Genomic DNA, 57,671 nt, shown 5'->3' on the forward strand with positions numbered 1-57,671 from the left:
CCGATCGCGGCGCCGTCGATGTGCCCGTGGGGTAAGAAAGCCTTCAGCGGCTACCTCGGCGACAACGCCAGCGCATGGGAACAGTACGACGCCAGCCTGCTGATGGCGCGCATGCACACGCCCTTCCCGGCCGGCATCCTGATCGACCAGGGGCTGGGCGACAAGTTCCTCAAGGAGCAGCTGTATCCGGAAGTGTTCGAAGCGGCCTGCCGCACCGCCGCGCAGCCGCTGGAACTGCGGCGGCATGCGCGTTACGATCACGGCTACTACTTCATCGCCAGCTTCATGGAAGACCATATCCGCTTCCACGCGCGCTGCCTGGCGGCGCTGTAGCGCCGACTTGATCTAGAGCTTGATTTCCGTGCCCAGGCGCTGCAGGAACTGGCCCAGCCACGCCGGGTGCGCAGGCCAGGCCGGCGCGGTGACGAAGTTGCCGTCGGTGACAGCCTGGTCCACCGAAATGTCGGCATAGTTGCCGCCGGCCAGCTTGACCTCCGGCGAGCAGGCCGGATAAGCCGAGATGGTCTTGCCACGGATGACGTCGGCCGCCGCCAGCAATTGCGCGCCGTGGCAAACGGCGGCGATCGGCTTGTTCGCGGCGGCGAACTGCTGGACGATCTCGATCACGCGCGGATTGAGCCGCAGGTATTCCGGCGCGCGGCCGCCGGCGATCATCAGCGCATCGTAATTGGCCACGTCGACGTCGGCGAAGTTGGCGTTGAGCGCGAACAGGTGGCCCGGTTTTTCCGTATAGGTCTGGTCGCCCTCGAAGTCGTGAATCGCGGTCTTGATGGTGTCGCCGGCCCGCTTGTCGGGGCACACCGCGTGCACCGTATGGCCCACCATCTGCAGCGCCTGGAACGGCACCATGGTTTCGTAGTCCTCTGCAAAGTCGCCCGTCAGAAACAATATTTTCTTAGCCGCCACGGTATATCCTTTCGAGAAATGAAAAACTAAAAAAGGGCCGTGACGTCGCCGTCACGGCCCTTCGATAGTACCCTTGTTCGCGTCGGCGTGCTTACGCAGCGGCCTTGGCCAGCACGGTGCGGATGGTGCCGGCCAGCTCCTCGGCCGAGAACTTGGCCACGTAGGCGTCGGCGCCCACGCCCTTGACGTGGTCTTCGTTGGTCTTGCCCGACAACGAGGAATGGATCACGACAGGAATCTTGGAGAAGCGCGCATCCTGCTTGACCAGGCGGGTCAGCGTGAAGCCGTCCATCTCCGGCATTTCCAGGTCGGTCAGGATCATCGCCACGCGGTCGGTGATCGGCACGCCTTCGGCCTTGGCGCCGTCGGCAATGTGCTGCAGGCGATCCCAGGCTTCCTTGCCGGACTTGGTCATGATGAAGTGCACCCCCATCGCTTCCAGGCCCTTTTCGATCAGGTTGCGGGCGACCACGGAATCGTCCGCCGCCAGGATCACGGCGCCCGGCTTGAGGATGACTTTCGGGCCGATGGTTTCCGGATCGACGTCCTTGCCTTCGGACGGCACCAGCTCGCGCAGGATGGTTTCCACGTCCAGCACCTGCGCCAGGCGGGTGTTCTGCACGTCGCCGTCGACGCGGGCGATACTGGTGACCTTGCCGCCGGCTGTGCCTTCGGCGGTCAGCACCTGGCTCCAGTCCAGGCGCACGATCTCATCCACCGATTCCACGGCGAACGCCTGGGTGGTGCGGGCGAACTCGGTGACCAACATGATGTTCAGACCGGTTTTCGGGGTCACACCGACGATGCCAGGCAAATCCAGCACCGTGATGATTTGTCCGCGCAGATTGACGACGCCCAGCATATGTGGCGGGGATCCGGCCACTGCGGTCACTTCCGGCATCGCGACGATTTCGCGGATTTTGAAGACGTTAATACCGAACAACTCGGAATGTTCGCCGTTGGCATCGCCGCCAAGGCGGAACAGTAGCAGTTCGAATTTATTGGAGTTGGTCAGGTTACTGCGCTCATCAACTTCCTGCTGAACTGATTTCATAGATTTCGTCTCCGTCGGTGGTAGCTTCGTAGCAAGTATAGCGGCTGCCACTGCCCCCGTCACACTTTGAGAGTAGAGATATTGTTTTACAGCACGAGATACAACGTTTGCCGGCCATACAAACGCAAAAAAGGAAGCCCGCGGGCTTCCTTTTAATGTGCTACCGAATTCTGGAGCGGGAGAAGAGTCTCGAACTCTCGACCTCAACCTTGGCAAGGTTGCGCTCTACCAACTGAGCTACTCCCGCAGAAGACAAAATTATGACAGAAAGATCTCGACTTTGCTAGTGCTCAGCTTCAACTTTTTACAAAACCATCGATAGTGTAAGCTGGCAAACATTTCGCAATGATGAAGGAATGGGGATGGATTCGATCGAAGTCGTGCTGGTGATGCTGCTGGCGGTGGTGGCCAGCGCCTATCTGACCCGCTTCCTGCCGCGCGCGGTGCCGCTGCCGCTGGTGCAGATCGCGCTCGGCGCGCTGATCGCCGCCAAGTCCACCCGCGGCGTCGACCTGGAGCCTGACCTGTTCTTCCTGGTGTTCCTGCCGCCGCTGCTGTTTCTCGATGGCTGGCGCATTCCCAAGAGCGGCCTGCTGCGCGACAAGGGCACCATCCTGGAGCTGGCGCTGGGGCTGGTGATCTTCACCGTCGTCGGCGCCGGCTTCCTGATCCACTGGCTGATCCCCGCCATGCCGCTGCCGGTCGCCTTCGCGCTGGCCGCCATCATTTCGCCGACCGATCCGGTCGCCGTCAGCGCCATCGCCGCCACCACGCCCATCCCCAAGCGGTTGATGCACATCCTGGAGGGCGAATCGCTGCTGAACGACGCCTCCGGCCTGGTGTGCTTCCGCTTCGCCGTGGCCGCCGCGCTGACCGGCGCGTTTTCGATCAGCACCGCCACCCTCACCTTCCTGTGGCTGGTGGTGGCCGGCATCGGCGCCGGCGTCGCCGTGACGATGCTGGTGACGCGCGCGCAGTACTGGCTCAGCTGCCGCTACGGCGAACCGACCGGCTCGCCCATCCTGGTCAGCCTGCTGCTGCCGTTCGGCGCCTACCTGGTGGCGGAACGCCTGCACGCTTCCGGCATCCTGGCGGCGGTGGCGGCCGGCATCACCATGAGCTACGCGGAGCTGGGCGGCCACACGCTGGCCAACACCCGCATCCAGCGCTCGGCCGTGTGGGACACGGTGCAGTTCGCGCTGAACGGCATCATGTTCGTGCTGCTGGGCGAACAGCTGCCGGACATCTTCCGCGGCGCCAGCGCCACCATCGAGGAGAGCGGCCATCTGAATCCGTGGTGGCTGGCGGTGTATGCGGTGGCCATCAACGTCGGCCTGCTGGTGCTGCGCATGCTGTGGGTGTGGGCGTCGCTGCGGCTGACCATCTACAAGCAGAAGATCCGCAACCAGCCGCGCATCAAGATCAATCCGCGCCTGCTGCTGGCGACCACGCTGGCCGGCGCGCGCGGCGCCATCACGCTGGCGGGCGTGCTGACGCTGCCGCTGTCCATGCCCGACGGCACGCCCTTCCCGGCGCGCGCGCTGACCATCTTCCTGGCCTGTTCGGTGATCCTGGTGTCGCTGCTGGTCGCCAGCCTGGGCCTGCCGCGCCTGCTGGCCGGCATGTCCTTCCCGGCCTCGCCGGAGGAGCAGCAGGAGGAAGACCTGGCGCGGCGCGCTGCGGCCAACGCCGCCATCGTCGCCATCGAGCAGGCACAGATCACCTTGATGGAGGCCGAGTCCTGCATCGACCCCGAAGTGTATCCGCAAGCGGCGGCGCGCATCATCGCCTTCTACCAGCACAAGCTGCGCGAAGTCGATCCCGGCAACGAGGCCGCCTGGCGCAAGACCGACCACGCCGAGAAGGAACTGCGGCTGGCGGCAATGGCGGCGGAGCGGCACGCCGTCTACGAGCTGGCGCGGCACGACCACATCTCCGACGAGATCTCGCGCAAGCTGGTGCGCGAGATCGACCTGATGGAGGCGCGCTACCGCTAGTCCGCCTGGATCATTGACGTATTGATAAGAATCGGTAATCATCTGGGCATGCTAAAAAAGCGCTCGCACCTGCTGCTCGCCATCGCCTGGGGCCTGTTCTGGCTGCTGCTGAACGTCACGGCAGTACAGGACTACCTGCGCGACGGCCATCACGACATATGGAAACCCATCCTGTGGGAGACCTCGTCGTGCGTGACGGGCACGCTGCTGCTGCTGTCCCAGCGCTATTTCACGCGCAAATATGACCACATGGTGGCGCAGCCGTTGCGCTGGTTCGAGCGGCAACTGGTGTGGCTGGCGATCTACTGGGTGATGTTCGTGCCGTTGGCCTTCGGCATCCGTCACGCGGTCTACTGGATGGCGGGCGATGTCTACACCCACACGCCGTGGCCGGAAACCTTTCTGTACGAAGACATCAAGATGACGGTGTTCTTCTTCACCTTCACGCTGATCACCTTCGGCGTGCTGTCCTATCACGCGATGCAGAACGAGAAGCTGCGCGTCGAGCGCACCAATGCCTCGCTGCGCGAAGCCCAGCTGCTGCGGCTTACCCAGCAGATGCAGCCGCACTTCCTGTTCAACGCCCTCAACACCATCTCCTCGCTGATGCACAGCGACGTGGCGCGCGCCGACGCGATGCTGATCCAGCTGGCCGACGTGCTGCGCGCCACGCTCGATGTCAGCGAGCAGCACCAGGTCACGCTGGAGATGGAGCTGCGCCTGCTGCGCGGCTACGCGGCCCTGATGAGCGAACGGTTTTCCGACCGCGTGCACATCGATTGGCATATCGACGATGCGCTGTTGGGCTGCCAGGTGCCGGTGATGAGCATGCAGCCGCTGCTGGAGAACATCTTCAAGCACACCGTCGAACGGCGCCGCCAGGCCACCGGCATCACCATCTCGGCCAGCCGCGAGCAAGGCGCGATGCTGCTGCGGCTGGAGGATGACGGCGGCATGCTGCCGGCCGCCGACGCCGCGCCCGACACGCGCCCCGGCGGCGGCATCGGCGTGCGCAACCTGCGCGAGCGGCTGGCGGCCCTGCACGGCGCCAGCGCCTCCTTCGATTTGATCCAGCTGTCGCCCGCCGGCGTGCGGGCAGAAATGCGCTTGCCATGCGTGTCCTGATCGTCGACGACGAGCGCCCTGCGCGCGACAAGATGCGCCGCCTGCTGGAGCTGGAGCCGGACATCAGCGCCATCGACGAAGCCCGCGACGGCGTCGAAGCGCTGGAGCGCCTGCCCGGCTTCGCGCCCGACCTGCTGCTGCTCGACATCCAGATGCCGGAGATCACCGGCCTGGAAGTCGCCGCCTCGCTACCGGCGCCGGCGCCGCTGGTGGTGTTCGTCACCGCCTACGACGAATACGCGATCCGCGCCTTCGACGCCAACGCCATCGACTACCTGCTCAAACCCTACGACCAGCAGCGCCTGCAACGCGCCCTCCAGCGCGTGCGCGAACGCCTCGCCCAGCAGCGCGCCGCCCTATCCGTCCAACCCATGCCGCCAACGCCCGTCGAAGAACCCACTCCAGCCACGTCGCATCCGCTGCCCGCCATCAGCCAATTGCTGATCCCGGAACGGGGCGGCACCCGCATCGTCAAGGTCGAACAGATCCAGTGGATAGAAACGGCCGACAACTACGTCGTGCTGCACACGGCCGACGGCCAGCCGCTGATGCGCCAGACCCTGGCCGGCCTGGTCGACAAACTGGGCCCGCGCTTCCTGCGCTGCCACCGGCGCGCCGCCGTGCAGCTGGACTGGATCGCCAGCGTGCAGCACCTCGACAAGGGAGACGGCGAACTGGTGCTGCGCAGCGGCGTGCGCGTGCCCTGCTCGCGCCAGTACCGTGCCGAAGTGATGGCGCGCCTGCAGGCGCCACCGTCGGCTATCCGTGCGCCGGAACGGCCGCCGTCCTGTTAACCTGTCCTGATGGACGCCGACGCCGGGCAGCAATCAGGCCGATAAGCCGGCTCGCCCCGCCGGCATCCCGGTTCGCCCCAGCGCGCTGGACGCCGGCCGCGGGGCCTCGCTAGACTGGCTTCATTCAACCTGGAGCCAGCCCTATGAACGCCACCGAGAACAACCGCCTGTACTTCCTCGACTGGATACGCATCTTCGCCTTCTTCGTCCTGATCTTCTACCACACCGGTATGTACTACGTGAGCTGGGGCTGGCACGTCAAAAGCCCGTACGCCAGCGACGCCATCGAGCCGTTGATGATGCTGTCCTCGCCGTGGCGGCTTGGCCTGCTGTTCGTGATCTCCGGCGTCGCCACCGCCTTCATGCTGCAGAAAATCCGCGTCGGCGCCCTGCTCAAGCAGCGCAGCTGGCGCCTGCTGGTGCCACTGGTGTTCGGCATGCTGGTGATCGTGCCGCCGCAGCCGTATTTCGAGGTGATCGAAAAGCTCAACTACGCCGGCGGCTACGCCGACTTCATGCGCCTGTATGTCAGCGGCTACCACGGCTTCTGCAAGGACGGCAGCTGCCTCGACCTGCCGACCTGGAACCATCTGTGGTTCGTGGTCTACCTGTGGGCCTATACGATGGTGATCGGCGGCGTGGCCGCGCTGGCCGGCGCCGAGCGCCTGCGCTCGTGGTCCGCCATGCTGGGCCGCCAGCTGACCGGCTGGAAGATCATCGCGCTGCCGGTGCTGGTGCTGTTCGTCGCCCGCTATGCGCTGGTCGAGTACTTCCCCGAGACCCACGCGCTGGTCAACGACTGGTACAACCACGCCCACTACTTCTTCCTGTTCGTGATGGGCGTGATGCTGGCGCTGCAAAAGGGCTTCTGGGCCAATGTGGACCAGCTGCGCTGGACCAGCCTGGGACTGTGGCTGTTCAGCTGGGTGGTGGTGGTGGTCCTGAACGCGATGCCGGAACCGGTGGCCAACCTGCCTGTCATCGCGCAACTGAAGCCGCTGCTGCGCATGATCATCTGCCTCGGCCAATGGGCGCCGATCATGGCTATCTGCGGCTTCGGCCATCGCCACCTGGCCTTCGACAGCGCCAAGCGCCGCTACCTGACCGAAGCCGTGTTCCCGGTCTACATCGTGCACCAGACGCTGATCGTCGGCATGGCGCACTGGCTCAAGCCGGTGAAGATGGCGCCCGGCATCGAAGGCGTGGTGTTGGTCGTGCTGACCTTCACCATCAGCTTCGGCGTGTTCGAAGTGGTGCGCCGCGTCGCCGTGCTGCGCCCACTGTTCGGCCTTGGCCGCGCTACTTCACAAACGTCAGCGTATGCGTCGCGGGACCAGGCAGCAGCGGCGATTCCCGCCCGCTGAGCCAATCGCCGCGGCCATCCAGGAAGTACGGCGACAATGGATGGCCGCTCTGCCCGCCCGGCATGTTGAAGATGCCCTGCTCTTCATGGCCCGGCGACACCGTCAGTCGCTCCGACTGGCCGAAGCCCGGCCCCGCCACGCGCGGCATGTGCTGGTCGCCGGACAGCATGTCCGGCGCCACTTTCAGGTATTTGCCCAGCACCGGCACCACCGCCGCAAACGGATGCGCGCTGGCCGCCGTATTGCGCTCGCCCCAGGTGGCCTTGGCCAGCGGCTTGCCGTCCTTGGTCAGATCGGCGATCACGCGGTCCAGCGCCGCCAGCTGCAAGGCCTGCCAGCTGGCGTATTGCGGCGGCAGCCAGGCGGCCGGCTGCTGGTCCAGCACACGCGCCATTACCACCGGCCAGCGCGATGTCACCGCCGCCATGGTGGACTTGGGATCGACCTTCGCCATTTGCTCATTGGCGCTTTCGAACAGGATGTCGTACAGCGCGTACATGTAGGCGCGCGTGATACGGTAGCCTACCGAATCCACGCTGGCCTTGCCGGTCCAGCTTTCCTTCAGCATCTTCAACGCTTCGGCGCGTTGTGCGTGGCCTTCGAGGGCCTTGCCGTCCAGCGCCGCGATGGCGCGCTCACGCCATGCCGTCATGAAGATGGCGCGGTCGTCCAGCGTGATGGCGTAGACTTTTTTCACATCGGTCTTGGGACCCAGTGCCGTCAGGTCGTCGCGTACCTGATGGGTGCGCGCGCCGAGATCGAAGCCGCCGTCACCCAGCAGCTCCGCGCCGGCGTTGGCCAGTTGGCGGCTGTTGGCGGTGGCCAGCTGGCCGCCCGCCGGGTTGACGATCTTCGGATATTCGTCCGGCTTGAGCCAGCCGGTCCAGACACCGGCCTGGTCGTCCGCCGACAGCGGATAGGTGCCGGCCACGCCAACGGGAGCGCGGCGCGGCAGCGCACCGGCGATGGTCCAGCCGATATTGCCCTTGTCGTCGCCGCCGACAAAATTCTGCGCCGGGATGCCCATCGTCGGCGCGATCGCCAGCGCCTGGTCCAGCGTGTCGGCGAACTCCAGGTTCCTGGCGTTGACGTTGACGGCGGCCGCCGTGTGCGCGACCCAGTGGATGGCGTAGCTGCGGCCCATGGCCTCGCGGATCGGACCGAGGCTGGTTTCGCGCACGGCCAGCTTGGCGGCTGGTTCGCCTTTGATTAATATCGTTTCCTCATGCAGCACCGGGGTCTCCCAGCCGGCCTGGGTGCGTACCTGTCCGGGCTTGGCCGGATCGGTATCGAGCTTGATCAGGTCGAGATAGTCGCCGTAGCTGTTGGTGAAGCCCCAGGCCACGTGGCCGTTACTGCCGACCACCACCACCGGCGTGCCGGGCAGCGTAACGCCGACCACGCGGCGCTGGCCGCCTTTCCCGTCGGGGAACTGCAACGCAGCGCGATACCAGATCGCCGGCAGCTGGATACCGAGGTGCATATCGTCCGACACGATGGCGCCGCCGGTGTCGCTGCGGGCGCCGGCCACGGCCCAGTTGTTGCTGCCCACGGTGTTGATGAATTCCGCCGCCGCCACCTTGGGATCGGTGTGCGCTGCGCTGCCGTCGGCCTTGGGCTTGCCCCACCATGCGGGCGGCGCTGCGGGAATCGCGATGTCCGCCGATGCGATGAATTGCGCGTCGAGCGGCGCATCCCACTGCGTCGATTCCGGCGCCAGGAAGGCGCGCTGTTCGTCTGTCGCGTGGTCGCGGAACCAGCCGCGCGCCAGTTCGCGCGGTTCCTGGCTGCCTTGCAGGTCGAAGTACATGGCCCAGATCACCAGCAGCGAATCGGCCGGCGACCAGGCGCGCGGCGCCATGCCGATCAGCGAGTACTCGAATGGCTTGGTGCCCAGCTTCTCCAGACCGGCGTTGACGCCGGCCACATAACGGTCCAGCAGCGCGCGATCGGCCGCCGACATGGCCGCCAGCGCCAGCTCGGCGCGGGCGCGGAAGCGGTGCAGGCGATGGGATTTATCCAGCGGCAGTGCGCGCGCGCCAAACAGTTCGGACAGTTCGCCGGACGACACGCGGCGCAGCAAATCCATCTGGAAGTAGCGCTCCTGCGCATGCACGAAACCGGTGGCGTAGGCCACGTCCAGCCGGCTGCCGCCGCTGATGACCGGCACGCCGTGTTCATCGCGCGCCACGCTGGCGCCGGCCTCCAGCCCCGCCGCCTGCACCGTGCCCTCCAGCTGCGCCAGGCTGCCGCGCAAATACATCCAGGCCGCCGCGATGGCCAGCACGATCAACACCACCAACCCGATTACGACACGCTTGGACCACACCGCCAGCCTGTTCTTTTGCATAGAATCCCCACGATTGATTAAATTGCCATGTTGGGGATAGTGCCAGAGAACCGGCCACGCAGGCAATCACATGGTCGAAGTCATTACATGGTCAGAGCGCCAGCTCCCAGGTTTCGTTGACCATGTCCTGGCCGAAGGCGTGCACCGGCTCCTCGGCCACCAGCACGTAGCCTTTGCTGCGATAGATCTGGCGCGCCTCCTTCTGCTGGTCCGTGGTCCACAGGCGCATCTTGCGGTAACCGGCGGCGCGCGCGTAGCGGTGGCATTCGTCCACCAGCCGCGAACCGAGGCCGTAGCCGCGCGCCGGCTCTTCCACCAGCAGCAAGCGCAGCTTGCCCACGCCCGCCTCGCCGCTGCGCGCCAGCGCGATCGAACCGACCGGCTGGCCCGCCATCTCGGCGATCCAGCACTGCTCCTGCGCCGGATCGAAATTCTGCGTGAAGTCGGCGCAGATCTCGCCGACCAGCGTTTCGAAGCTGCCGTCCCAGCCCTGCTCCACTGTGTACAGCGCGCCGTGACGGCGGGTGATCCATTCCATGTCGCCGGCGCGGAAAGTGCGCAGCACGAAAGGCTGGGCGTATTTCAGGCCGCTTTCCGCGTCCAGCAGCTGCTGGATGGTGTGCATCGCATCGAGCATGCGCAGCTGGTCGGCCTCGCCGAAGCGGCCCAGCAGATCGCCGATTTCGTCGCGCGAGCGGCGCTCCAGCGGCTCGTAGACGGCGCGCCCCTGCGCCGTCAGGTGCAGCAGCTTGGAGCGGCCGTCGGTGGCCGATGGCACCTTGGAGACCATCCCGGCGCTCTCGAACTTGGCCAGGATGCGGCTCAGGTAACCGCGATCCAGGCCAAGATCGCGGCCCAGCACCGCGGCCGGCTGGTCGCCGTGCTGGGCCAGCTCGTACAGCACGCGGGTCTCGGTCAGCGTGTATTCGCTGTGCAGCAGGCCTTCGCGCAGCACGCCGATCTGGCGCGTGAAGAAGCGGTTGAACGAACGGACCGCCGCGACGCGGTCATCAAAAACAGGAACAGGCATACGACCTCCGACTGGAACATCAAGCGATTTTGCAACAAATTGTTGACTCAGTCAACATTAAATCCCAGGACTGGCGCGGCGGTGCTAGAGTCTCAACAACCCGACTCCGAGCCGATGCCCATGCAAACCGCCCCGATCCCCGACAACGACGCCGAGCGCCTGGCGGCGCTGCGCGAACTGCTGATTTTGGACACGGCGCCGGAAGAGCGCTTCGACAAGGTGGTGCAGTTCGCCGCCCAGGAATTCGACATGCCGATCGCGCTGATATCGCTGAGCGACGAGAACCGCCAATGGTTCAAGGCCCGCGTGGGCATGGATGCGTGCGAAGGCGCGCGCGACACATCCTTTTGCGGCCACGCGATCCTGCAACCTGACATCTTCGTCATTCCCGACGCCCGCGCCGATGCGCGCTTTGCCGATAACCCCATCGTCACCGGCGAGCCTCATGTGGTCTTCTACGTCGGTGCGCCGCTGACCATGCCGTCGGGTTTCACCATCGGCACCTTGTGCATGATCGACCATAAACCGCGCACGCTGGACACGACCGAACTGGCCATCCTGGCGACGCTGCGCGACCTGCTACTGGAAGAACTCTGCCAACGCCAGGAGGCGCCGCATGCCTGAGAACGCGAGCAAGAACCTGAACATGCTGCTGGTGGAGGAGCAAACGCTGTTGCGCCGGACCGTCGCACTGACGGCGCGCTCGCTGGGGCTGGGGATCATCCACGAAGCGGCCAGCATGGAAGCGGCCGAACGCCTGCTGCGCGAGCACCGCTTCCACGGCGCGGTGATCTCGATCGACTGCGGCTCGCTGCCAGGCTGCACTTACAACCTGGCCTTGCTGGACCGGGTGCGCAAGGGCCTGTATGCCAGCAACAGCGGCATCCCCATCGCGGTCATGGCGGAAAACGCCACCGCCGAGCTGCTGAGCGACCTGCGCCAGCGCCACGTCAGCCGCGTGATCCTCAAGCCGTTCCGCGCCAAGGTGCTGCTGGACGCCTTCGCCAGCTTCGAGCAGCTGGCGCCGCATAAACCTTAAAACATCTCTTTCGCCACTTCGCGCACGGCCTTCAACAGCAGGCTGGCGCCCGGCGACATGATGTGGCCATCCACCGTGATGATGCCGTAGGCGTCCATGCGGCACGGCAGTTCGATCGGCAGGATGTTGAGCACATTCTGCGATTCGTAGTATTGGGCGACGGCGATCGGCATGACGTTGAGCGCGTCCGTCTGCTGCAACAGCGGTTTAATCAGCAGCACGGCGGTGGTATCGACCACGTTGACCGGCACTTCAAGGCCGGCGCGGCGGAACATCAATTCGCAGCGCGCCCGCAGGATGCTGCCTTGCGGCGGCAGGATCCACGGCTGGCTGGCGATATCGCGCAGCGACAGATTGCGCGCCTTCAGCAGCGGATGACCGGGACGCACCACCGCGCATGCCGGTTCGTCGCCCAGTTCCTCGTAACTCAAACCCTCCGCGCTCTGGCGCTCGGGAATCCGGCCGATCATGAAGTCCAGCCGCCCGCGCTGCAACTGCTCCAGCAGGATGTTGGACTGCTCCATCTCCACGCCGATGCGCAGCTTGGGCGCCTGCAGCTTGGTGCGCGTGATCGCCTGCGGCAGCAGCGCGATCCCCGGCGTCATGATGGTGCCGATGTCCACTTGCCCCGACAAACCGGCCTTGATGGCGACGATATCCTCGTGCGCCAGCGAGAGGCTGGTCAGCGCCATGCGGGCGTGGCGTATCATCGTTTCACCGTAGATGGTCGGCTCCATGCCGCGCGGCAGGCGGTCGAACAGCTGCACGCCCAGCATCTCCTCCAGGTCCTTCAACTGCTTGGAGGCGGCGGGCTGCGTCATGTGCAGCTCTTCCGAGGCACGGTGGATATTGCGTTGTTCGTCGAGCGCGATCAGCAGCAGCAGCTGGCGCGTTTTGAGGCGCGCGCGCAAGAACCAGTTCGGGTTAGTTTCCATGGAAAAATGATATCACAATCGGTATTGATGTTGATGGCATACCGACTGTAGCGGTATCACTTGCATGCGGCGGAAGGATTGGCGTCAGGGCCTTCCTTGGTCTGCTTGATGAACGGGATGGTGCCGTCGGCGTTGTACCGGAACTCCTCGACCGCGACCGAACGGCGGTATTCGGCGCCGCCCGGCAGCTTGGCGTTGTGATAGAAGATATAGGACTTGCCGTTGAAATCGATGATGGCCTGGTGGATGGTCTTGACCTTGGCGTTCTTCGACATGATCACGCCGCGATACTGCCACGGGCCGGTGGCGCTCGGGCCGGTCATGTACGCCGTCTCTTCCGGGAAGTTGCGGGAATAGGATAAATAGTATGTGCCGTTATGTTTGTGCAGGTAGGACGCTTCGGTGAACATGTCCATGCCGACGGTCTGGATCGGGCCGTCGAATTCGATCATGTTCGGCTTCAACTTGGCGTACTTCAGCACCGTGTTGCCCCAGTAGAGATAGGCTTGGCCGTCGTCGTCCTGGAAGATGGCCGGGTCGATGTCGTCCCAGGCGATCGGGGTTTGCAATGTCATGTCGTTCGTGACCAGCGCCGAGCCGCGTGCATCGACGAACGGGCCGGTCGGACTGTCGGAGACGGCGACGCCAATGGCGTGGCCGGGGATGGTCGCGTGGTCGACGGTCGAATAGAAGTAGTACTTGCCATCGCGCTTGGTGATGTCGGCGGCCCAGGCGTGGCCCTTGGCCCATTTGAAGGTGGAAGCCTGCACCGGCGAGCCGCGGTCGGTCCAGTTCTTCATGTCGCAGCTGGTGTAGACGCGCCATTCGTTCAGCACATAGTCCGGGCTTTTTGGCGTGGCTTCGTCGTGGCCGACGTAGAGGTAAACGGTGCCGTTTTCCACGTACGCCGATGGATCGGCCGTGAACAGCTTGGGGAAAAGCGGGTTGGCCGCCTGCGCGGCGCTCAGCACCAGGCCCGCCATGGCAAGGGCTACGAATTTAGTCAGCTTGATTTTCAAAAGTCTCTCCAGTTATTTTTTATGTTTTGCGCCCAGCGCCATCAAGCGCTGCACCACGCAGAATACGAACAGCAGGCCGCCGATGACGATCTTGGTCCACCACGAGCTGAGAGTGCCGTCGAAGGCGATCAGCGTTTGGATGGTGCCCAGCACCAGCACGCCCGACAGCGAACCGGCCACGTAGCCGTAGCCACCGCTGAGCAGCGTGCCGCCAATGACCACCGCCGCGATGGCGTCCAGCTCCGTGCCCTGCGCGTGCAGGCCGTAGCCGGACAGCATGTAGAACGAGAACAGCACGCCGGCCAGCGCGGCGCAGAAGCCGCTGAAGGCGTAGATCAGCACCTTGGTACGCCCTACCCTCAAGCCCATCATCAACGCCGACTGCTCGTTGCCACCGACCGCATAGATGGCGCGGCCAAACGGCGTGCAGTGCGCGACGTAGATCGCCGCTGCCAAAGTCAGCATCGCAATCAGCGCGCCGGGCGAGATGAAGCCGCCCAGTATCGGCAACTGCGTCTGCGACATGGCGACATACAGCGGATCGTCGATGGTGATCGAGTTAATGCTGATCAGGTAGCACAGGCCGCGCGCCAGGAACATGCCGGCCAGCGTGACAATGAACGGTTGCAGCTTGAAGTAGTGGATCATCGCACCCATCGCCGCGCCGAAGCCAGCGCCCAGCGTCAGCGCGATGACGATCACCAGCAAGGGCGGCAGATGCCAGCTTTGCAGCAGCCAGGCGGAGATCATCGTCGTCAGCGCCAGCACCGAGCCTACCGACAGGTCGATGCCGCCGGAAAGGATGACGAAGCTCATGCCGACCGCGATCACCAGCAGGAAGGCGTTGTCGATCAGGAGATTGAACAGCACCTGCAAGGACAGGAAGCCGGGATAGGCAACGCCACCCGCCGCCAGCAGCACGATCAGCAGCAGCACCGTGACCAGCGAAGTGAAATACGGCGACGCCATCCAGGCGCGCCCGCGAAGTATCATGGAGCTCATGCTGCGCCACCTTTAGTCCGGGCGCGGAAGGCGCGCCACATGTTCTTGAATTCCGCCGACTGCGACAGGCATACCAGGAATACCACCACCGACTTGACGACCATGTTGATTTCCGGCGGCAGGCCGAGGGAGTAGATGGTGTAGGTCAGCGTCTGGATGATCAGCGCGCCGATCACGCTGCCGGCCAGGCTGAATTTTCCGCCGGCCAGCGAGGTGCCGCCCAGCGTGACGGCCAGGATGGCGTCCAGCTCCAGCAGCAGGCCGGCGTTGTTGGCGTCCGCGCTCTTGATGTTCGCGCTGATCATCAGCCCTGCCAGGCCGGCGCAGGCGCTGCAGAATACGTAGACGAAGAAGATCAGCACCGCAGTCTTCAAGCCCGCCAGGCGCGCGGCGACCGGATTGATGCCGACCGCCTGGATGAACAGGCCCAGCGCCGTCTTGCGCATCAACAGCGCGGTGACCAGGAATACGGCGCCAACGATGTAGAGCGAGAACGGCAATCCAAACAGGTAGCCGCTGCCGAGGAAGAAGAAAGGCTTGTAGTAGACGGTGACGATCTGGCCGTCCGTGAACAGCTGCGCCAGGCCGCGTCCCGCCACCATCAGGATCAGCGTGGCGACGATAGGTTGTAGTCCAAGGCCGGCCACCAGCAGGCCGTTCCAGGCGCCGCACAGCAGCGCCGCGCCCATGGCTGCGCACAAGGCCCAGACCATCGGTGTGTTGGCGACGTACTCGGGAACACCGTTCTGCATCACCATCGTGCCGCCGATGAGCATCGAGGCGACGGTGCCGCTGATCGCGACCACCGCGCCAACCGAGATGTCGATACCGCGCGTGGCGATCACCAGCGTCATGCCAAGGGCCGCCAGCACCAGCGGCGCGGCGCGGTTGGCGATGTCGATCAGGCTGCCGTACAGGTGGCCGTCCTTGATCTCCAGGTGGAAGAAGCCGGGAACCAGCAGCAGGTCCACCAGCAGCAGCAAGACCAGCGCGGCCAGCGGACGGAATAAGGGATGGTGGACAAACATGGATGCAGTCGATGGTAAGGTGGGGCTGGGCGCAGCGGCGCGGGGCGCGGCGATTACGTTCAGCGGGCTATTCATGCACGTCTCCGGCGGCGATTACTTGCAGCACCGAGCTCTCGTCCAGAGCACCGCGCGGGTACTCGCCGCCGGCTTTGCGGTCGCGCATGACGACGATACGGTCGCTCACGCGCAGCACTTCCGGCAGCTCGGACGAAATGAACAGGATCGCCATGCCCTTGCGGCACAGAGCCGTCACATAGTCCATGATCTCCTGCTTGGCGCGCACGTCGATGCCGCGCGTTGGCTCGTCCAGGATCAGCATCTTCGGCTCGGTGGCCAGCCAGCGCGCCAACAGCACCTTCTGCTGATTGCCGCCGGAGAGCGTGCCGATAGGCGTTTCGATACTCGCCGTCTTGATGCCCAGTGCCTTGACGTATTCCTCCGCCAGTTGCTGCTGACGCTTGAGCGGAATCGCGCGCAGGATGCCGGTGCGGGCCTGTAGCGCCAGGATCAGGTTCTCGCGCACGGACAGTTCGAGCACCGCACCTTCATGCTTGCGGTCCTCGGAGCAGAAGCCGATGCCGGCGGCGATGGCGTCGCGCGGCGAGGCGAAGCTACACTCCTTGCCATCGATGACGATGCTGCCGCTATCCGCCTTGTCCGCGCCGAACAGCAAACGCGCGGCCTCGGTGCGGCCGGAACCCAGCAGTCCCGCCAGGCCTAGCAACTCGCCCTGCCGCAGCTCGATATCCATCGGCGACAACGCGCCCTTGCGGCCCAAACCGGTCGCGCGCAGGAAGGTTGTCAGCTTCGACGGCGCCGGAGCGACGGCGGGTGCTGTGACGTTCTCGCCAACAGCTACCGCCGCCGGCGCGCCGACCATCTTGTTGACCAAATCGAACCGCGACAACTCGCTGCAGGCGTACTCGCCTTCCCGCTCGCCGTTGCGCATGACGGTGATGCGATCCGAAATCGCATAAGTCTGATCCAGGAAGTGCGTCACAAACAGTATCGCCATGCCCTGCTCGCGCAGTCCGCGCAATACACTGAACAACAGCTCCACTTCCTTCTCATCGAGACTGGAGGTCGGCTCATCGAGTATCAGCACCTTGGCCGACACCAGCAAGGCGCGCGAAATCGCCACCATCTGCTGGATCGCCAACGGGTAGCGCGCCAGCGGCAGCGATACGTCGATCCGTATCTGCATCCGCTCCAGCAGCTCCACCGCCTGCCGCTGCATGGCGGCCCAGTCGATGCCACCGCGCTTGCGCGGATAGCGGCCGATGAAGATATTCTCCGCCACCGACAAATTCGGGCACAGATTCACTTCCTGATAAACGGTGCTGATGCCCAGGTTCTGCGCCTCCAGCGTGGACGCAGGCTGTATCGCCCGCCCCTCCAGCAGGATCTGGCCCTGGTCCGGCGCATACACGCCGGTCAGCACCTTGATCAACGTCGATTTGCCGGCGCCGTTCTGGCCCATCAGCGTATGCACCTCGCCCGGATACAGGTTCAACGCCACGCCGCTCAAGGCCTGCACACCGGGGAATGCCTTGCTGATGCCGCGCAGCTCCAGCACCGGAGCGGGCGCGGAAGTTTGAATGTTCATCGGATCAGTATTTACGGTTTGGGAATTCCTTGGCCGCGACTTCGGCCGGGAATACACCTTCTTGGGTAACGACGCGCTTCGGTACCGGCTTGCCAGCGACGACATCGCGCGCCAGCTGCATCAGCTGAGGACCCAGCAACGGGCTGCATTCCACGGTCACGTTCAGCTTCCCGGCGATCATCGCCTCGAAGGCGCCTTTGACGCCGTCGATGGAAATCACGACGATGTCCTTGCCCGGTTTCATACCGGCTTCCTCGATGGCCTGGATCGCGCCGATTGCCATGTCGTCGTTATGCGCGTACAGCACATTGATCTTCTTGCCCTCGGCCTTGAGGAAAGCCTCCATCACTTCCTTGCCCTTGGCGCGGGTGAAGTCGCCGGTCTGCGAGCGGATCACCTTCAACTTCGGATTGCCGGCGATGACTTCCTCGAAGCCCTTCTTGCGGTCCAGCGCGGGCGCCGAACCGACGGTGCCTTGCAGCTCAACGATATTGATAACGGTATCGGGCGTCTTCTTCGCCCGCTCCAGCAGCCAGCGGCCGGCGCGGCGGCCTTCTTCCACGAAGTCCGAGCCGATGAAGGTGGCGTACAGCGAAGGATCGCTGACGTTGACGGCGCGGTCGGTCAGGATGACGGGGATCTTGGCGGCCTTGGCTTCGCGCAGCACGGTGTCCCAGCCCGATTCCACCACTGGCGAAAACGCGATCAGGTCGACGCGCTGGGCGATGAAGGAGCGGATCGCCTTGACCTGGTTTTCCTGTTTCTGCTGGGCGTCGGCGAATTTGAGGGTGATGCCGTCCTTCTTGGCCGCGTCCTTGATCGACACGGTGTTCGCGGTGCGCCATTCACTCTCGGCGCCGACCTGCGAGAACCCGATCACCAGCGGTTTGGCCGCGAAGGCCGGGGCGTTGAAAGTAAAGGCGGCGAGGGTTGCGGCGGCCAACACGGTTCTGCGATTGCATGTCATGGCAAAGTCTCCAGATGGATTTTTATGTATTTTCTGGATCACATACTAAGAGAAACGAGAATATCTATCCAATGACATTTTCTGGCAGTTTGATACCGATTTTGATATCAACGTAGCAGCCGCAGACCATACAACCCGCCCGCCATCGAACCTTTGCGGGCGACGAACTTGATCACCAGTTTGCCGCCAACCGCCATTGCGGGCGGGATGGTGTAGTCCCTGGTGTAGATCTCCTGCGGCGCGGTGGCGTCCAGGCTCACCTCGGCCAACAGCTGGCCGTTGATGAAGATATCGAAGCGGCGGCCGGCGTCCAGCGTCGAATAGGTCAGCCTGAGTGTCTTCGCTTCGGCCTTCTTGTCGGTCAGGTCGTAGCTGAACCAGCCGCTCGCGTGCCGCCAGTGCCGGCCTTTGTTGATGCCCGCGTCGGCGCCTTCGCCTCTGAAGAAATGATCGGACTCCGGCTGCTGCTCGCCCGGCGCCACCTGGTCGATGGTCTGCGCGTCCAGCGCCAGGCGTACCGCCTCGTCCTGCGCTGCCCTGGACTGCATGAAGGCCAGATTGGCCGGCGTCGAATACGGCCAATAAACCACGTAGCGCGAATCATGCAGGCGGAAGAATGGAATGAAGGTCACGCTGCCGACATTCTTGCCCTGCACCAGACCGGGCGCCGTGAACGTCAGCGGTTTGCCGGGTACCGGCTTGAAACGGTCCATGAAGGCCTTGGTGTCGCTGACCAGCGTGGGCGCGGACTCCAGTGGACAGACTTGGCCCTGCGCCACGTGGCCCATGCGCGAATCGTCGGCGAGGAAGTTCAGCTTCTCGCCGGCGAAGGGGTTGGTCTTCGCCGCCAGCACGATGGGGCCGTGTAGCACCGCGTAGTAGTTGGACTTGTCCGGCATCTGCTCCAGATGGGTTTTCATCGGCAGGAGGATTTCGACTTTGTCGCCGTCCCGCCATGCACGGCGCAGGCTGACGTAGCGGTCCGGGCCCGCATCTGCCGCCACCGGCTTGCCGTTGACTGTTATGCGCAAGGCCCCCTGTGCCACCCACTCGGGATAGCGGATCTTCATCGTGAACGCCTTGTTGCCCTTGACCGCGCCCTTGACCATAATCGTGCTGCGGTCCTCGTCCGGGAAGCGATTGGCCTGCGTGATGGTCACGCCTTGCTCGCGCCAGTTCAGCGTCGATGGGATGAACAGGTTCACGTACAACAGGTCGCCGCGATGCGCGTAGATGAACTCCCCGTACTTGGCATGGCTTTCGATGCCGGAACCCACGCAGCACCACATCGCCTTGTCCACCTGCGAGTAGACGCGATAGTGATTGGGCCGCATCGGCGTGAAGTAGACGAAGCCGCCGCTATCCGGCCGCTGCGAGGACAGGATATGGTTGTACAACGCGCGCTCGTAGTAATCGCTGTAGCTGCCCTTGGCGTCGCCGAGGAACAGCAGCTCGGTGAGCTTGAGCATATTGTAGGTGTTGCAGGTCTCAGGGCCTTCGACTTCATCCACCATCGAAGAGTAGTCCTTATCGTCGTGGAAGTGCTCCTTGACGCTGTTGCCGCCGATGGCGACGGTGCGGTGATCGCGCACGGTCTGCCAGAAGAACTGCGCGGCCTGCTGCCAGTCGCGGCGGCCGGTGATGTCGCCGATGCGCTTGAAACCGATTACCTTGGGGATCTGCGTGTTCGCGTGCAGGCCGGTGAGCTGGTCCTTGCCCGCTTCCAGCGGCCGCAGGATGGCCTGATGGGAGAAGCGGATTGCCAGATCCATGTATTTTTTTTGTCCCGTCATCTGGGCGACGTCGGCCAGCACCTCATTCATGCCGCCGTGCTCACTGCGCAACATGGACTGCATCTGCTCCTCGCTCAGGTGCGAGGTCAATTCCAGCGCCCAGTCGGACATGGCGATCAGCATGGCGCGGGCGTCCGCGTTGCCGGCGTAGGTGTACGCGTCGCGCAGGCCCGCATATACCTTGTGCAGGTTGTACCAAGGGACCCACTTGCCATTGACGGAGAAATTGTCGGCATGGAGTTCGCCCTTGGCGATGGCCTGCCATGCCGCGCTGCCGTCCGGGATGCCGCCGATGTAGCCGTTGCCGTTGCGTTCCTGGCAGCGCTTGAGTTCAGCCACGAAGTAGTTCAGGCGACGCAGGACTTCGTCGTCGCCCGTGGATGCGTACATCAGCGCCAGCGCGGAAAGATAGTGGCCGCCGAGGTGGCCGTCCAGACCTGACGATTCCCAGTTGCCGTAGCTGGGCTGCTTCAGCGGCAGGCCGGCTTCGCGCAGGAATGGCGCCAGCAGACGGTCGGGCTCCATCTCAAGCAGGTAATGGAGATCCGTCCGCTGGGCTTCCAGGAAGGGGCTGTCGCCAAGGCGGACGTCGGCCAGTGGGAACAACTGCAGCGGAGCCGCCGCAGCCGATGCGTACAGCATCGCAGCGGCGAGCAGCACCGCCGCCCTGCGCAGCATCACCATCATGGCGATGGCAGCTGCTTGCTGCGGTATCGATTCAGGTCCGCAGGGTCCACCATCGGCCAACCGCTGGCGTCCCACTTCATTTCCATGATCTTCAGCTTTTGCAGGTAGTCGTCAGCCGTCTCGTAGGCGTGCAGCACCAGGAAATCCTTGCCGTCGATGGTGTAGGCGCTGTTATGGCCCAGGCCTTTCCAGTCCTTGTTGCCGGCGATGACGTTGGAGCCGCCCCCCTTCTGCATGTCGACGCCGTTCTTGTCCACGTAAGGACCAGTGACGTCCCTGGACCGGCCGACAACGACGTAGTACGTGCTGTCGCCCTTGCGGCAGCAAAGCCCGAACGACGCGAACAGATAATAGTAGTCGCCCTTCTTGAAGACAAACGGTGCCTCAATCTCGTCCGGCCCCGCCGACTTCTCCGCCACCGACGGTCCGCGCGAGCGGCTGGCGATTGCGTGCCATTCCTGCGGCTCCGCGAGTCCGGTCCAATCCGCATTCAGCTTGACCAGTTTCAGGCCACTCCAGAAGGAACCGAACGCCATCCACGCCCCGCCCTTGCCATCTTCAACGATGTTCGGGTCGATGGCGTTCCAGTCGTCGCGCAGCGGCACGGATTGCAGCACCATGCCCTTGTCTTCCCAGCGATAGTCCGGCGAGCGGGGGTTAAGCGTCTTGTTGACAGTGACGCCGATACCCGAAGTGTTCTTGCCGAATCCAGAAACGGAATAGTACAAATAGTATTGTCCGTTATGGAACTGCACATCCGGCGCCCAGATATGGCCGTCGAAGGTCGGTGCGGCGCGCTTGGCCCACACCGGCTGGTCCTTGAAGACGCGGCCTTCCGGCGTCCAGTCCTTCATGTTTTTGGAGCTGTAGAAGGTGATACCCGGCCCGGTGCTGAATACGTACCAGGTATCGCCTTCCTTCGCCATCACCGGATCGTGGACGCTGACTTCCTTGGCCGTGCAAGCCGACAGCGCCAACAGGCCCAATGCAAATATCGCTGACTTCATACTAACTCCCTGTACGCGCGCCCCAGATCGACACGCCATCCACCGACTGCGCGGTCCACGTCACCACGAACGCGCTGGCGTTGGTATTCCACTGGCGCGACAGCACGCCGTTGAAGGTACCGGTGGCGCCCAGCGTGAGCGTGATCTTGTTGGCGCCATTATGCTTCCAAGTGCCGGTGGCGGCGCCGGAAACCGTGCCGTCGGCCGCCAGCTTGACGTTCTGCGAAGCCTTGATCGCCGTCGTGATGTCCTTGCCGTGATTGATCATCTTGTACGTTCCCGCAGCATCGGCAACCGTCACCTCGGCCGACAGCGCCGTCGAGTTCTTGCTGAGCGGCGCATAGCGGAACGGCGACACGACGATCCAACCGTCTTCGTTGATGAACATTTCGTGCACGCGGATCTGATGAAGCTCGCCGGTGCCGGGGAAGCGCGTGTGGAACACCAGGAAGTATTGGCCGGTCGCCGCTTCGTAGTAGGCGGAGTTGTGGCCGGCCGATACGTAGCCCAGCGGCGTGCCGGTTTCGCCATCCGCCAGCGCGAACTGGTGGTTGCCCATGATCTTCTGGCCGAACGGTGCGATGCTGGCGTCGTCGAACAAGGGCAGCGCCGGATTGGACTTGACGTTGGCCATGTCGTTGCCCTTGGCGTCCACGTAGGGGCCGTCGGGGTTCAGCGAGCGCGCCACGCGCATGTTGTAGGCGCCGTTGGCATCCAGTCCACCGAAGGACGTGAACAGGTAGTAGTACTTCGACTGCGGGCTGTACATCACATACGCGCCTTCGATGCGGCTGTGGTTCCCGCCCATCAGGTGCTTGCCGTAGCCCTGGCCCGGCTTCTGCAAACCGGTGGCGGGGTCCATCGCCAGGATGAAGATGCCGCCCGAGTAGGATCCGTAGACCATCCACAGCTTGCCGTCCTTGTCGAAGAAGGTGTTCGGGTCGACCACGTTCGGCATCGTCAGCGCATCGTAGACCTTGACGCCGTCCTCGCTGATCTGGCCCCACATGCCGGATTTGAGCATGATCTGCTTGTTGACGTAGGGGCCTTCGATCTTGTCCGCCACGGCCACGCCCAGCGCCGAGCGGGGCGAATCACCCTTGCAGGCGTTGTAGTAGAAGTAGAACTTGCCGTCGCCGAGTTTGACCACGTCCGGCGCCCACAGGTCCGTCACCTGCGCCCAGGTGAAGGTGTCCGCCAGCGCGGTGACGACGTTGTTGAACAGCGGATTGGCAGCGTTGACGCCATCCGCGATCTTGGTCCAGTTCATCAGGTCCGTCGATTTGGCGGCAGCCAGGTGCGAGCCGAATACGTAATACGTGCCGTCCACCTTGATCACTGCCGGATCGTGTACCGAGGCGTCGCCGAACGTGATCGTGGTTGGCGTGGGCGTTGGGGTCGGCGTGGGCGTTGGCGTCGGAGTCGGCGCAGGTGTTGGCGTCGGCACCGGCGTGACTGGACTGCTACTTCCTCCGCCGCCACCGCAACCGGCCAGCAGCAGCGCTACACCGCCGGCGATGGCCTTGCGGCGCGAGATCGAGATATCGTGTTCGCTCATGCTCTTACTCCACCGCGACCACGACAACGGCCTTGGCCGGAATCTTCACCGTCAACTTGCCGTCGACCGCCGTCGCGCTGTATGGTGCCGGTTTGATCGCCTGCGGCGCCTGGAAGGTATTATGCGCATCCATCGCGGCGGCGGTCAGCACCCGCCCCTTGACGGATTTGATCGCCTGCCCCGGCACGTTGATCGCCACATCCGCGGCCTGGCCTGGATTGGTGTTGACCAGCGCCAGATACAGCTTGCCATCGGTGCCACGCGCGGCCGATGCGCTGATTTCAGGGACACTGGCGCCATCCAGCGCATATTGCGGATTGTTCGACAACGTCAGCGGCAGCGAGGTCGCGCCCTGGAACGGCACATACATCTCGAAGGCGTGATAGGTCGGCGTCAGCACCATCTTGTCCTTGTCGGTGATGATCATCGATTGCAGCACGTTGACCATCTGCGCGATATTGGTCATGCGCACGCGGTCCGCATGGGCATGGAAGATGTTGAAGTTAAGCGCTGCAACAACCGCATCGCGCAGGGTGTTCTGCTGAAAGAGAAAGCCGGCGTTGGTGCCCTTCTCCACATCGTACCAGGTGCCCCACTCGTCGACGAACAGGCCCAGTTTTTTCTCCGGGTCGTTCTTGTCCATCGCTGCGGAGTTCTTGCGGATGTGGTCATCCATGCGCAGCGTATTGGACAGCGTGGACATCCACTCCTTCTCCGGGAAACCGGTCGCTGCGCCCTTCACTTCCCATTTTCCGGTCGGGATGGTGTAGTAGTGGAAGCTGATGCCGTCGGTCTGGCGTTTCAGCTGCTTGCTCAGTACTTCGGACCAGGTCAGGTCGTTGTCGTTGCCGCCGCTGGCGATCATCTTCGGACGGTACTGCTGCGGCGCGCGCAGGAAGGTCTCGACGTTCTTGTACAGATCCGCGTAGTGCTCCGGCGTCATGTTGCCGCCGCAACCCCAGGCCTCGTTACCGATCGCGAAATAGGCGACCTTGAACGGCTTCTCATGGCCGTTCTTGCGGCGCAGGTTGGCCAGTGTGGATTGGCTGTCGGAGGTCATGTACTCGATCCACTCCGACATCTCCTGCGCGCTGCCAGTACCGAGATTGCCGTTGACATAGGCGTCGGCGCCCAGCAGGTCGACCAGGTCGAAGAACTCGTGCGTGCCGACGGCGTTCGATTCCGCCACGCCGCCCCAGTTGGTATTGACCTTGACCGGACGCTTCTCGCGCGGGCCCAGGCCATCCTTCCAGTGATATTCATCGGCGAAGCAGCCGCCGGGCCAGCGCACCAGCGGCACGTGCATGGCTCTCAAAGCGCCGACGACGTCGTTGCGCCAGCCCTTGGTGTTCGGGATCTTCGATTTGGGGCCGACCCACATGCCTTCATAGATGCCGGTGCCCAGATGCTCGGCGAACTGGCCGTAGATGTCCTTGTTGATGACGGCGCCCGGCTTGCCGGCATCGATGGTCAGGCCGATGGTATCGGCGGCGAATGCGCCACCGGAAGCCAGCAGGCAAAGGGAAAGTACGCCTTGTTTGATGTAGTTCATTTAAGTCTCCTGTTTATAGTTTTATGACAAAGCCGCCGTGCGGCTTGATCGTTACCGCTACTTTTTTTCCTGCTGCGATGCTGCGCTGGCTGAAATCACGCTCAGCGCTGCCGTCGCCGATGATGACGCCTTGCCTGGCGCCGACGAAAGACAGGTCCAAGGTCAAGGCCTTGTCCGCGTTGGTGGCGTTGATGCCGGCGATGTACCAGGTGTCGCCGGAGCGGCGCGCGATGACGGCGTACTGGCCTGGATAGCCGTCTACCAGGCGGCTGTCGTCCCAGCTGCGCGGCAGCTCCTGCAAGAAGGATTTGACGTAGGCCGGCACGGTGGCCATGCCTTCCGGGATCTCGGCGAAGTGCTGGATGCCGGAGATATAGAGCACCGATGTGGCGAGCTCGAAACCATTGCTGGAGCTGCGCTTGATCTTGGGGATATCGCCGAACACCATCGGCGTGAAGTCCATCGGGTCGAACAGATTACGGGCGAACGGCAGCATGGCCGCGTGGGTCGGCATCTTGTCTTCGTCGGCTTGTTCGAAGGTGGTGAACTCCATGCCGCGTACGGCTTCCATCGTCATCAGGTTCGGCCAGGTACGGGTCCAGCCGCGCGGCAGCGTGGCGCCGTGGAAGTTGACCAGCAGGCCGGCATCGGCAGCGTCGCGCAGGATGTTGATGTAGTAGGCGATCATCGATTGCGCGTCGCCGTTGAAGAAGTCGATCTTCACGCCTTTGACACCCATGTCGCGCAGGCGCTTGAACTCGGCCACGCGCTGTTCATGCGTCAGCAGCTGGCTTTTGGGCGAATACTCGGTTGCGTTCCATGGGCCGGACGAGTTGTACCACAGCAGAATGCCGACCTGCCTGGTCGCCGCATAGTCGACCAGTTCCTTGATCTTGTCGTAGCCGATCTTGCGGTCCCAGTCGGCGTCGATCAGGGTGTAGTCCCAATGCATGTCGGCGGCGTAGTCGATGAACTTCTTCTGCACGTCGTAGACCGTGGCGTCGTCCTTCATCAACGCCCAGCTCCACGAAGCGTGACCTGGTTTGACCAGCTGTTTGTCGAAGGCGATGGCTGGCGCGGCCAGGTCGGTGCCGAGCGTGGAGTTGGTCACGGTCTTCAGGGAACCCAACGCCAGCAGGCGCCATGGCGATGTCAGCGTGCCGTCGAGTTCGGCCAGCAAACCGCCGCCCGGGTAGATTTCGGCGGCCATCGGGTTGCCGATGCTGTATTTTCCGCCTGCGGATTCCGGCGCCAGGCGCGAGGCCTGGAAGCTGCCGTCCATGCCGGCCTCGGAGATTGCCACCCAGTTGTCGCCGCTCTTGAACAGCGCCGGGAACACCCAGCCCGCCGGCGACGGCGATGCGGTGCCGACCGGGATGTCCATCTGGTAGTGCTCTTCGTAGGAAGGGTTGGTTCTGCTCCAGCCGGTTTGCGCAACGGCGATCGGTTGCAGCCAGGCCTTGGCTGCGGGTGGCAAGGCGAAGGTGGTGCGTTCCTGGATCAGTTTTTTGTGCGGCAGCGAAGGCTCGGCGACGACGTAGCGGAAGGCCACACCGTCGTTCGACACGCGGAACACGATGTCCATCGCCTGCTGCTGCGCGTTGCGCACGGTGTAGGTCTGCTCGTTGGCGCGGTAGCTGATGCTGCTCTTTTTACCGACAGCCATCTGGTACTGATCGTTGACGGTGCGGGCCTTGGAGGTGGCCGTCAACGTCAAAGCGGTCGCCAGATCTGCGCCCTGCAATTGCAGGCCAAGGTCGGAGGCAAGCAGCACCGGCCTGCCGTCGCGCGAGATCGAATACGCCAATCCGCCACCAGCAGTGGCTTGCACATTGACGCTGATGTGATGATCGGGACTGGTCAGCACAGGCTGCGCTGCGGCCACCGTCATCGCACTGGCGGCGAGCGCCAGCGCGGAGAAACATGTCTTTACCATGTTCATACCTTTTTTATGGTTATGCATCCCAAGCGGGGGTCAAGTCTGACATTCGGACACGAGCTGAACCGTAGCAACGCTCTACGGTTCAGCTCGTGTCCGAATGTCAGACTTGACCCCAGGGTTATACCCAGCCTGCGTCGACGATGAACTCCTGGGCGGTGCACATCGCGCCGTCTTCGGCGGCGAGGAACAGCACCATCGATGCGACGTGCTGCGGCAGCAACTTGGTCGGCATGCACTGGTTGCGCTTGATATCCTGTTCGCCCGCGTCGTCCAGCCACAGGTCGATCTGGCGTTGCGTCATCACCCAGCCCGGCGTGACGGTGTTGACGCGGATGCCGTGCGCGCCGAACTCGCGTGCCAGCCCGCGCGTCAAGCCATGTACCGCCGCTTTGGAGGTGGCATACACCGCATAGCCGGCGTTCTTGACGTGCCACGAGATCGAGCCGACGTTGATGATCGAACCGGCGCCCTTCTTCTTCATGCCTTCCAGGACCGCCTGGCAGGTGAAGAACATCGGCCGCTGGTTGATGGCGATGCGCTCGTTCCAGTAATCCACCGTCACCTCGGCCGTCTCGTGACGCTGGTCGTTGGCGGCGTTGTTGACCAGGATGTCGAAATCGCCGACGGCCGCCGCCATCTCGGACATGGCGTTTTGCAGCGCCGGGATATCGGTGATGTCGCACTGGCGGAACAATGGCTCGGGATAGCCGGCTTCCTTCACCCGGCGAACCAGGGCCAGGCTGGCGTCGCGGGCGATATCGACGAACGCCACTTGCGCGCCCTGCTCGGCGAAGGAGATCACCATCGCCTCGCCGATCCCTGTGCCGCCACCCGTAATGAATACACGCTTGCCGCGCAAGCTGCCAAATTTGGCCAATTGGGTCATACAGTCTCCGTTTTAATTTTTATCAACCGCGCGTCAGTTCGCCCTCGCGGCGACGCCAGGTTGCGGTGCCGTTGTCGCGCAATACCTCCGGCAGCAAGGCCTGCGACAGGTTCTGGTACGACACCGGACGCAGGAAGCGCACGATCGCGCCCGTACCGACGGACGTGCTGCGGCCATCGGAGGTCGATGGGAACGGGCCGCCGTGCACCATCGCGCTGCACACTTCCACGCCGGTCGGGAAGCCGTTGGCCAGGATGCGGCCGGCCTTGCGCTCCAGTACCGGCAGCAAGGCGTGCGCCAGATCCAGGTCGCCGTCGTCAAGTTGCAGGGTGGCGGTCAGTTGGCCTTCCAGGCTCTCGACGACTTGATGCAGTTCCGCGACGTCCTTGCAAGCGACCAGCAACGAAGCCGGGCCGAATACTTCCTCCGACAACGTGTGCTGCGACAGGAAGGCCGCGCCGCTGGTGACGAACAGCGCCGGAGCGCCCTTGCCTTCCGATTGCGGCGCCAGCGCCAGCGTCTTCACGTCCGCATGCTCGGCCAGCTGCGTGATCCCGCGCTGGAAGCTGCCGGCGATCCCCGGCGACAGCATCGCGCACGCGGCGCCACCGGCCAGCGCTTGCGCGGCGGCGTTGGCGAAGCGGTCCAGATCCGGGCCGCCGATACCAATCACCAGTCCCGGATTGGTGCACATCTGCCCCACGCCCAGCACCAGCGAACCGGCGAAACCGGCGGCGATTTCTTCGGCGCGCGCAGCCAAGGCGCGCGGCATCAGGAATACAGGATTGATCGAGCTCATTTCCGCATACACGGGAATCGGCACCGGACGCGCGGCCGCAACCGCCATCAACGCCATGCCACCGCTGCGCGAGCCGGTGAAGCCAACGGCCTTGATGGCAGGATGGCGCACCAGCTCCTGGCCGATGCCGTTACCGCTGCCGGTCAGCAGCGAGAACACGCCGGCAGGCAGGCCGCAAAGCTCCACCGCCTTGATCACCGCGCGCCCCACCAGCTCCGACGTGCCGGGATGCGCGGAGTGCGCCTTCAACACCACCGGGCAACCGGCCGCCAGTGCCGACGCGGTGTCGCCACCGGCCACAGAAAAAGCCAACGGGAAGTTACTGGCCGCGAAGACCGCTACCGGACCGAGACCGATCATGCGCATCCGCAGGTCGGGACGCGGCGGCGCCCGTTCCGGCAGCTCCTTGTCGATGCGGACGTCGTTCCACGAGCCTTCGCGCAACAGGTTGGCAAACAGTTTCAACTGACCGACGGTGCGGCCGCGCTCACCCTCGATGCGCGGGCGCGGCAGGCCGCTTTCGGCCATCACGCGCTCCACCAGCACATCGCCCAGCGCCATGATCTGTTCCCCGATGGTTTCGAGGAAGACGGCGCGCCGCTCGTCGCTCAGCGCGCGGAAGGTGTCGAACGCGGCATCGGCCAAACGGCAGGCCTGGTCGATCTGCTCGAAATCGACAGCATGGAATTCAGGTTCCATCGGCGCTTGCAGCGACGGATTGTAGCCACGGATAGCAGCGCCCGTACCCTTGACGGCGACGCCGCCTATCAGTGCTTCACCGGTAATGATCATAATGCTTTCACTTTCGCGACTTCGGTTTTGTACACTGTCAGCTTGTTGCGCAGGGCCGGGCCGAATTGCGGCGCTTCGATTTCAAAAGTCTCGCCGGGTTTGACGACGATGTTGTCGGCTACGCTCAGCGTCGCCGTGCCGAAGAAGTGGATATGCACGTCGCCCGGTCGCTTGAACAGCGGGTACTTGAAATGGTGGTGTTCCAGGTTGCCGATGGTGTGCGACATATTCTGTTCGCCGCTGAAGAACGCCTTCTCCCAACGTACCTTGCCTTCCATGTCGTAGATGCGCGAGGTGCCTTCGATATGCGCCGGCGCTTCGCCGACCAGCAGCGCCGGGCCCAGGCCGCAGGCGCGCAGCTTGGAGTGCGCCAGGTACAGGTAGTTCTGGCGTTCGGTCACGTGGTCCGAGAACTCGTTGCCGATGGCGTAGCCGATGCGGTATGGCTGGCCATCATCGCCGATCACGTACAGGCCCGCGACTTCGGGCTCTTCGCCGCCGTCAAGCGCGAAGTCCGGCATGCTCAGGGCCTGGCCGCTGGCGGCGACGATGGAACCGTCGCCCTTGTAGAACCACTCCGGCTGCACGCCGGCTTCGCCCTCGGCAGGCTTGCCGCCTTCTACGCCCATACGGAACATCTTCATGGAATCGCTCAGGGATTCGACGTCGCCGCCGATTTTCTTATGCATGGCGTCGCGGGTGTCGGCGCTGCCCAGGTGGGTCAGGCCGGTGCCGGTGACGTAGCAGTGGGCGTCGTCGCTATGGTCCAGCGGCGGCAGCAGACGGCCCGCCGCCGCGACGGTGTCAAACGCCAGCACGGCGTGGCCCGTGGCCTTGGTAGCCAGGTCGGCCAGGCCGATCGACTGGCGAATCGCGGCTTGCGCCAGCGCGTAGGTGGTGTCGTAGCCTTCGATGATGCGGATGGTGTTCTGTTCCAGCACGCCGATCTGGCGCGCGCCTTGTTCGTTCTTGAATTGCACGAGTAGCATGGTGTCTCCGAATTTTGATTAGTGCGAGTGGCGCGGCACGGCCGATCCGCGGTTCCCGACCAGGAAGTCGAAATCGCAGCCTTCGTCGGCTTGCAGCACGTGATCGATGTACAGCTTCTGGTAGCCGGTCTTGGGACCCGGCGCCGAGCCGGCGACGCGCACGGACTGGCGCTCCGCCATCTCCGCATCCGATATCTCCAGGTTCAGCAAACCGCCTGCGCAATCGAGCGTGATCCAGTCGCCATCCTTGACGATGCCCAGCGGGCCGCCGGCCATCGCTTCCGGCGCCACGTGCAGCACCACGGTGCCGTAGGCGGTGCCGCTCATGCGCGCATCCGAGATACGGACCATATCCTTGACGCCGGCCGCCAGCAGCTTCGGCGGCAGGCCCATATTCCCTACTTCGGCCATGCCCGGATAGCCTTTCGGGCCGCAGTTCTTCATCACCAGCACCGAGTTGGCATCGACTTCCAGTTCAGGATCGACGATGCGGCTCTTGTAGTGTTCAAAGTCCTCGAACACCACGGCGCGGCCGCGATGCTGCATCAGCTCCGGCGTGGCGGCCGATGGTTTCAGCACCGCGCCACGCGGCGCCAGGTTACCGCGCAGGATGCAGATGCCGCCATCCTTCAACAGCGGCTTGTCCAGCGGACGTATCACTTCGTCGTCGTAGATCGGCGCTTCCTTGCAGTTTTCCCACAGCGATTTTCCGTTGACGGTCAGCGCATCCGGATGCGGCACCAGACCGCCATCGCCCATGCGACGGATCGCGCCCGGCAGGCCGCCGGCGTAGTAGAACTCCTCCATCAGGAAGCGGCCCGATGGCAGCAGGTCGACGATGGTCGGCGTGCCGCGACCCACGCGGGTCCAGTCTTCCAGCTCCAGGTCGACGCCGATGCGGCCGGCGATGGCTTTCAGGTGGATCACGGCGTTGGTCGAACCGCCGATGGCGGCGTTGACGCGGATCGCGTTCTCGAAGTTCTCGCGCTTGAGAATCTTCGACAGCGTCAGGCCTTCCTTCACCATCTCGACGGCGCGGATGCCCGACATGTGGGCCAGGATGTAGCGGCGCGAATCGACGGCGGGAATGGCGGCGTTGTGCGGCAGCGTGGTGCCCAGCGCCTCGGCCATGCAGGCCATCGTGGACGCGGTGCCCATGGTGTTGCAGGTTCCTGCGGAACGGGAGTGGCCCGATTCCGCCGACATGAACTCGTGCATGGTGATTTCGCCGGCCTTGACCTGCTCGTGCAGCTGCCATACGGCGGTGCCGGAGCCGATGTTCTTGCCGTTCAGCTTACCGTTCAGCATAGGGCCGCCGCTGACGACGATCGTCGGAATGTCGACCGATGCGGCGCCCATCAGCAGCGCCGGCGTGGTCTTGTCGCAGCCGACCAGCAGCACCACGCCGTCCATCGGATTGCCACGGATCGATTCTTCGACGTCCATGCTGGCCAGGTTACGGGTCAGCATGGCGGTTGGGCGCAGGTTCGATTCGCCGTTGGAGAACACCGGGAATTCCACCGGGAAGCCGCCGGCCTCCAGGATGCCGCGCTTGACGTGTTCCGCCAGTTTGCGGAAGTGGGCATTGCAAGGGGTCAGTTCAGACCACGTGTTGCAGATGCCGATGATAGGTTTGCCCTGGAATTCGTGATCGGGAATGCCCTGATTCTTCATCCAGCTGCGATACATAAAGCCGTTCTTGTCTTGCGTACCAAACCACTCGGCGGAGCGCAGCTTCACCTTTTTGTCGTTCTCGGACATGCATATCTCCTCAGTATGTTCTTGTACGGGGGCGTGAATGTCATGCCCCCGCATCGATAAGCCATACTAAGTTGTGTTGAGATATCTTTCCAATAAATTATTATTCGACTTTGATACCCGAATCGGTATCAGTCCTCAACGGAGAAGCGGTAGCTCATGACGGTGCTGTACTCCTCGCCCGGACGCAGTATCGTCGACGGGAATTCAGGGCGATTCGGCGAGTCGGGATAGTGTTGCGGTTCGAGGCAAAAGCCGCTGCGATGGCCGTAGATGCGCCCTTTTCCACCCATGCCGTCGTGCAGGAAGTTCCCGCTGTAGAACTGCACGCCCGGCTCCTGGGTCAACACTTCCAGCACGCGGCCGGAGGACGGATCACGCACGCGGGCCGCCAGTTCCAGCGCGTTGGGAGCGGATTTATTCAGCACGAAGTTGTGGTCGTAGCCGGCGCCGTGGCGCAGCTGTTCGTCGCCCTGGTTGATGCGGGCGCCGATCGCGTGCGGAGTGCGGAAGTCGAACGGCGTGCCCGCCACCGCAGGCAGCTCGCCGGTGGGTATCAGGCCGCTGTCGACCGGGGTGTAGGCGTCGGCGGCGATGGTCAGCTCGTGGGACAGGATGTCGCCCTTGCCGGCCAGGTTGAAATAGGCGTGGTTGGTCAGGTTGACCGGCGTCGCTTTATCGGTGATCGCGTGGAACGCGATACGCAATTCGTTATTGTTGCGTAGTTCGTAGATCGCCGTTACTTCCAGGTTGCCCGGGTAGCCTTGCTCGCCGTCGGCGCTCAGGTAGCTCAGGATCAGGCCCGCCGATTTGGGCGTGGCGAAGGTTTCGGCTTCCCACATGCGGCGGTGGAAGCCGTCCAGGCCTCCGTGCAAATGGTTTACGCCGTTGTTCACGTTCAGCTCATGGGCTTCGCCGTCCAGCGTGAAGCGGCCGTTGGCGATGCGGTTGCCGTAGCGGCCGATCAGCGCGCCGAGATAGTGCGATTCGCCCAGGTAGGCGGCGGCATCGTCGAAGCCGAGGCAGACGTCTGCCAGTTGGCCGTCGCGGTCCGGCACGTGGATTTCGGTGATCACGCCGCCAAGGTCGCTGATCTTGACGATCATGCCGTTGGCGTTGGTCAGCGTGTACAGGGTGGCTTCAGGGCCGAAGGCGGATGTGGTGATGGTAGGCTGGGACATGGTGGCGCTTTCTAATGGCAAGGCGGCCGAGAGGAATAAACCTTCTCGGCCGCCGCAATGATTGATGCAGTCTCGCTCAGGCGATAGAGGGCTTTCCGAATACCGGCATGCCCTGCCCGTCCCACTTCAGTGGTTTGACATAGGTGTGCCGGTCCGGATTCCACAGCGGATCGCCAATGATCTCGGTATAGGTGCGTGCATGATAAACCAACATGACGGTCTCGCCATCATCGCCGATGGTGAAGCTGTTGTGTCCCGGTCCGTACACGCCATACTCGTAACATGTTTGCAGCACCGGCTGCGGCAACTTGGTCCACGAGGCCGGATCCAGCAGGTCGGCATGTTCGTCCGCCCACAGCAGGCCCATGGCATAGTTCTCGTCGGTGGCGCTGGCCGAGTAGCTGATGAAGATCTTGCCGTTCTTCTTCAGCACCGACGGGCCCTCATTGACCCAGAAGCCACGGATCTCCCAGTCGAATTCCGGCTTGCTCAGCATGACCGCCGGGCCACCCAGCTGCCACGGCGTCTTCATCGGCGCGATGTACAGGTTGGAATTGCCTTCGATGGCGACGTCCTTCTGCGCCCACAGGTAGTAGAGCTGGCCCTTGTGGCTGAAGGTGGTGGCGTCCAGGCAGAAGGTGTCGATGCCGGTGTCGACCTGGCCCATGAACTCCCACTCGCCGACCAAAGGATTGGGATTGGCGTTGCGGATCGCGTACATGCGGTGCTGGAACAGCTTGTGTTTGATCTCGCGGCTGGGCGCGGCGGCGAAGTAGACGTACCAGGCGCCGTCGTTGTAGTGCAGCTCCGGCGCCCAAACCAGTTCGCTATACGGACCGGTATCCGGCTTGTGCCAGACATCGACCTTGTCCGCATCCGCCAGGCCGGCGATGGTCTCCGCGCGGCGCAGCTCGATGCGGTCGTACTGCGGCACCGAGGCGGTGAAGTAGTAGTAGCCATCGCTGTGACGAATGATAAAAGGATCGGCGCGCTGCTCGATCAGCGGAGTGAGTACATCTTCCATTGCTTCGATTTCCAAGAAATTAGACTGCCACATAGGATTGGACATTCATCTGTTGTTTGACCTGCGTGTAGTACTCGTCGGTGACGCGGTACTTGAACATCAGCAGCCCCATCACCGTATGGAAGAAACCAGGGATCAGCGTCAGCATCAGCACTATGCCGTGCAGCGCGAACGCGGTCTGTTCGTGATTCGGCTGGTACTCGAAGTACGTCAGCAGCACGCCGACCAGCGCGCCGGCGATGCCCATCCCGGCCTTCTGGCAGACGGAAATACCGCCGAAGGCGAAACCGGACACGCGCTTGCCGGTCTTGACCTGGCCGTAGTCGATGGTCTCGGCGATGGCCGACCAGAACACCGGCGCATGCAGGTCGACCACGAACGACAGCAGGAAGTACAGCACAAAGGCCAGCACCATGTCGCCCGGCTTGACCAGGAAGTACATGGCGGCGCTGATCACGCCGACGCCGATCTGCGTCCAGCGGAACAGCTTGACCTTGCAATAGAACTTGGTGATCCAGGTCGAGGCGATCATCGACAGGATGGCCGCCACCACGCCGGTCGACAGGAAGGCCGACACGGTGGCGGCATCGCCGCCCAGGTAGTACTTGACGTAGTAGATCGACGCCGAGGCGCGCACCACATAACCGACCGTTCCGGTCACGCAGACGCCGCACAGGATCAGCCACTGGTCGTTCTTCAGCAGCACCTTCAGCTGCTCCAGCAGCGATTGTTTCTGCACCACGTGGCGCACACGCTCGGTGGTGGTGAAGAAGCAGAACAGGAACAGCGCGATGCCGATCACCGCCATCACCGCCATCGCGGCCTGGTAGCCGGTGGCCGCGCTGCCGCCGCCCCAGCGTTCCGACAAGATGGGCACCACCACCGTCACCATGAAGGCGCCGATCTTGGCGAAGAACAGGCGGTAGCCGTTGGCCGACAGCCGCTGCTGCGGGTCGTTGGTCAGGCTGCTCGGCAGCGAGATGTAGGGTATGCCGACGCCGGAGGTCATCACCGTCATGATGATGTAGGTGGAATAGGCCCAGATCAGTTTTGCGCTGTAGGCCCAATCCGGCGTGGTGAAGACGAAGTACACGCTGACGCCATACGGAATCGCCAGCAACAGCAAGTAGGGGCGATAGCGGCCCATGCGGGCGCTGTCGAAGCGGTCGGTGATCTGCCCCATCACCAGGTCGGACAAGGCGCCGATAAATTTGACGGCGACGAACAGCAGCGCCAGGTCGGAGGTTTTCAGGCCGTAGATATCGGTGTAGAAGAACGTGATGATCAACATCATCGACGAAATCACCACGTTCAGCGCCATGTCGCCGGCGCCAAAGCCCACTTTTTCCAGCAACGATAATTTTTGATTCGACATCGGATACTCCAACAAGTTTTCATTCCCGCTAGCGGGAACCGGCCAGGACGACCGAGGTCTTCCTGGCCGTCGGGGCTTACATCTGCCAGCGCACGGCAGCCGAGACCGAACGTCCGATCTGCAGCGTACCGAAATTGCTCAGCTGCGGTGTGCCCGCACTGCCGAAGTGGTAGTACTGCTGCTGCATTTCGTTCGTCAAGTTGACGCCACTGATATCGACCGACATCCTGTCGTTGATTTTATAGGAGACTTGCATGTCCACACTCTTTTCCGGATGACGCCAGATGCCGATCGGATTGGCAAACAAAGCCGCTTCGTTTCTGGCCAGGAAGCCGGAGCGCCAGACATAGGACAAGCGCGCGCTGACCGGACCCTTTTCGTAAGCCAGGGTGGCGTTGTAGGAGCTGCGGGACACGCCGAAGAACGGCGTCTCGAGCTGAGCGACGATGACGCCGGCATCATTGGCGTCGGGCACGTTCTGCGACGAACTGAGTCGCGTATAGCTGCCCTGGATGCCCAGGCCGTCCAGCAGGCTCGGCAGCCCCTTGGGGAAGTAGATCAAGCCGAGCTCGGCGCCTTTGATGTTGCCGTTGGAGGCGTTGACCGGCGAGTTGATGACGTAGTCATAGCCGTTCGTATGGTCGCCGCCCGAGGTCGAGTTGCGGAACGGATCGTTCGCCGGATCGACGTGTACCTTGTGACGCAAGTTTACGACCAGGCCGTCGATCTTGCGCTTGAACAGAGTACCGTAGAGTGCGCTGTCCTTCTGGAAATACCACTCAGCCGTCAGATCGAGGTTGGTGGAGCGCGTCGGCTTCAGGTCGGGATTGCCGCCGGTGCCCGAGCCATAACCCACCTTCGACACGTCGTCGCCGAGTTGCAGGACAGGATTCAGATCGCCGAAGTTCGGGCGGCGCAGGGTTTGACCATAGTTAAAGCGCAGCACGACGTCCTTGGATGGGTCGTAAATCAGGGTCATGCTGGGCAGGAACTTGCTGGTCGACTTGCTGGCACCGGACGGCGTGACCGCCTTGGTGGTGGCATCAACCTTGTAGAAGTTCATGTCGGTATCGACCTTAACGTAGCGCATGCCGAAATTGCCGCGCAGGCGATGTCCGAACAGCTCGTTCTGGGTATTCCCCATCACGAAGAGGTTCTTCGTCTTTTCATCGACCTCGAACGTCTTCTGCAGGCTCAGTTTGTCCGTCGTCAGGAAGTTCGCATCGGCCGAGTTATACAGCTTGCGCCACTCGTCGATATGGTCGCGGATGTAGTAGGCATTGGGCTCCACCCATGAGCGCGGAACATCCGAGATCGCCGTGCCGAAGTTCGAGTTGGTGGACGAATACGCCGCCCCCAGCGAGGCCAGGTTGCGGCCCAGGAAGGCCGATTGGGTGCGGTTAGCCTCCGACGCCTTGCGGTCGTCGAAGCGCGCGCCGAACTGGATCGTCGTCAGCGCCCCCCAGTCGGCATCGTAGACGCCCGCCAGACTGGCCGTCGCGGCGCTGCCCTTGTTGCGGTTGGCGGTATCGTAGAACTGCGCAACATTCCACTTGGTCGGGTCGGTCAGGTCGGCATTGTTATTGAAACGGAACGCCGTGTTGTTGCCGCCGTCATTGAAGTCGACGGCGATGGACGGTGCCACGCGATCGATCCGGGTGGCCGTGAATTCCGAGTGATACGTGCTGGTCTGGTACGACAGATCACCTTCCAGCTTCAGCTTGTCGCTAATGTCCCACTTGCCGTTCAGGGCATAAACGTAGGAATCGGTTGCCGACGTGGTGTAGTCGCCGCTGTTGAAACCATAGACGTTGTTGACGTTACGGCTCTTGATGATGTTCGTTCCCGGGAACGTCGTAATCGAGCCCGCAGGGTTGCTGCCGAGATCGCCCCACCAGTCGACAAAGCTGAACAGCAACTGGTTGAAGGCCTTGTCACGATAACCGTTGTACATCGATTCGAAGGTATAGACTGAATCACTGTTCGGCTTCCACTGCAAGGCGATATTGGCGGCAGGACGCTCGCGCTCGCCCTGAAGGTCGCTCTGGAAAACGGCGTCGCGCGCCAGGTAATAAGGATAAGCCTTGCCGTTGAAATCCAGCGTTGAACCCGCTGCCGTCGGCAAGCCGGTATGCATACCAGGCGTCCAGATATTGTTGTCGAAGATGCGCTGCAAGGGCGTGTAACCTGCGGGAACTTCGGCGGCATTGGGGCTGGTAAACGGCACCATGGCACCCGGCGTCACGCTTTCATTGCGGTATTTCGTCTTGGCATCCGACAGGTTGACCAGGGCACCGACTTCGCCGATGCCGGTTTGCCAGCGGTCGCTGAACATGGCGCTGAGCTGCGGGTTGGCCTTTTTCGCGGGATCGAGATAGGTTTCACGCGCCGACAGCGAGATTTTCCGCCCCTTGAAATCGAACGGCCGCAGCGACTTGACGTCGACCTGGCCTGCAATGCCGGTTTCCAGCTGGCTGGCGTCGCGCGTCTTGTAGACGTCAATCTGGCGCACCAGGGTCGAGGGAATGTCCTGAAGCGCGACCTGCGCGCCGGACGCCGTAAAAATAGTGCGGCCGTTCCAGGTTGTCTGGACATCGGGCAGGCCTCGGATGGACAAGGTGGCGACTTCGCCGCCGGCGCGGTCGGTGACCTGGATCCCCGTCACGCGCTGCAGCGCTTCGACGACATTGTTATCGGGCAGCTTGCCGATGTCTTCGGCAACGATCGATTCCACGACCTGGTCGCTGGTGCGCTTGATCGCCAGGCTCTTGATCAGCGATGCCTTGACGCCCGTGACGACCACGGTCGGAGCCTCGGTCGGCTCCGCCTTTTCGGCGGCAGCTTGCGCCCACACCGAGGCGCTGCTGAGCAGGCCGGCCGCGGCCAGCACCGCGACGCCGGTTTTCAGGACAAGGCGATGCGTCGCCTGGGACTCGAAAGTCCCGGTTGATAATTTGTTCATACGTCTCCTGTGTTATCTGTTTTATAGTTTTGCAGCGACCTCGGAAATCATCTTAGGGTCTGGCCAAAAAACAAACCAATCAATTTTTTCGGGTTTTCGATACCAAAAAAGGTATCGCCACAGGCTGTGAAAGTGAAAAAAAAAGCCCGCTTCCGGCGGGCTTTCATGCATTTTCCGCATGGTTTTACTGGAACGCGACTTCCGTGAAGCTGCGTAACTTGCGGCTGTGAAGCTTGTCCACGCCTAAGGCGCGCAACAGCTCCAACGCCCGGATGCCGATCCGTAAATGCTGGTCGACCCGCTCGCGGTAAAACTGGTTAGCCATGCCCGGCAACTTGATTTCACCATGCATGGGCTTGTCGCTCACGCACAACAAAGTGCCGTATGGCACCCGGAAACGGAAGCCGTTGGCGGCTATCGTCGCGCTTTCCATGTCCAGCGCGATCGCCCTGCTCTGGCTGAAACGGCGTTCCGGCGTGCGTTGCGGCAGCAGTTCCCAGTTGCGGTTGTCGGTGCTGGCGACGGTGCCGGTGCGCATCACGCGCTTCAGGTCGTGGCCGGTCAGCTGCGTGACCTCGGCCACGGCGGCCTCGATCGCCACCTGCACCTCGGCCAGCGGCGGGATCGGCACCCACAGCGGTAAATCCTCGTCGAGCACGTGATCCTCGCGCACATAGCCGTGCGCCAGCACGTAGTCGCCCAGCTGCTGGGTGTTGCGCAGGCCGGCGCAATGGCCCAGCATCAGCCAGGCATGCGGACGCAGCACGGCGATGTGGTCGGTGATGGTCTTGGCGTTGGCCGGGCCGACGCCGATGTTGACCATCGAGATGCCGGTGCCGTCGGCGCGGATCAGGTGGTAGCCCGGCATCTGCGGCAGGCGCGGCAGCGCCGCGCCGTGGGCGTCGTTGGCCTGCACCGCCTGGCCGACGCGGCGCGTGACCAGATTGCCCGGCTCGATGAAGGCGATGTAGTCGTCGTCCGGCGCGCCGGCGGCCTGGCCCATCAGCTCGTGGCCCAGCTTGACGAATTCGTCGATATAGAACTGGTAGTTGGTGAACAGCACAAACTTCTGGAAGTGCTCGCACGAGGTGCCGGTGTAGTGGCGCAGCCGTTGCAGCGAGTAGTCGACGCGCGGCGCCGTGAACAGCGACAGCGGCTGCGCCTCGCCCGGCGGCGGCTCGTGGGTGCCGTTGGCGATGCCGTCGTCCATCGCGGCAAGGTTGGGTAGATCAAATACGTCGCGCATCAGCAGGCGCCGTTCCGCGCTCATGCTACCTTCGATGTGCTCGTGCTCGGCAAACGAAAAGTGAATCGGAATCGGCTGCGAACTGGTGCCCACCTCGATGCGCAGGTGATGGCTGCCGTGATTCTTCAGCAGCAGCTTGAACTGTTGCTGGTAGTAGCGGGCGAACAGGTCGGGCCGGGTCAGCGTGGTTTCGTAGGTGCCGGGGCCGGCCACAAAGCCGAACGCCAGCGTCGAATCGGCGCGCGCCACGGTGTCGGTATGGACCCGCACAAAAGGGTAGCAACCGCGCACGTGCTCGCCGACATCCTCGCCGGCGACAAAACGTTTCATGGCATCGCGCAAGTGGGCGACGTTGGCCTCGTAGATGGCCAAAACCTGATCATAAGCGGCAATCGGATCGTCAAATTGCATGGGGGCGATAAATGGACGGGTCGGTGACATGCGGCTCCTTCGTGACACAGGGGAAGATCCCATATTTCTTATTGTAAAGGCTGTAAGCGGAACTTGCATTCTTCCTCTATTGGAACGTAGAGGCGTACCGTACAATGTCAACCGCCAACCCAGAATAAAGTTTCAGCATGAATGACCCAGTAACGCCGCACATTCCGCAATCGCATCCGGACATTCTTTATGGGAAACCGCAAAGCGAGTTGCTGCGTGAGGAAATCCTGGCGGACCTGCTGGAAGCAAGCGCCGTCCGCACTCCCGGGCAGACCGCGCTGATCTTTGGCGCGCGCAGCCTCAGCTATCGCGAATTGAACGCGCAGGCCGACCTGGTCGCGGCGCGCCTGATCGATGCCGGCGTGCAGCCGGGCCAGATCGTCGGCCTGTGGCTGCCGCGCGGGATCGAGCTGCTGGTGCTGCAGGCCGGCATCGCCAAGGCCGGCGCGGCCTGGCTGCCGGTCGACGAGGACACCCCGGTCGACCGCCTGCAAGTGTGCCTGGACGACGCCGACGGCGCCGGCGTGCTGACCTGCGCCGCGCTGGCGCCCCGCCTCGCCGCGCTCGGCACTTTCGGCCGTCCCGTGTGGACCGCCGAAGCGCTGCTGGCCGCCCCGGACGCCGGCGCCACGCTATCGCGCCGCGGCGCCGTCTCGCCCGACGTGCCGGCCTACGTCATCTACACATCCGGCTCGACCGGCAAGCCGAAAGGCATCCTGATCACCCAGCGCAGCATCTGCCATTTCCTGCGCAGCGAGAACGCGGTGCTCGGCGTCACGGCGCAGGACAAGGTGTATCAAGGCTTCTCGGTGGCGTTCGACATGTCGTTCGAAGAAATATGGATCGCCTACCTGGCCGGCGCCACGCTGTGGATAGGCCCGAAGGAAATCAGCGGCGATCCGGAAACGCTGCCGCGCATGCTCGACGAGAACCAGGTCACGGTGCTGCACGCCGTGCCTACCCTGCTGGCGCTGTTCAACCAGGACGTGCCCAGCCTGCGCCTGATCAACCTGGGCGGCGAGATGTGCCCGGAATCGCTGGTGGAGCGCTGGTCGCGCGCCGGCCGGCAGATGTTCAACACCTACGGCCCGACCGAGGCCACGGTGTCGGCCAGCCTGGCGCGTTTGCAGCCTGGCCATGCAGTCACCATTGGCACGCCGCTGCCCAACTACGGCCTGCTGGTGATCGACGCCAACGCCATGCCGGCATTGCGCCTGCTGCCGCGCGGCGAAATCGGTGAGCTGTGCATCACCGGTCCCGGCCTGGCGGCCGGCTACCTGGGCCGCCCGGACCTGACCGAAGAAAAATTCCTGGCCAATCCATGGTCCAGCGGCCGGCACGACGCCCGCCTGTACCGCACCGGCGACCTGGCCCGCATCGACGCCGACGGCGAAGTGCTGTGCCTCGGCCGCGCCGACGACCAGGTGAAAATCCGCGGCTTCCGCGTGGAGCTGGGCGAGATCGAAGCCGTGCTGGCGCAGCAGCAAGGCGTGGGCACCGTCGCTGTGCTGCTGCGCAAGGACGACGGCATCGACCAGCTGGTGGCCTACATCGTGCCGGAAGTTGACGCCACGCTGGACGCCAAGACCCTTCGGGCCAGCCTGACCGCCAAGCTGCCGCCGTACATGGTCCCGGGCCGCTACGAAATGCAGGAAGCCATGCCGCGCCTGACCTCCGGAAAAATCGACCGCAAGGCGTTGAAGGCCATGCCGCTGAGCGCACCGCCGGCCGGCGGCAACCAAGATTCCGACCTGCCCGAAACCCCGGCCGAAGTAGCGCTGTTCGCCGCGCTGGCCGCGCTGTTCCCCGGCCAGCCGGTACTGCGCCAGGCCGACTTCTTCACCGACCTCGGTGGCCACTCGTTCTTTGCGGCGCGCCTGGCCTCGGCCCTGCGCGCCGATCCGCGCTACGCCCACATCACCGTGCGCGACATCTATCAGCAACGCCAGATCGGCAAGATCGCGCTGGTGCTGGCCGACGCGCCCACGGCCGCCGAAGTGGAAGCCGACTGGACGCCGCCCTCCTCGCTCAAGCGCTGGACCTGCGGCCTGGCGCAGGCGGCCGCGATGCCGGCGCTGGTGGCGCTGCGGATGGCGCAGTGGCTGGCGCCGTTCTTCACCTACCACTTCTTCACCGGCGATCCGGGCGACTCGGTGGTGCGCGCGATCGCCGCCTCGGTCGGCGTGTTCCTGCTGGCGACCATCGGCGAATTCGGCATCGCCATCGCCGGCAAATGGCTGATCGCCGGCCGCCTGAAGGCCGGCGACTATCCGCTGTGGGGCGTCACCTACTACCGCTGGTGGCTGGCCGACCGGCTGGTGGAAGCGGCGCCAGCCTACCTGCTGAGCGGCTCCTCGCTCAGCGCCTGGTGGCTGCGCGCGCTGGGCGCCAAGGTGGGCAAGGATGTCGTCATCGGTTCGATGACTCTGCGCTCACCCGACCTGCTCAGCATCGGCGACAACGTCAGCATCGGCAACGCCGTCAATTTCGAGAACGCCCGCGTGCAGCGCGGCCGCCTGCTGCTGGGCCGGATCACGCTGGAAGACGACTCCTGCGTCAGCTCCTTCGCCGTCCTGGAAGGCAATACGCATATCGAAGCGCTGGGCCACCTGGAAGGCCAGTCGGCGCTGAGCGACGGCATGCGCGTACCGGCCGGCCGCCTGTGGGCCGGCTCGCCGGCGCGCGATACCGGCGCCTTCGACACCACCCGCCTGCCGCCGCGCCCCCAGGTCAGCGTCGCGCGCAGCATGGGCGAAGGGGTGTTCTTCATCTTCGGCATCCTGCTGATCGTCACGCTGTTCTTCATGCCGGTGTTTCCGAGCTTCGTGCTGATCGACTGGTTCGACGAACATGGCTGGCTGCCATGGATACAGGGCGACGATATGCGCATCCAGTTGCTGCGCTACTTCCTGCTGGCCTTCCCCGCCAGTACGGTGCTGATCGTGTTGACGGTGTTGCTGTCGGCCGGTATCCGCTGGAGCGTGCTGCCACGCTTGCAGCCGGGCCGCTCGGCCATCCATAGCAAGACCTACTGCGCCAAATGGCTGGTGAGCCAGATCCAGGAATCGAGCCTCAACGTCCTGCACGGCATTTACGCCACGGTGTTCGCGCCCTACTGGTATCGCCTGCTGGGCGCCAAGGTCGGCACGGATGCCGAGATCTCCACCGCGCTGGGCGTGGTGCCGGACATGCTGACCCTGGGCGACGAGACCTTCATCGCCGACGCGGTGATGCTGGGCGACGAGGAAATCGACGGCGGCTGGATGATCATGAAGCCGACCGTGGTTTCCAACCGCAGCTTCGTCGGCAACGGCGCCTACATCCCGGACGGCACCATCCTGCCGGAGAGCGTATTGATCGGCGTGCACTCGCGCGCGCCGGACAACGCGCAGATGAAGAGCGGCGACACCTGGCTCGGCTCCCCGTCGATCAACCTGCCCGCGCGCGAACAGACCAGCGGCTATCCCGAGAACCTGACCTTCCATCCGTCGCCGTTGCGCCGCCTGGGCCGCGGCCTGATCGAGGCGTTCCGCATCGTCGCGCCGCACGCGCTGGTGATCGCGGTGGGCTACACGCTGGTGCTGGCGGTGATGCCGGCCGCCGGCGCGGGGCGCTGGTCCGAAGTGACGTGGGACCTGACGCTGGCGGGCCTGGGCTACGGCATCGGCAACTACATTTTCGTGGTGCTGCTGAAATGGCTGCTGATCGGCCGCTACCGCAAACAGTCGGAGCCGATGTGGACGCCGTTTGTGTGGCTGTCCGAAGGCGTGACCAATCTGTACGAAGGCATCGCCGTGCCGAACTTCATGCGTTACCTGCGCGGCACGCCGTGGCTGCCGCTGGCGTTCAACATGCTGGGTTCCCACATCGGCAAGGGCGTCTACCTGGACACCACCGACGTCACGGAATTCGACTGCGTCCACATCGGCGACCACAGCGAACTGAATGCGCTGACCTGCCCGCAGACCCATTTGTTCGAGGACCGCGTAATGAAGATCGACCATGTCACCATCGGCAAGGGCGTCTACATGGGACCGCGCAGCGCGGTGCTGTACAGCGCCGTGGTCGGCGACAACGCCCGTCTCGGCGCGCTGACGCTGGTGATGAAGGGCGAGCAGATTCCCGCCAACAGCTACTGGGCAGGCTGCCCGGCGGCGCCGGCGCGATGACGGCGTTGGTCGTCCACCCCTGGCCCGGCCCCGTGCCGGTGCCGCAGGATGGTTTGTTCGTGATAGGCGTTGGCACCAGCGTGGAACGACCGCGCGCGCGCGAGCAAATCCGTTCGGCGACACGCGCCGCGCTGGCCTCGGTGCTGGGCGTCGCTGCCGACGAAATCCTCATCGACAGCACGCCAGGCCAGGCGCCGCGCATCACGCTGGCTGGCGACGAGCGCGCCATCGGCTGCTCATTCACCCACGAAGACGGCTTTTCGCTGGCCGCCATCAACCTGCATGGCGCGGTCGGCGTCGATTTGATGCGGGTGGAGGAAGTCTTCGACTGGCAGGCGGTGGCGCGCGACTATCTCGGTCCGGAAGTCTGCGCCGAGCTGGCCGCAACGCCAGCCGCCGAACACACGCCCGCATTCGTCCTCGCCTGGACCAGGCACGAAGCCGTGCTCAAATGCCATGGTATTCAACTTGCCGAGTGGTCGGAGGAGATTGCGGCGCTGGCGGCACCCACGCGATCCACCCTGCTCCCAAATAATCTGCTAGTCTCGCTGGCGTGTCGATCATTGGACTCTATCAAATGAACATCGCGATGACAGGCCTGCTGATGGCGCTGGCCGGAATAGCCAACGCCGCCGACTGCGGCGCCGACAAACTGGGCACCGCCCGCACCCTCACGCTGAAACGCGAGGCCGCGCTATACGGCGCCTTGCAGCACGCGCCGCTGCCGCTGAAAAAGGGCGAAGTCGTGCTGACCTTCGACGACGGCCCGGTGCCGGAAACCACGCCGCTGGTGCTCAAGGCATTGGCGGACCAATGCGCGCGAGCCACCTTCTTCATGGTCGGCAGCAATCTGGAGAAATCACCTGAACTGGCGCGGCGCGTGGTGGCGGAAGGCCATACGGCCGGAGTACACAGCCAGACGCACCCGCATCTGGCCGCGATGAGCGCACAGGAGCAACTGACAGATCTACGTCAGGTGCAGGCAGCCTACCAGACCGTCTTCGGCAAGGCCACGCCGGCCTATCGCTTCCCATTTCTGGAAGAGACGCCCGCCATGCTGGGGGCGCTCAAGGAAGCCAGCATCACGGTGGTATCGATAGACCTCGGCATCAACGACTGGCTGCCGGAAGATACGACTGACATCCTGGTCCGGCGCCTCGTCAAAAGCCTGGACGCCACCGGCGGCGGAATCATCCTCATGCACGATGTGAACGTGCCGACTGCGCAAGCACTGCCGGCGCTGCTCAAACTACTCAAGCAGCGCGGTTACAGCGTGGTACATCTGGAGTGGAATTAGGCTGCTGCGTCGAGGAAGAAGATGGCGGTTACCTTGGCCGGGGTCTTCTCGGTAGGCTTGTCGATCTGGATCTGGGCGCAGTCTTCTGCCACCAGGCTGCGCCAGTTGCCGACGCCGGCGGCGGAGAAGATCGTGTGCGCCTTGGAGCTCATGCTCATGTCGATCGCCAGGCGCGCATTGCGCTCGCCGGTCTTGGCGTAGTTCACGCCGCGCAGTTCGATGCCGAAGGCGGTCAGCCAAGGCTCCCACAGGCCGGATTCCACGCCCTTGACGATGCGGTTCAACATTTCTTCCAGCGTCAGGCCCTTTTTCACCACGGCGCGCAGCAGCGCCAGCGACGGCGCATGGCGCGCATCGGTGCTCTGCTTGCCCGCGCCGCTCTCGCCGATCGCCTTGCTCTCCTTGGAAAACGCCGCGTCGCGCTCGGTGTAGTCGCGCATGCGCGAGTAGAACTCGGCGTTCAGGAAGGGATTCGCTACCCGGCCCGTAGGCGCGGGCGCTGCTTGTTTTTTGTTCGTCATGATCAGGCCTTAATGTGTAAGGCCGTAGTTTAACCGACTCGGAAGGCTTCGACGACAATCCTGGTCGCCTCGGCCAGGATCTCGCTGCGCGCCTTGTCGTCCTTGCCGGGCTGGGTGAGGTAGATCGCCACTACGATAGGCGCCTTGCCCGGTTGCCAAATGACGCCGATATCGTTGGTGCTGCCATAGTCGCCGGTGCCGGTTTTGTCGGCCACCAGGCTGCCGGCCGGCACGCCGGCGCGGATGCGGGTGTCGCCGGTGGTATTCCCCAGCATCCAGTCCTTCAGCTGCTTGCGCTGCGACGCGCCCAGGCCGTCGCCCAGCACCAGCTTGTGCAGCGATTCCGCCATCGAGGCCGGCGTGGTGGTGTCGCGCGGATCGCCGGGCAGCGCGGTGTTGAGCTCCGTTTCGATGCGGTCCAGCCGGAACTCCATGTCGCCTATCGAGCGCGCGAAGGCCGTCACTGCGGCCGGTCCGCCGATCTGCTGCATCAGCAGGTTGGCCGCCGTGTTGTCGCTGGTCTGGATGGTGGCCTCGCACAGCGCCGCCACCGTCATGCCTTTTGCTACATGTTTTTCGGTGACGGGCGAGTACGTTACCAGGTCTTTCTTGGTGTAGCGCACGCGCTTCTTCAGCAGCGACGGCTCCCTGGCCAACACGGCCGCGGACAGCATCATCTTGAAGGTGCTGCAAAACGGGAAGCGCTCGTCGGCGCGATGCAGTAGCCGGCGGCCATCGGCCATGTTCAGCGCGGCCACGCCCAGGCGGCCGCCCGATTCGCCCTCCAGCTTGGCCAGCAATGCCGCCGCCGAATGCGGCGCTGAGGCCGGGGTGGTATCCAGCAAATCGGCGGCACGGGCGAAGGGAGCGGCGGCAAGCGCCAGGATCAGGGCACGGCGGGAGGTGAAAACAGTCATGGTGCGCAGGTGTAAGTTAAACAATGTTTTGCATCTTACCAGCCGTTTCTTAAGCCCGTATTCAATTGAACACCCCACTATTCTGCGCCGGATGTAGACTCTTCGCATGGCCCCTCAAGTCCTCATCGTCGGCGCCGGTCCCACCGGCCTGGTACTCGCTATCCGTTTGGCGCGGCATGGCGTGGCCGTGCGCATCATCGACAAAAACAGCGGCCCGGGCCAGGCTTCGCGCGCGATGGCGGTGCACGCACGCACGTTGGAGTTCTACCGCCAGCTGGGCTTTGCCGATGTCGTCGTCAATCTCGGCATCAAGATCGAAGCCATCCATCTGCGCGAAGGCGGCGAAGAGGTCGCCGAATTGCCGCTCACGGACATCGGCGCCGGCCTCAGTCCCTATCCCTTCGTGCTCGCCTTCCCGCAGGACGACCACGAGCGCTTCCTGGTCGAGCAGCTCAAGGCCATGGGCGTGGAGGTCGAATGGAACACCGAGCTGGAGTCGTTCACGCAGGACGAATGGGGCGTGCGCGCCGTGCTGGAGCGCGACGGCGACCGCATCGCATGCAGCAGCGCCTACCTGTGCGGCTGCGACGGCGCCCGCAGCCGCGTGCGCGAATCGCTGAAGTTCGAATTCAGCGGCGGCACCTACGAGCATTTGTACTACGTGGCCGACGTCAAAACCTCCGGCCCGGAGAATCGCAACCTGGTCGGCCACCTCGGCGCCAACACCTTTGCGCTGATGCTGCCGGTGCGCTCGCGCGGCATGCAGCGGCTGATCGGCATCCTGCCGCCGCAAGCGGAAGCGCTGTCCGAGCCGGGCTTTGAAGACGTGCGCCCGGTACTGGAGCCGCTGCTGGGCATCAAGGTGGAACAGGTCAACTGGTTCTCCACCTACCGAGTGCACCACCGGGTGGCGTCGCAGTTCCGCTCCGGCCGCTGCTTCCTGGCCGGCGACGCGGCCCACATCCACAGCCCCGCCGGCGGCCAGGGCATGAACACCGGCATCGGCGACGCCGTCAACCTGTCGTGGAAACTGGCCCAGGTGCTGCAAGGCCGCGCCGATTCCGCCCTGCTCGACACCTACCAGGCCGAGCGCATCGTCTTCGCGCGCAAGCTGGTGGCCACCACCGACCGCGCCTTCCAGATGATCGTCTCGCAGGGCGCCGGCGGCCAACTGCTGCGCGGTTGGCTGGTGCCGCATGTGTTCCCGGTGCTGGCCGGCTTTGCGGCCGCGCGCCGCACGCTGTTCAAGACCTTGTCGCAGGTGCAGATCCACTATCCCGACAGCCATCTGAGTGCTGGCCGCGCCGGCGACGTGATCGGCGGCGACCGCCTGCCGTGGGTGCCGCAGCCGGATGGCGAGGACAACTTCAGCGCGCTGCAAACGCTGGACTGGCAGTTGCATGTCTACGGCCAGCCATCGGCCTTGCTGAGCGCCGCCGCGCACGAAGTGTCGCTGCCGCTGCATGTCTACGCATGGAGCGACGCCGCGGCGGAAGCCGGCTTGCTGCGCGACGCCGCCTACCTGATCCGCCCCGACATGCACGTGGCGCTGGCCCTGCCGCGCCAGGAGCTCGACACCCTGCGCAGCCTGGTGGAACGCTATCAGTTGCGCTTCGCTCCCGCCAAAACTGATTGACACGCTTCCCGGCGTCAGGCTAAGGTCGTCCTCGCACGAATTCTTAGCCCGACCACAAAGGAAGCCATGAACAATCAGCCTCAGAATTTCTCCCGCCGCGACCTGCTGCTGTCCGCCTTGTCCGCCACCGCCGTCAGCGCGCTGCCCGGCTTCGCACTGGCGCAGGCCGCGCCGGCCGACGCCCGGTTCTCCACGCTGTTGGAGAACTTCGCCGACGAGATTCTGCGGCTGGCGCCGACCAGCGCCACCTCGCTGGGCATCGACAAGGGCGAGCGCGCCGGCCTGAAGGCGCAACTGGAAGACCTGTCCCCGGCCGGCGACGCCGCCTGGGCCGCGCAGGTCAAGTCCATATTGGGCAGCCTGTCCGCGCTGGACCGCAACGCCCTCGGCGCCGACGCGCAAATCCGCTATGACACCGTGCGCTATGCCGCCACCGAAGGCGTGGCCGGTTTGCGCTTTTCCTTCGGCGGCGCCGCCAGCGGTTTCTTTGGTGGCACCGCGCCCTTCCCCGTCACGCAGCAGGACGGCGCGTTGACCCGCATCCCCGAGTTCCTCGATTCGCAGCACCAGATCGCCAACGCGGCCGACGCCGAGTCCTACCTCGAACGCGTGGCCGGCATGGCGCGCATGCTGGACCAGGAAACCGCCCGCATCGTCGACCAGGCCGGGCAAGGCATCATGCCGTCGGACTTCATCGCCCGCACCGCCGTGGGCCAGTTAAAGGAATACCGCAAGACCGCCATCGCCGCGCAAAAGCTGGTCACCTCGATCAGCGAGCGCACCGCGAAGCTGGGCATCGCCGGCGACTGGAACGCGCGCGCCGCCAAGCTGGTGGAAGGCGCGGTCTATCCGGCGCTTGACCGGCAGATCGCCGCCTTCGCCAAGGCCACAGCCAAGGCGACCAGCGTCGCCGGCGTGCACCGCCTGCCGGATGGCGGCACGTACTACGAATGGGCGCTCAAGCTGGGCACCTCCACCAACCAAAGCGCCAGGGAGATCCATGCGATCGGACTGGAACAGAACAAGCAGCTGCAAGCGCGCATCCACGCCATCCTCAAAGCGCAGGGCATCACGCAAGGCACCGTGGGCGCGCGCTTGCAGGCGCTGGCCAAGGATCCGAAGCGCTTCTACGCCGACAACGACCAGGGCCGCGAACAGTTGATCGCCTATTGCAATGAGCGCGTCAACGCCGTGCGCGCGCTGATGCCGAAGATCTCGCACCTGGACATGAAGGTGCCGCTGCAAATCAAGCGGGTGCCGGTCGATATCGAAGCCGGCGCCCCGCTGGGGTATATGAACGTCGGCTCGCTGGACGGCTCGCGCCCTGCGATCTACTACATCAATCTGAAGTCGACCACGCTGTGGCCGAAGTCCGAACTGGCCACACTGACCGCGCACGAAGGCTTGCCGGGCCATGCATTCCAGGGCGCGTATCTGGCGGAGCATAACGACGAGCTGCCGTTGATTTCCTCGCTAATGGGCTTTAACGCCTTCGTTGAAGGCTGGGCGTTGTATTCCGAACAGTTGGTCGACGAATTCGGCCTGTACGCCAACGATCCATTCAGCCAGATCGGCTATCTGCAAGCGCAGCAGTTCCGCGCCTGCCGCCTGGTGGTCGATACCGGCATCCATGCGATGAAGTGGACGCGCCAGCAGGCGATCCGCTTCCTGGTCGAGAACACCGGGCGCGGCGTGCAGGCGATGACCAGCGAGATCGACCGCTATTGCGTGTCGCCGGGCCAGGCCTGCGGCTACAAGATGGGCCACAACGAAATCCTGCGCCAGCGCGAACGCGCCAAGGCCGCGCTGGGCGGCAAGTTCAACCTGGCCGGCTTCAACGACGCGCTGGTGCAAAGCTGCGGCGTGCCGCTGACGGTGCTGCCGACGGTGGTGGACCGCTACATCAGCGGCGCGAAGAAGGCCTGAGTTGTCATAGCTTAGGTTTGGGGTGGCATATAAAGCAAAGCTTCAGCAGCTTCAGGGGCAGTTCCGGCCAAATGCCATTTGACGCGTTGCCGGGAATGCCCCCAATCCCACTGGAAATTTTCAACGAAGTTCAGATTTATGGGTGTGGCGGCTTCTGGCCGGGTACGATCAAATTCCGCCTGGGTAAGCAGCAAGCAGACCATCTGAGCTTTCAATACCTAAAACGTCCATTATCCGAAAACGGCGCCTTAGCAGCATAACATTTTTGCCTAAATGAAAAGCTTACAGATTCCCACATATGCTTACAGATGCCCTTTTGGCGGACTGGGCGCATAGTGGCTTTCCAACCTCCTAGTCAGCGATAGAACGAAATCGTACTGCCCGACAATCCCCGGGGGCGACCTATGTAGGACTTTCATTACAATTTTCCTGAGATCGATCACAAACACTAGGATGGCGCACCTATCACAACTCAGGAAATTAGATGAAGAGAATTTCTGTCAGCGTTTTGTTTGCCGTTTTCCTAACAGCTTGCAGTACCGAACAGCTCTACAATTCAACACAAGATGCCGCGCGTGACCAATGCTCCCGTTTGATGGAGCCAGATAGATCCGCATGCCTGAAAAACAATCAGATGCCTTACGAAACCTACCAAAAGCTCAAACCTAAAACCTGATTTAACGCTGCCCCGCAATCAACAGCATCACGGGCCGGGGCAATTCTTCAGCCAGGCCAGGATTACTGGAGATTTGCTCAGCCGTGGGCGCCCATTCCTGCACATGCCGGATTTTGAAGCCGGCATGAATCAAGGCATTGAGCGTGGTGCCGACGGTGCGGTGGTCCTTCAATACGCCCTTGGCGAGCCACTCGGTTTGGCGCACACCTTCGATAGAGTAACCATCCAGCGGCCAGATTCTGCGGCATTCGCTCCCTCCGTGCACCCGGCGACTAGCCGGGTATAATTATCTTTTTGCCACTGTTGATTCCATCGAGGCGCACTATGACAGAGAATACATTGAACTCCAACGTTGATGCATATGTCAGCGAGCCTGGCAAATGGCAGGACGCCTACAAAAAGCTGCGCGCCATCGCACTCGACTGCGACCTGGCCGAGCAATTCAAATGGGGCAACCCCTGCTACACGCTCAACGACCAGAACATCGTGCTGATCCACGGCTTCAAGGAATACTGCGCGCTGCTGTTCTTCAAAGGCTCCTTGATGCAGGATCCCAAAGGCATCCTGATCCAGCAAACCGAGAACGTGCAGGCCGGCCGCCAGATCCGCTTCACCACCGTGGAAGAGATCACCAAATTGGCATCGACCTTGAAATCCTACATCCGCGAAGCCATCAAGGTGGAGCAATCGGGCGCGCAAGTGGAATTCAAGAAGACCGCCGAATTCGCCATGCCGGAAGAGTTCCTGAACAGGCTGGAAGAATCGCCCGAGCTGCAGGAAGCCTTCGCCGCCTTGACGCCGGGCCGGCAACGCGGCTACCTCCTCCACTTCTCCTCAGCCAAGCAAGCCAAGACCCGCGAGTCGAGAGTGAACAAATGTATTCCGCACATCCTCAAGGGCAAAGGCCTGGACGACTAGAACCAGCCATCCTCATCGAACCGCCAACGGATTGCTGAACGGATGCGCCCCATTGTTTTCTCCTGCTTTTTCCTAGTCTTGTCCGCTTCCGGAGCTGACGCTACTTCAAGATGCTAAACTCTCACCTCTACGCGGGAAACTTTTAATAGATTCGGATGAAAACCATAGCCATCATCGGCGGCGGCGTCACCGGCGTCACCACTGCTTACGCGCTCGCCAGGCGAGGCTACGCTGTCACTCTGCTGGAGCGTCATCGCTACGCCGCGATGGAAACCTCGTTCGCCAACGGCGGCCAGCTGTCCGCCTCCAACGCCGAGGCATGGAACCACCGCAGCACCATCGTCAAAGGCCTGAAGTGGATGCTGAAGAACGACGCGCCGCTGCTGGTCAGTCCGAAACCCAGCTGGCATAAGCTGTCCTGGTTCGCCGAATTCATCGCCGCCCTGCCCCACTATCGCAACAACACCATCGCCACCACCAGGCTGGCCGTGGCCGCGCGCGCGCATCTGTTCAGCTGGGCCGAGCAAGAAGGCATAGACTTCAACCACAAGCGCGCAGGCATCCTGCACATCCATCGCGACCGCGCCGACTTCGAACACGCGGCCGAGGTATCCCGGCTGCTGGCGCAAGGCGGCCTGCCGCGCCGTGCCGTCACACCAGAGGAAATGCGCGCCCTCGAACCCACGCTGACCGGCCAGTTCTACGGCGGCCACTACACCGAAAGCGACAGCTCCGGCGATATCCACCAATTCACCACCGGCCTGGCGCAAGCGGCGCAGCGGCTGGGCGTGGAGCTGCGCTTCGAGCAGCACGTGAGCAAAGTCCGCGCCGACGCCAGCGGCGCCTTCATCACCACCTCGCACGACGGCGCCGACGACACCCAGCGCTACGATGCGGTGGTGGTCTGCGCCGGCACCGCCAGCCGCGCGCTGGCGGCCATGCTGGGCGACCGCGTCAACGTCTACCCGGTCAAGGGGTATTCGATCACCGTCCACCTGAACGACGCCGCCAGCCAGGCCGCCGCGCCCAACGTCAGCCTGGTGGACGACGCCACCAAACTGGTCGCCAGCCGCCTGGGCACGGACCGCCTGCGCGTGGCCGGCACGGCGGAATTCAACGGCTACAACCGCGACATCCGCGCCGACCGCATCGCGCCGCTGCTCAACTGGGTACAACAATGCTTCCCCGGCATCAGCACGCGCGCCGTCACGCCATGGGCCGGCCTGCGTCCGATGATGCCGAACCTGATGCCGCGCGTGGGCCGCGGCAAGGCGCCCACCGTGTTCTACAACACCGGCCACGGCCACCTGGGCTGGACTTTATCGGCCGCCACCGCCGACATCATCGCCGACACGGTGATGGCCGCAGTGGGCGTTCCAACGCCATCCGTTAGCCAGCGTACCGCGCCGGACTTGAAAATGGCGTAAACTGCCACTATATTCAGCCTGTTCCTACAAGGAGATCTGACATGACGGCAAAATCTTTCGCACGTATGACCCTGCTGGCCGGCGCTCTGGCGCTGGCGATGCCGGCGATTGCGGCCGAACCCACGATACACGATGTTTATGTAGCCGCCGAAGCAGGCAAGTACACCGATGCCCAGGCGCTGATGGACCAAGTCCTCAAGGCTCACCCGAATAGCGCCACGGCGCACTTCGTGGAGGCCGAGCTGCTGGCCAAGCAGGGCAAATTCGCCGCCGCGCAGGGCGAGCTGGCCACGGCCGAACGGCTGTCGCCCGGCCTGCCGAAGGTGAATCCAAGCGCGCTGGCCAAGCTGCGCACGCTGCTGGCCGACGGCCAGAAACCCAAGGCCAACTACTCGCAGCAGCAGCCGGCCCGCAGCAACGCCGGCTACAGCAACGGCAACTACGGCGCACCGCAGAGCAGCGGCATCCCCTGGGGCACCATCCTGATCCTGGGTGGCGGCCTGATAGGCTTTATCTGGCTGGCGTCGCGCTTCATGTCGCGCCGTAACGCGCAGCAGGCAGAGAACTACAACAATCCGGCGGGCTTCAACCCCGGCGGCGCTCCGGCGCCCGGCTATGCCCCAGGCGCTTATCCGCAGCAGGGTTATCCGCAGCCAGGCTACGGCCAGCCGCAACAACAAGGTAGCGGCATGGGCTCGCGCATCATGGGCGGCCTGGCGACCGGCGCGGCGGTAGGCGCAGGTATCGTCGCGGGCGAAGCGCTGGCGCGCCAGTTCACCGGTGGCAGCCACGATACGGGCAATAGCAGCCAGCCGCGCAACGACATCGTCTATGACGATCCGTCACGCGACGAACTGCTGCGCCGCGACGACATGGGCGGCAAGGACTTTGGCGTCAGCGGCGGCTGGGATGATTCCGGCGGCGGCGGTGGCGGCGATAGCGGCGGTGGCGGCGGCGACTGGGATTAATCCCCGCTCACATTCCACCTCACGGGGCGCGGCGCTCGCCCGCCCCGGCAGCTTCCATCGCAACATCCCAATACGGCGGATCGCCGAAATACTCCTTCAAATGACGTATCAGCAGCTGGGCCTTGGCCTGGTTGGAACGGCCCGGCATGTGCACGGCGTGCACCGCGGACTCGTACGGATCGCGCCGGCCCGACGCAGCGCCGCGCTGCACCGGCGCCATTGGAAACACCGGTACCAGCTGGCCGGCGACGATGGCGTCGCTCACCAGCCAGTTCGCCAGGTGCACCAGCCCTGCTCCACCGATGGCCGCGTGCAGCAGCGAATCGGTGTCGTCGCAACGCAGCTTGCCCTTGACCGCCAACGGCTGGTTCTGGTTCACCCCATCGAAGCGCCACCAGCCGCGCGGCGCCGAGCGCCCGGTCACGGTCAGGCATTGGTGGTTGAGCAGGTCCATCGGCGTTTGCGGCCAGCCGTGGCGTTCCAGGTAATCCGGGCTGGCGCTGACCACGCGGTTCTGGATCGCCAGCCGTGTCGCCACCAGGTCGCTGTCGGGCAGCACGCCGGCGCGCACCGCCACATCGACCCGGCGCGAGGACAGGTCGACGATATCGTCGCTGACGTGCAGCTCCACCTCCAACAGCGGACAATGCCGCAGGAACTCGGCGATGGCCGGCGCCACGTGCAAGCGTCCGAAGGCGGCCGGCGCCGTCACCGTCAGCAGGCCGCGCGGTTCGCTGTCCAGCTCCTGCACGGCGGCCTTGCCTTCGGCCAGTTCGGCCAGGATGTTGCGCGCGCGCGGCAGGAAGCGTTCGCCGGCGTCGGTCAACAGCATCTGCCGGGAGCTGCGCAGCAGCAGACGCGAGCCCACCTCTTCCTCCAGCGCGTCCAGCTTGCGCGACACCGAGGACACCGCCATCTTCAGCTCCGCCGCCGCGCGCGACAAACTGCCGTGCTCCACCACCGCCAACAGGCACTTCAGGCAATCGATCATTCCAACCCTCTCTTTGCAATACACGCAAATATAATTTGCATTTATGTATATTGTGCCATTTTTTGCAAAGATGCATACTATGTTTAGTAAATTCATTAACGAGGACTTTTATGCAACTCTTACGCAAACTCAGCCCGCTTGCCGCCGCCCTGGCGTTCGCCTTCAGCGCCCCCGCCATGGCCGCCGCGCCGCTGGCCGGCGCCAACGCGCCCGGCTTCTTCCGCATCATGCTGGGCGATTTTGAAGTGACCGCGATCAGCGACGGCACCGTCGACCTGCCGATGAACAAGCTGCTGCACCAGCCGGCGGCCAAGACCGACAAGGCACTGGCCCGCTCCTACCTGTCCAACCCGGTGGAAACTTCGGTCACCGGCTACCTGGTCAACACCGGCGCCAAGCTGGTGCTGATCGACGCCGGCGCCGGCAGCCTGTTCGGCCCGACGCTCGGCAAGCTGCTGGCCAACCTGAAAGCCTCGGGCTACCAGCCGGAACAGGTGGATGAAGTGCTGATCACCCACATGCACCCGGACCACGTGGGCGGCCTCGCAGCCAACGGCTCGGCGGCCTTCCCCAACGCCACCATCCGCGCCGACAAGCACGACTCCGACTTCTGGCTCAGCCAGGCCAATATGGACAAGGCGCCGGCCGACAGCAAGGGCTACTTCCAGGGCGCGATGGCGTCGCTGGCGCCCTACGTCGCCAACCAGCACCTGCAACCGTTCACTGGCGCCGGCGAGATCACGCCGGGCATCCGCGCGGTCGCCAGCTACGGCCACACGCCGGGCCACATCAGCTACATGGTTGAAAGCAAAGGCAAGAAGCTGCTGATCGTGGGTGACCTGATCCACGCGGGCGCGGTGCAGTTCGACCATCCGGAAGTGACCATCGGCTTCGACACCGATCCGAAGACCGCAGCCCAAGCCCGCAAGCAGGTCTTCACAGCAGCCGCCAAGGATAGCGAACTGATAGGCGCGGCCCACCTGCCCTTCCCCGGCCTGGGCCACTTGCGCAGCACCGGCAAGGCTTACCAGTGGGTGCCGGCGAACTACACGCAGTTGCGTTAAACTGGCCGACATGGAAACGCGCGACATCCCCCGCCCCATCAGCGTGCTGGTGGTTGATGACCATCCCTTGCTGCGCACGGGTTTGGGCGAAGCCATCGCCAGCCAGGACGACATGCGCGTGGTCGGTGAAGCCTGCAACGGCCGCGAGGCCGTCGAGCAGCACGAGGCCCTGCGGCCCGACGTCACCATCATGGACATCGTCATGCCGGAGATGTGCGGCGTCACCGCGCTGCAAGCGATACGCCGCGCGCATCCCTGCGCGCGCGTCGTCATGCTGACCACCTACAAGGGCGACGTGCAGATCCTGCGCGCCGTGCAGGCCGGCGCTGCGGGCTTTTTGTTGAAGAGTACCTTGCGCAAGGAATTGCTCGATACGATACGCGGCGTGCACCAGGGGCAGCGCCGCATCCCGCCGGAGATCGCGATGGAACTGGCCCAGCACATGGGCCAGGGACCGTTAAGCGCGCGCGAGACGGAAGTGCTCAGTCATGCCGCCAATGGCCACTCCAACCGGCGCATCGCCGAGCGGCTGTCGATATCGGAAGAGACGGTGAAGGCGCACATGAAGAACGTGCTGTCCAAGCTGGCCGCGAACGATCGCACCCATGCGGTGACGATCGCCCTCAAACGCGGCATCATGTCGATCTAGTCGCTGGCCGCGCTGGCCAGCCAGATCAGCAGCACGCATGGCAGCAGCAGGCCGTTGAAGCCAGCCTGCATGAACGCCAGCGCGCCGCTGATGCAACCCACGGCAAACGCCAGAACCGGCCAGGCCAGCTTCTTCAGGCGTCCATGCGCGTCGGCGTCGCCGCGCAGCGTGTCCACCAGGTCGATCACCAGCTGGGTCACGTTGCCGGTCATGACGGTGGTGGCGGCCACCTTCCCCAACAGCAGCTTGCCGTAGGCGTTTTGCACCGCCATCGCGCCCGCGC

47 protein-coding genes and 1 tRNA gene (2 of these 48 only partly in view) are annotated in these 57,671 nt (G+C 63.8%); 18 read left to right on the forward strand and 30 right to left on the reverse strand.

From position 1 onward, the window contains the following. Nucleotides 1-333: the 3' portion of an S-formylglutathione hydrolase gene (gene fghA, locus AC1RMD_RS09300; protein WP_492925877.1), read on the forward strand. It extends 513 nt beyond the left edge of the window; 333 of the gene's 846 nt are visible here — the last part of the coding sequence; the start codon falls outside the window, past its left edge; it ends in the stop codon at nucleotides 331-333. Nucleotides 334-345: 12 nt separating this feature from the next. Here fghA and AC1RMD_RS09305 read toward each other — a convergent pair whose 3' ends face one another. The 3 genes from AC1RMD_RS09305 to AC1RMD_RS09315 all read right to left on the reverse strand — a co-directional run bounded on the left by AC1RMD_RS09305 (nucleotide 346) and on the right by AC1RMD_RS09315 (nucleotide 2,228). Then, nucleotides 346-927, reverse strand: a complete 582-nt coding sequence (locus tag AC1RMD_RS09305; RefSeq protein ID WP_492925879.1) for a DJ-1/PfpI family protein — start codon at nucleotides 925-927, stop codon at nucleotides 346-348. A gap of 91 nt (nucleotides 928-1,018) precedes the next feature. Further along, nucleotides 1,019-1,981 carry a chemotaxis protein gene (locus AC1RMD_RS09310; RefSeq protein ID WP_492925881.1) on the reverse strand — a complete coding sequence of 321 codons (963 nt, stop codon included), beginning with the start codon at nucleotides 1,979-1,981 and terminating at the stop codon, nucleotides 1,019-1,021. A gap of 171 nt (nucleotides 1,982-2,152) precedes the next feature. Then, nucleotides 2,153-2,228: transfer RNA gene (locus AC1RMD_RS09315), tRNA-Gly, on the reverse strand. A gap of 115 nt (nucleotides 2,229-2,343) precedes the next feature. Here AC1RMD_RS09315 and AC1RMD_RS09320 point away from each other — a divergent pair. The 4 genes from AC1RMD_RS09320 (at nucleotide 2,344) to AC1RMD_RS09335 (ending at nucleotide 7,261) form a co-directional block, all read left to right on the forward strand. After that, nucleotides 2,344-3,978, forward strand: coding sequence for a Na+/H+ antiporter (locus tag AC1RMD_RS09320; protein ID WP_492925883.1), 1,635 nt, complete (start codon nucleotides 2,344-2,346; stop codon nucleotides 3,976-3,978). 48 nt (nucleotides 3,979-4,026) lie between these two features. After that, on the forward strand, nucleotides 4,027-5,103 hold the full coding sequence (locus AC1RMD_RS09325; protein ID WP_492925885.1) for a sensor histidine kinase: 1,077 nt from the start codon (nucleotides 4,027-4,029) through the stop codon (nucleotides 5,101-5,103). Next, entirely contained in the window at nucleotides 5,091-5,897 is an 807-nt protein-coding gene (locus tag AC1RMD_RS09330) for a LytR/AlgR family response regulator transcription factor (RefSeq protein ID WP_492925887.1), read from the forward strand. Before AC1RMD_RS09325 ends, AC1RMD_RS09330 begins: the two co-directional genes overlap by 13 nt. A gap of 143 nt (nucleotides 5,898-6,040) precedes the next feature. Further along, a complete protein-coding gene (locus tag AC1RMD_RS09335; RefSeq protein ID WP_492925889.1) occupies nucleotides 6,041-7,261 on the forward strand; it encodes an acyltransferase family protein in 1,221 nt (406 codons plus the stop codon). Here AC1RMD_RS09335 and AC1RMD_RS09340 read toward each other — a convergent pair. After that, nucleotides 7,197-9,611, reverse strand: coding sequence for a penicillin acylase family protein (locus tag AC1RMD_RS09340; protein WP_492925891.1), 2,415 nt, complete (start codon nucleotides 9,609-9,611; stop codon nucleotides 7,197-7,199). The genes AC1RMD_RS09335 and AC1RMD_RS09340 overlap by 65 nt on opposite strands. Nucleotides 9,612-9,702: 91 nt before the next feature. Continuing rightward, nucleotides 9,703-10,641 carry a bifunctional helix-turn-helix transcriptional regulator/GNAT family N-acetyltransferase gene (locus AC1RMD_RS09345; protein WP_492925893.1) on the reverse strand — a complete coding sequence of 313 codons (939 nt, stop codon included), beginning with the start codon at nucleotides 10,639-10,641 and terminating at the stop codon, nucleotides 9,703-9,705. Between the two features lie 120 nt (nucleotides 10,642-10,761). Between AC1RMD_RS09345 and AC1RMD_RS09350 the strand changes: the two genes are divergently transcribed. Both AC1RMD_RS09350 and AC1RMD_RS09355 read left to right on the forward strand, forming a co-directional pair. Then, entirely contained in the window at nucleotides 10,762-11,265 is a 504-nt protein-coding gene (locus AC1RMD_RS09350) for a GAF domain-containing protein (RefSeq protein WP_492925895.1), read from the forward strand. Then, nucleotides 11,258-11,680 (forward strand): response regulator, encoded by a 423-nt coding sequence (locus tag AC1RMD_RS09355; protein WP_492925897.1) that lies wholly within the window; start codon nucleotides 11,258-11,260, stop codon nucleotides 11,678-11,680. The genes AC1RMD_RS09350 and AC1RMD_RS09355 overlap by 8 nt, the downstream gene beginning before the upstream one ends. On the opposite strand, the gene AC1RMD_RS09360 is transcribed toward AC1RMD_RS09355, so the two are convergent. From AC1RMD_RS09360 to AC1RMD_RS09455, 20 genes are all read right to left on the reverse strand, one after another. Further along, complete coding sequence (locus AC1RMD_RS09360) at nucleotides 11,677-12,615, reverse strand: LysR family transcriptional regulator (RefSeq protein ID WP_492925899.1); 939 nt, start codon at nucleotides 12,613-12,615, stop codon at nucleotides 11,677-11,679. The genes AC1RMD_RS09355 and AC1RMD_RS09360 overlap by 4 nt on opposite strands. 56 nt (nucleotides 12,616-12,671) lie before the next feature. Continuing rightward, on the reverse strand, nucleotides 12,672-13,634 hold the full coding sequence (locus AC1RMD_RS09365; RefSeq protein WP_492925901.1) for a glycoside hydrolase family 43 protein: 963 nt from the start codon (nucleotides 13,632-13,634) through the stop codon (nucleotides 12,672-12,674). Between the two features lie 12 nt (nucleotides 13,635-13,646). After that, on the reverse strand, nucleotides 13,647-14,636 hold the full coding sequence (gene yjfF / locus AC1RMD_RS09370; RefSeq protein WP_492925903.1) for a galactofuranose ABC transporter, permease protein YjfF: 990 nt from the start codon (nucleotides 14,634-14,636) through the stop codon (nucleotides 13,647-13,649). Continuing rightward, entirely contained in the window at nucleotides 14,633-15,664 is a 1,032-nt protein-coding gene (locus AC1RMD_RS09375) for an ABC transporter permease (protein WP_492926368.1), read from the reverse strand. The genes yjfF and AC1RMD_RS09375 overlap by 4 nt, the downstream gene beginning before the upstream one ends. Before the next feature lie 67 nt (nucleotides 15,665-15,731). Beyond that, the gene (locus AC1RMD_RS09380) at nucleotides 15,732-17,270 is read right to left on the reverse strand and encodes a sugar ABC transporter ATP-binding protein (protein WP_492925905.1); all 1,539 of its coding nucleotides are present in this window, start codon (nucleotides 17,268-17,270) and stop codon (nucleotides 15,732-15,734) included. Between the two features lie 4 nt (nucleotides 17,271-17,274). After that, nucleotides 17,275-18,237, reverse strand: a complete 963-nt coding sequence (locus AC1RMD_RS09385; RefSeq protein ID WP_492925907.1) for an ABC transporter substrate-binding protein — start codon at nucleotides 18,235-18,237, stop codon at nucleotides 17,275-17,277. Nucleotides 18,238-18,344: 107 nt separating this feature from the next. Continuing rightward, nucleotides 18,345-20,717, reverse strand: a complete 2,373-nt coding sequence (locus AC1RMD_RS09390; protein ID WP_492925909.1) for a beta-L-arabinofuranosidase domain-containing protein — start codon at nucleotides 20,715-20,717, stop codon at nucleotides 18,345-18,347. Further along, a complete protein-coding gene (locus AC1RMD_RS09395; protein ID WP_492925911.1) occupies nucleotides 20,714-21,724 on the reverse strand; it encodes an arabinan endo-1,5-alpha-L-arabinosidase in 1,011 nt (336 codons plus the stop codon). Before AC1RMD_RS09395 ends, AC1RMD_RS09390 begins: the two co-directional genes overlap by 4 nt. A gap of 1 nt (nucleotide 21,725) precedes the next feature. Beyond that, the gene (locus AC1RMD_RS09400; protein ID WP_492925913.1) at nucleotides 21,726-23,282 is read right to left on the reverse strand and encodes a glycoside hydrolase family 43 protein; all 1,557 of its coding nucleotides are present in this window, start codon (nucleotides 23,280-23,282) and stop codon (nucleotides 21,726-21,728) included. A 4-nt stretch (nucleotides 23,283-23,286) separates the two neighbouring features. Beyond that, nucleotides 23,287-24,834, reverse strand: a complete 1,548-nt coding sequence (locus AC1RMD_RS09405) for an alpha-N-arabinofuranosidase (RefSeq protein WP_492925915.1) — start codon at nucleotides 24,832-24,834, stop codon at nucleotides 23,287-23,289. Nucleotides 24,835-24,847: 13 nt separating this feature from the next. Beyond that, on the reverse strand, nucleotides 24,848-26,770 hold the full coding sequence (locus tag AC1RMD_RS09410; RefSeq protein WP_492925917.1) for a glycoside hydrolase family 97 protein: 1,923 nt from the start codon (nucleotides 26,768-26,770) through the stop codon (nucleotides 24,848-24,850). 124 nt (nucleotides 26,771-26,894) lie between these two features. Further along, nucleotides 26,895-27,662 carry an SDR family NAD(P)-dependent oxidoreductase gene (locus tag AC1RMD_RS09415; protein WP_492925919.1) on the reverse strand — a complete coding sequence of 256 codons (768 nt, stop codon included), beginning with the start codon at nucleotides 27,660-27,662 and terminating at the stop codon, nucleotides 26,895-26,897. A 22-nt stretch (nucleotides 27,663-27,684) separates the two neighbouring features. Then, nucleotides 27,685-29,253 carry an aldehyde dehydrogenase (NADP(+)) gene (locus AC1RMD_RS09420; protein WP_492925921.1) on the reverse strand — a complete coding sequence of 523 codons (1,569 nt, stop codon included), beginning with the start codon at nucleotides 29,251-29,253 and terminating at the stop codon, nucleotides 27,685-27,687. Beyond that, entirely contained in the window at nucleotides 29,250-30,242 is a 993-nt protein-coding gene (gene araD1, locus AC1RMD_RS09425) for an AraD1 family protein (RefSeq protein WP_492925923.1), read from the reverse strand. Before araD1 ends, AC1RMD_RS09420 begins: the two co-directional genes overlap by 4 nt. Before the next feature lie 18 nt (nucleotides 30,243-30,260). After that, nucleotides 30,261-32,003, reverse strand: coding sequence for an IlvD/Edd family dehydratase (locus AC1RMD_RS09430; protein ID WP_492925925.1), 1,743 nt, complete (start codon nucleotides 32,001-32,003; stop codon nucleotides 30,261-30,263). Nucleotides 32,004-32,131: 128 nt separating this feature from the next. Next, entirely contained in the window at nucleotides 32,132-33,181 is a 1,050-nt protein-coding gene (locus tag AC1RMD_RS09435) for an aldose epimerase family protein (RefSeq protein ID WP_492925927.1), read from the reverse strand. 76 nt (nucleotides 33,182-33,257) lie between these two features. Further along, nucleotides 33,258-34,205 (reverse strand): glycoside hydrolase family 43 protein, encoded by a 948-nt coding sequence (locus AC1RMD_RS09440; RefSeq protein ID WP_492925929.1) that lies wholly within the window; start codon nucleotides 34,203-34,205, stop codon nucleotides 33,258-33,260. A 19-nt stretch (nucleotides 34,206-34,224) separates the two neighbouring features. Further along, complete coding sequence (locus AC1RMD_RS09445; RefSeq protein ID WP_492925931.1) at nucleotides 34,225-35,580, reverse strand: MFS transporter; 1,356 nt, start codon at nucleotides 35,578-35,580, stop codon at nucleotides 34,225-34,227. 76 nt (nucleotides 35,581-35,656) lie between these two features. After that, a complete protein-coding gene (locus AC1RMD_RS09450; RefSeq protein WP_492925933.1) occupies nucleotides 35,657-38,542 on the reverse strand; it encodes a TonB-dependent receptor in 2,886 nt (961 codons plus the stop codon). Nucleotides 38,543-38,726: 184 nt separating this feature from the next. Beyond that, nucleotides 38,727-40,229, reverse strand: coding sequence for an AMP nucleosidase (locus tag AC1RMD_RS09455; RefSeq protein ID WP_492925935.1), 1,503 nt, complete (start codon nucleotides 40,227-40,229; stop codon nucleotides 38,727-38,729). A gap of 137 nt (nucleotides 40,230-40,366) precedes the next feature. On the opposite strand from AC1RMD_RS09455, the gene AC1RMD_RS09460 reads away from it, so the two are divergent. The 3 genes from AC1RMD_RS09460 (at nucleotide 40,367) to AC1RMD_RS09470 (ending at nucleotide 45,695) form a co-directional block, all read left to right on the forward strand. Beyond that, nucleotides 40,367-44,398, forward strand: coding sequence for a Pls/PosA family non-ribosomal peptide synthetase (locus AC1RMD_RS09460; protein ID WP_492925937.1), 4,032 nt, complete (start codon nucleotides 40,367-40,369; stop codon nucleotides 44,396-44,398). Nucleotides 44,399-44,478: 80 nt separating this feature from the next. Next, nucleotides 44,479-44,979, forward strand: coding sequence for a 4'-phosphopantetheinyl transferase family protein (locus AC1RMD_RS09465; protein ID WP_492925939.1), 501 nt, complete (start codon nucleotides 44,479-44,481; stop codon nucleotides 44,977-44,979). Next, nucleotides 44,976-45,695: a polysaccharide deacetylase family protein gene (locus AC1RMD_RS09470; RefSeq protein WP_492925941.1), complete on the forward strand. Its 720-nt coding sequence runs from the start codon at nucleotides 44,976-44,978 to the stop codon at nucleotides 45,693-45,695. Before AC1RMD_RS09465 ends, AC1RMD_RS09470 begins: the two co-directional genes overlap by 4 nt. Here the strand turns inward: AC1RMD_RS09470 and AC1RMD_RS09475 are convergent. Both AC1RMD_RS09475 and bla read right to left on the reverse strand, forming a co-directional pair. Continuing rightward, nucleotides 45,692-46,216 carry a hypothetical protein gene (locus AC1RMD_RS09475; protein WP_492925943.1) on the reverse strand — a complete coding sequence of 175 codons (525 nt, stop codon included), beginning with the start codon at nucleotides 46,214-46,216 and terminating at the stop codon, nucleotides 45,692-45,694. The two genes, AC1RMD_RS09470 and AC1RMD_RS09475, sit on opposite strands and share 4 nt — an antisense overlap. A 29-nt stretch (nucleotides 46,217-46,245) precedes the next feature. Then, nucleotides 46,246-47,133 carry a class A beta-lactamase gene (bla, locus tag AC1RMD_RS09480; protein WP_492925945.1) on the reverse strand — a complete coding sequence of 296 codons (888 nt, stop codon included), beginning with the start codon at nucleotides 47,131-47,133 and terminating at the stop codon, nucleotides 46,246-46,248. A gap of 106 nt (nucleotides 47,134-47,239) precedes the next feature. Here bla and AC1RMD_RS09485 point away from each other — a divergent pair, with 106 nt between their 5' ends. The 3 genes from AC1RMD_RS09485 (at nucleotide 47,240) to AC1RMD_RS09495 (ending at nucleotide 51,371) form a co-directional block, all read left to right on the forward strand. Next, the gene (locus AC1RMD_RS09485; protein WP_492925947.1) at nucleotides 47,240-48,769 is read left to right on the forward strand and encodes an FAD-dependent monooxygenase; all 1,530 of its coding nucleotides are present in this window, start codon (nucleotides 47,240-47,242) and stop codon (nucleotides 48,767-48,769) included. 66 nt (nucleotides 48,770-48,835) lie between these two features. Continuing rightward, on the forward strand, nucleotides 48,836-50,695 hold the full coding sequence (locus AC1RMD_RS09490) for a DUF885 domain-containing protein (RefSeq protein WP_492925949.1): 1,860 nt from the start codon (nucleotides 48,836-48,838) through the stop codon (nucleotides 50,693-50,695). A 484-nt stretch (nucleotides 50,696-51,179) separates the two neighbouring features. Continuing rightward, complete coding sequence (locus AC1RMD_RS09495; RefSeq protein ID WP_492925951.1) at nucleotides 51,180-51,371, forward strand: hypothetical protein; 192 nt, start codon at nucleotides 51,180-51,182, stop codon at nucleotides 51,369-51,371. Nucleotide 51,372: 1 nt separating this feature from the next. Here the strand turns inward: AC1RMD_RS09495 and AC1RMD_RS09500 are convergent, their stop codons facing one another. Further along, complete coding sequence (locus tag AC1RMD_RS09500) at nucleotides 51,373-51,576, reverse strand: hypothetical protein (RefSeq protein ID WP_492925953.1); 204 nt, start codon at nucleotides 51,574-51,576, stop codon at nucleotides 51,373-51,375. 119 nt (nucleotides 51,577-51,695) lie between these two features. Between AC1RMD_RS09500 and AC1RMD_RS09505 the strand changes: the two genes are divergently transcribed. The 3 genes from AC1RMD_RS09505 (at nucleotide 51,696) to AC1RMD_RS09515 (ending at nucleotide 54,684) form a co-directional block, all read left to right on the forward strand. Next, nucleotides 51,696-52,289: a YdeI/OmpD-associated family protein gene (locus AC1RMD_RS09505; RefSeq protein WP_492925955.1), complete on the forward strand. Its 594-nt coding sequence runs from the start codon at nucleotides 51,696-51,698 to the stop codon at nucleotides 52,287-52,289. Nucleotides 52,290-52,444: 155 nt separating this feature from the next. Beyond that, nucleotides 52,445-53,716: a D-amino acid dehydrogenase gene (locus AC1RMD_RS09510; RefSeq protein ID WP_492925957.1), complete on the forward strand. Its 1,272-nt coding sequence runs from the start codon at nucleotides 52,445-52,447 to the stop codon at nucleotides 53,714-53,716. A gap of 41 nt (nucleotides 53,717-53,757) precedes the next feature. Further along, nucleotides 53,758-54,684, forward strand: a complete 927-nt coding sequence (locus tag AC1RMD_RS09515) for a tetratricopeptide repeat protein (RefSeq protein WP_492925959.1) — start codon at nucleotides 53,758-53,760, stop codon at nucleotides 54,682-54,684. A 19-nt stretch (nucleotides 54,685-54,703) separates the two neighbouring features. Here AC1RMD_RS09515 and AC1RMD_RS09520 read toward each other — a convergent pair whose 3' ends face one another. Further along, complete coding sequence (locus tag AC1RMD_RS09520; RefSeq protein ID WP_492925961.1) at nucleotides 54,704-55,675, reverse strand: LysR family transcriptional regulator; 972 nt, start codon at nucleotides 55,673-55,675, stop codon at nucleotides 54,704-54,706. A gap of 110 nt (nucleotides 55,676-55,785) precedes the next feature. On the opposite strand from AC1RMD_RS09520, the gene AC1RMD_RS09525 reads away from it, so the two are divergent. Together AC1RMD_RS09525 and AC1RMD_RS09530 are read left to right on the forward strand one after the other, a co-directional pair. Next, nucleotides 55,786-56,739, forward strand: a complete 954-nt coding sequence (locus AC1RMD_RS09525; protein WP_492925963.1) for an MBL fold metallo-hydrolase — start codon at nucleotides 55,786-55,788, stop codon at nucleotides 56,737-56,739. Between the two features lie 10 nt (nucleotides 56,740-56,749). Then, complete coding sequence (locus AC1RMD_RS09530) at nucleotides 56,750-57,388, forward strand: response regulator (protein WP_492925965.1); 639 nt, start codon at nucleotides 56,750-56,752, stop codon at nucleotides 57,386-57,388. Here the strand turns inward: AC1RMD_RS09530 and AC1RMD_RS09535 are convergent. Next, nucleotides 57,385-57,671: the 3' end of a YoaK family protein gene (locus tag AC1RMD_RS09535; RefSeq protein WP_492925967.1), read on the reverse strand. The gene runs 370 nt beyond the window's last position; 287 of the gene's 657 nt are visible here — the last part of the coding sequence; its start codon lies beyond the right edge, outside the window; the stop codon is at nucleotides 57,385-57,387. The genes AC1RMD_RS09530 and AC1RMD_RS09535 overlap by 4 nt on opposite strands.

Source organism: Duganella sp. GW822-FHT06D06, assembly GCF_058799615.1.

Bases quoted from the DNA above. Each gene is read 5' to 3' on its own strand.
- AC1RMD_RS09310 (WP_492925881.1), bottom strand. From the start codon at position 1,981: ATGAAATCAGTTCAGCAGGAAGTTGATGAGCGCAGTAACCTGACCAAC.
- AC1RMD_RS09320 (WP_492925883.1), top strand. From the start codon at position 2,344: ATGGATTCGATCGAAGTCGTGCTGGTGATGCTGCTGGCGGTGGTGGCC.
- AC1RMD_RS09325 (WP_492925885.1), top strand. From the start codon at position 4,027: ATGCTAAAAAAGCGCTCGCACCTGCTGCTCGCCATCGCCTGGGGCCTG.
- AC1RMD_RS09330 (WP_492925887.1), top strand. From the start codon at position 5,091: ATGCGTGTCCTGATCGTCGACGACGAGCGCCCTGCGCGCGACAAGATG.
- AC1RMD_RS09335 (WP_492925889.1), top strand. From the start codon at position 6,041: ATGAACGCCACCGAGAACAACCGCCTGTACTTCCTCGACTGGATACGC.
- AC1RMD_RS09340 (WP_492925891.1), bottom strand. From the start codon at position 9,611: ATGCAAAAGAACAGGCTGGCGGTGTGGTCCAAGCGTGTCGTAATCGGG.
- AC1RMD_RS09345 (WP_492925893.1), bottom strand. From the start codon at position 10,641: ATGCCTGTTCCTGTTTTTGATGACCGCGTCGCGGCGGTCCGTTCGTTC.
- AC1RMD_RS09350 (WP_492925895.1), top strand. From the start codon at position 10,762: ATGCAAACCGCCCCGATCCCCGACAACGACGCCGAGCGCCTGGCGGCG.
- AC1RMD_RS09355 (WP_492925897.1), top strand. From the start codon at position 11,258: ATGCCTGAGAACGCGAGCAAGAACCTGAACATGCTGCTGGTGGAGGAG.
- AC1RMD_RS09360 (WP_492925899.1), bottom strand. From the start codon at position 12,615: ATGGAAACTAACCCGAACTGGTTCTTGCGCGCGCGCCTCAAAACGCGC.
- yjfF (WP_492925903.1), bottom strand. From the start codon at position 14,636: ATGAGCTCCATGATACTTCGCGGGCGCGCCTGGATGGCGTCGCCGTAT.
- AC1RMD_RS09375 (WP_492926368.1), bottom strand. From the start codon at position 15,664: ATGTTTGTCCACCATCCCTTATTCCGTCCGCTGGCCGCGCTGGTCTTG.
- AC1RMD_RS09380 (WP_492925905.1), bottom strand. From the start codon at position 17,270: ATGAACATTCAAACTTCCGCGCCCGCTCCGGTGCTGGAGCTGCGCGGC.
- AC1RMD_RS09385 (WP_492925907.1), bottom strand. From the start codon at position 18,237: ATGACATGCAATCGCAGAACCGTGTTGGCCGCCGCAACCCTCGCCGCC.
- AC1RMD_RS09390 (WP_492925909.1), bottom strand. From the start codon at position 20,717: ATGATGGTGATGCTGCGCAGGGCGGCGGTGCTGCTCGCCGCTGCGATG.
- AC1RMD_RS09395 (WP_492925911.1), bottom strand. From the start codon at position 21,724: ATGAAGTCAGCGATATTTGCATTGGGCCTGTTGGCGCTGTCGGCTTGC.
- AC1RMD_RS09400 (WP_492925913.1), bottom strand. From the start codon at position 23,282: ATGAGCGAACACGATATCTCGATCTCGCGCCGCAAGGCCATCGCCGGC.
- AC1RMD_RS09405 (WP_492925915.1), bottom strand. From the start codon at position 24,834: ATGAACTACATCAAACAAGGCGTACTTTCCCTTTGCCTGCTGGCTTCC.
- AC1RMD_RS09410 (WP_492925917.1), bottom strand. From the start codon at position 26,770: ATGGTAAAGACATGTTTCTCCGCGCTGGCGCTCGCCGCCAGTGCGATG.
- AC1RMD_RS09415 (WP_492925919.1), bottom strand. From the start codon at position 27,662: ATGACCCAATTGGCCAAATTTGGCAGCTTGCGCGGCAAGCGTGTATTC.
- AC1RMD_RS09420 (WP_492925921.1), bottom strand. From the start codon at position 29,253: ATGATCATTACCGGTGAAGCACTGATAGGCGGCGTCGCCGTCAAGGGT.
- araD1 (WP_492925923.1), bottom strand. From the start codon at position 30,242: ATGCTACTCGTGCAATTCAAGAACGAACAAGGCGCGCGCCAGATCGGC.
- AC1RMD_RS09430 (WP_492925925.1), bottom strand. From the start codon at position 32,003: ATGTCCGAGAACGACAAAAAGGTGAAGCTGCGCTCCGCCGAGTGGTTT.
- AC1RMD_RS09435 (WP_492925927.1), bottom strand. From the start codon at position 33,181: ATGTCCCAGCCTACCATCACCACATCCGCCTTCGGCCCTGAAGCCACC.
- AC1RMD_RS09440 (WP_492925929.1), bottom strand. From the start codon at position 34,205: ATGGAAGATGTACTCACTCCGCTGATCGAGCAGCGCGCCGATCCTTTT.
- AC1RMD_RS09445 (WP_492925931.1), bottom strand. From the start codon at position 35,580: ATGTCGAATCAAAAATTATCGTTGCTGGAAAAAGTGGGCTTTGGCGCC.
- AC1RMD_RS09450 (WP_492925933.1), bottom strand. From the start codon at position 38,542: ATGAACAAATTATCAACCGGGACTTTCGAGTCCCAGGCGACGCATCGC.
- AC1RMD_RS09455 (WP_492925935.1), bottom strand. From the start codon at position 40,229: ATGTCACCGACCCGTCCATTTATCGCCCCCATGCAATTTGACGATCCG.
- AC1RMD_RS09460 (WP_492925937.1), top strand. From the start codon at position 40,367: ATGAATGACCCAGTAACGCCGCACATTCCGCAATCGCATCCGGACATT.
- AC1RMD_RS09470 (WP_492925941.1), top strand. From the start codon at position 44,976: ATGAACATCGCGATGACAGGCCTGCTGATGGCGCTGGCCGGAATAGCC.
- AC1RMD_RS09475 (WP_492925943.1), bottom strand. From the start codon at position 46,216: ATGACGAACAAAAAACAAGCAGCGCCCGCGCCTACGGGCCGGGTAGCG.
- bla (WP_492925945.1), bottom strand. From the start codon at position 47,133: ATGACTGTTTTCACCTCCCGCCGTGCCCTGATCCTGGCGCTTGCCGCC.
- AC1RMD_RS09485 (WP_492925947.1), top strand. From the start codon at position 47,240: ATGGCCCCTCAAGTCCTCATCGTCGGCGCCGGTCCCACCGGCCTGGTA.
- AC1RMD_RS09490 (WP_492925949.1), top strand. From the start codon at position 48,836: ATGAACAATCAGCCTCAGAATTTCTCCCGCCGCGACCTGCTGCTGTCC.
- AC1RMD_RS09495 (WP_492925951.1), top strand. From the start codon at position 51,180: ATGAAGAGAATTTCTGTCAGCGTTTTGTTTGCCGTTTTCCTAACAGCT.
- AC1RMD_RS09505 (WP_492925955.1), top strand. From the start codon at position 51,696: ATGACAGAGAATACATTGAACTCCAACGTTGATGCATATGTCAGCGAG.
- AC1RMD_RS09510 (WP_492925957.1), top strand. From the start codon at position 52,445: ATGAAAACCATAGCCATCATCGGCGGCGGCGTCACCGGCGTCACCACT.
- AC1RMD_RS09515 (WP_492925959.1), top strand. From the start codon at position 53,758: ATGACGGCAAAATCTTTCGCACGTATGACCCTGCTGGCCGGCGCTCTG.
- AC1RMD_RS09520 (WP_492925961.1), bottom strand. From the start codon at position 55,675: ATGATCGATTGCCTGAAGTGCCTGTTGGCGGTGGTGGAGCACGGCAGT.
- AC1RMD_RS09525 (WP_492925963.1), top strand. From the start codon at position 55,786: ATGCAACTCTTACGCAAACTCAGCCCGCTTGCCGCCGCCCTGGCGTTC.
- AC1RMD_RS09530 (WP_492925965.1), top strand. From the start codon at position 56,750: ATGGAAACGCGCGACATCCCCCGCCCCATCAGCGTGCTGGTGGTTGAT.